The following is a 56,529-nucleotide window of genomic DNA, read 5'->3' as shown; positions in this document are numbered from 1 at the left end:
CATGCGTGTCCCGTTTTCGGTGTGTTCGATGGAGAGGATTTCGGCCTCGGCACCGTGGAGCTTGTTGACCACGTCGCCTCGATCGTAGGGAATCATCAGTTCCATTTGGACGCCGGGACGCGGAATTGCGGCACTGACCTTCTGCAGCAGCTCTTCGATGCCGTCGCCGGTGCGGGCCGAGACAATCACGTGGTTCGGCTCGCGTTGGCGCAGGCGCTCCACCACGAAGGGATCGGCCACATCCGCCTTGTTCAACACGATGATTTCCGGGATGTTCCGGGCATCGACGTCGTTGAGCACGGTGCGGACCGCCTGGATTTGGCCTTCCGGGTCCGGGTGCGCGGCGTCGACCACGTGCAGGATCAGGTCGGAGTCCGCGATCTCCTCGAGCGTGGAACGGAACGCCTCCACCAGCTGGGTGGGAAGCGACTTGACGAAGCCCACGGTGTCGGTGAGCGTGTAGTTCAGTCCGTCGCTGGTTTCGGCCTGGCGCACCGTGGGGTCAAGGGTCGCGAAGAGCGCGTTTTCCACCAGGACGCCGGCCTGGGTGAGCCTGTTGAGCAGTGAGGACTTGCCCGCATTGGTGTAGCCGACAATGGCGACCGAGGGCACTTCGTTGCGCTTCCGGTTTGCCCGCTTGGCTTCCCGGGCCGGGAGCATTCCCTTGATTTCCTTGCGAAGCTTGGCCATGCGGTCGCGGATGCGCCGGCGGTCCAGTTCGATCTTGGTTTCACCCGGTCCGCGGGAGCCGATGCCGCCGCCTGCGGCACCCACTCGGCCGCCGGCCTGGCGCGACATGGAGTCGCCCCAGCCGCGCAGTCGCGGTAGGAGGTATTCGAGCTGCGCCAGTTCGACCTGGGCACGCCCCTCGTGGCTCTTGGCATGCTGGGCGAAAATGTCCAGGATCAGCGCGGTCCGGTCGATGACCTTGACCTTGACGACGTCTTCGAGCGCACGGCGCTGTGACGGGGAAAGCTCGGAGTCGATGATGACGGTGTCCGCGCCCGTGGCGGCCACGATCTCACGCAGTTCCATTGCCTTGCCCGAACCCAGGAAGGTTCCGGGGTCCGGCTTGGCGCGACGTTGCACGATGCCGTCCAGCACCTCGGAGCCGGCCGTCTCGGCCAGGGCGGCGAGTTCGCGCAGGGAGTTTTCGGCGTCCTGGGCGGTGCCTTCGTTCCAGATCCCGGCCAGCACCACGCGCTCGAGGCGCAGCTGTCGGTATTCGACCTCTGTGACGTCCTCGAGTTCGGTGGACAGCCCCGCGACGCGGCGGAGCGCCCGGCGTTCGGCAAGATCCTCCTGTGCGCCGTCGAAAGACGAATGTTCCCGGGTCAGGTTGCTCAGCGCCTGGGCGCGGCCCGAGAAGATTCCCTCGTGCTCGGGCGCCCCGAAATGCTTGCTCTTATCGGCGACCGAATGGTCGCTGGCAAGAATCCGTTCAATGGCGGCCTTGATCTGCGCCTCGTCCATGTCGTTGTCGTGTGGACCGGAATGCTGTGAGTTGGTCATGTTCCCCTTTGCGTGCTGTATTCCAGAATAGTGCCCTGCGCCGACAGATGCGCCGTATTCGTGTGCTTGATCATCATGAGAGTTCATGTGTTGTCCTTCGATGGATTCTTTCGAGGGGGTCCACCGCATGCTGGGTCAATGAAGTCCGTGGGTGCCATGATGCCGGAAAGCTTGATTCGGGGCGCTTTGATATGGTGCGGCATGGCTTGGGGAGACTTGGAACTATGACTTTTCGGCGCGTGGCAGATACCCAGATTCGTCGGCCGCGGAGGCCGTCTGGTGTGTTGAAAATGCGCAACATGCGTCTTACAGGAAAGTCATAGGGAAAACTCTATCACTGCATGGGTGCGGCTCGCATTAACGTAAATCACACCCCGAATGGGCCAATACCGGCCCGCAGGGCCGTGCACGGTTTGGGATTGCGACCCCCGGGCGGTTAACCTGCCAACATGAGCTCGGATCATTATTTCAGCGCGCAACCGTCAAAACCGGAAAAGCGACGCACCATCAGCGTCGAACTGGGCGGTGCAACCCGCAAGGTCGAAACGTCCGGCGGCATCTTCAGCCCGGACAGGATCGACAAGGGTACAGCCGTGCTCTTGGACTCGGTTCCGGAACCTTCAACGACCGGAAACCTGCTTGATATCGGCTGCGGCTGGGGACCGATCGCACTGAGCCTGGCGCTGGCTTCCCCGGAGGCCACGGTCTACGCGGTCGACGTCAACGAGCGCAGCATAGGCTTGACGCGCGACAACGCACGCTCGTTGGGGCTTGGCAATGTCAAGGCCTCGCTGCCCGAGGAGGTCGACGCGGCCACCACCTTCGACACCATCTGGTCGAATCCGCCCATCCGCATCGGCAAGGAAGCGCTCCACGAGCTGCTCCTGCTGTGGCTGCCGCGTCTGGCACCGGGCGGAACCGCATGGCTTGTCGTCCAGAAGAACCTCGGCGCCGACTCGCTGCAGAAGTGGATTGGAACCGTGATGCCCGAGTCTTGGGCGGTTGAACGCACCTCGACGGACAAGGCCTTCCGCACGATCCGAATCCACCGTCCGCAGGAAGCCTAACTTCACACGCACGTACCTGTGCGCAAAACATAGAGGGCGTTGGACACCGCGGTGTCCAACGCCCTCATGCGTGTCTGGTACTAATCCGCGGAAATGCTGCCGCGGGCGACGAGCACGGCCGCCCCGCTGAGGAACACGTGTTCGGCACCCCCGGCACCCGGGGCAAACCTGATTCCCAGCACCCCGCCGGGAACCGCGACTTCCCAGTTGGCAACGTTCTGGGCATGGGCCCAGTGCCGCGTTGCCACGGCCGCAGCGCAGGCACCCGTGCCGCACGAGAGCGTCTCGCCGACGCCGCGTTCGTGCACCCGCATCCGCAGGCTGCCGCGCCCGCCCTCGACAAGGGGTTCGGCTGGCAGCACGTACTCGACGTTGGTCCCGTGGGGCGGCAACGGGTCGACAGCGGGGATGGTGAAGAGCTCGAGGTCATCGAGCTCCGCCTGGCTTGCCACGGCGACGATGGTGTGGGGGTTTCCCATGCTCACGGAGACCGCTGCACGGGGAACCGGCAATCCCTCGGTCTGCACCACGGAATCCAGCCCGGACTTGCCGGCCGCCTCCGGGTAAATGAACTCCCAGGGCCCCATGTCCACCGAGTATCCGTCGGCAAGCCGGGTCACGATCTTGAGCCCGGCCCGGGTGCCGATGAACAGTTCGGCTCCCACCGGCAAGTCGACAAGTTTCTCGCTCACGAGGAAGTGGACGAAAACACGGACGCCGTTTCCGCACATTTCGGACATCGAGCCGTCGCCGTTGCGGTAATCCATGAACCAACGGGCCTCCGGCTGGGCCTCGAGGATCTCCCGACCCTCCGCCAGGTATTTGGAGGGCACCGCACGAATGAGTCCATCGCCGCCGATGCCGCGGTGGCGGTCGCAGATTGCCGCGACCTGTTCCGGGCTCAGGTCGTGTTTGTCGTCGGGGTCGGAGATGAGCACGAAATCGTTTCCGGTGCCGTGCCCCTTCGCGTAGCTCAGCGGCCCCGCGACGGACAGAAGTGACTCGTCTTGGGCTGACAGGGGTTCCGTGGTGCTCATGTTTTTAAGGATACGGGCAGCGCAACTTGCTTGGGTATTTTGCGACGCCGCCCGGCGGTCCTCAGGTCGCGCGAATCCGTTCGAGGACGTCAGCGACCAATGCGGCGCTGAGCGGGTCGAACCATTGCACGCGTTCATCGGCGTTGAACCAGGTGACTTGCCTGCGTGCGAACTGACGGGTGGCAATCACGGTCTTCTCGGCGGCCTCGGCCTGGTCCATGGTCCCGTCGAGCACGGCCAGGAACTGTGCGTAACCGATGGCCCGCGAGGCCGTCTTGCCCTCGCGCAGGCCCGCGGCGTCCAGACGGCGAACCTCGTCCAGCAGTCCCAGTTCCTGCATCTTCGCCACGCGCAGCTCCAGCCGCTGGTGCAATAGTGCACGATCCAAGTTCAGCCCGATCTGCACGGCCGGGGCGTGGTACTCGCGTTCCGGCATGAAGGAGCTGAACGGCTTTCCGCTGATTTCGTGGACCTCGAGGGCACGGATCATCCGGCGCTCATCGAGGTTGCGTGCGGCGGAGGCAGGATCCACCGCGGCAAGGCGCCGCGCCAGCGGCCCGGGGCCGTGCTCGCGGGCCTCGAGCTCAAGGCGTTGGCGCACTTCCGGGTCGGTGGGCGGGAAGTCGATTTCATCCAGCGCCGCACGCACGTAGAGGCCCGAACCTCCGACCAGGATGGGTACCGTTCCCCGGGATCGGATTTCGTCGAATGTCCGGCGCGCGTCGGCCTGGAATCGGGCAACGCTGGCCTCCTCCCGGACATCCATGATGTCCAGCAGGTGGTGAGGGATCCCGCCGCGTTCGGCAACGGACAGCTTCGCCGTGCCGATGTCCATTCCTCGGTAGAACTGCAGGGCGTCGGCGTTGACGATTTCCCCGCCAAGTTCCCGGGCAATGGCAATCGAGAGGTCCGATTTACCCGTCCCGGTTGGTCCAATCACGGCGATAACCGGGAGAGTCATGTGCAACGACTACTTTCTGGTGGGCAGAAGCGGCATACCAAGGGAAACGCCCTTGGTGCCTGAGGAACCGGTGGCGGGTGCGCCACAGGAATCGGCTTGCGAGCGGTCCCAGGCGTCGCCGGCCCGCGAGCGGCGCACCGAGTACTCCGCCAGGCCCGCCGGGTCGGAGACCAGGTGGAAGGCCGCGGCCTCGGTGATCGGAAGGGTCACCAGATCGCCGGGGCGCGGGGTCTCCCCACCCTCGGGAATTGAGAAGTGCACGAGCCGCTGGTCGGTGGATCGTCCACTGAGCCGCTGGGTTTCCGAGGCCTTCTTGCCCGACTGGGCGGTGACCATGACCTCGACGGTCCGGCCAACCTGCTTGGCGTTTTCCTCCGCGCAGATTCGGTCCTGGAGCGCGGTCAGGCGTTCGTAGCGTTCCTGCACAACGGCCTTGGGCAGCTGGTCCTCCAGCTCGGCGGCGGGCGTGCCGGGGCGCTTGGAGTACTGGAAGGTGAAGGCGCTGGCGAAGCGTGAGGCTTCAACGACGTCAAGGGTCGCTTGGAAATCCTCCTCGGTTTCCCCGGGGAAACCGACGATGATGTCGGTGGTGATCGCGGCATGCGGGATGTTCTCCCGCACCTTCTCGAGGATGCCCAGGAACTTCTTGGACCGGTACGAGCGTCGCATGTCCTTGAGCACCTTGTCGGAGCCCGACTGCAGGGGCATATGAAGTTGCGGCATGACGTTGGGCGTCTCGGCCATCGCTTCGATGACATCGTCGGTGAACGCGGCGGGGTGCGGGCTGGTGAAACGGACGCGTTCCAGTCCCTCGATCCGGCCGCAGGCACGCAGCAGCTTGCCGAAGGCCAGCCGGTCCCCGAACTCCACGCCGTAGGAATTCACGTTCTGTCCCAGCAGGGTCACCTCGATGACCCCGTCGGCGACCAGGGCCTCGATCTCGGCGAGGATCTCCCCCGGGCGGCGGTCGCGTTCCTTGCCGCGCAGCGAGGGCACGATGCAGAACGTGCAGGTGTTGTTGCAGCCCACGGAAATCGAGACCCAGCCCGAGTGCACCGAGTCCCGCTTGGTCGGAAGCGTGGACGGGAAGACCTCAAGGGACTCAAGGATTTCCAGTTGGGCCTTGTTGTTGTGACGGGCCCGGTCCAGCAGTGCCGGCAGCGAGCCGACGTTGTGGGTGCCGAAGACGACGTCCACCCAGGGGGCCTTGCGAAGGATCGTTTCGCGGTCCTTTTGTGCCAGGCAGCCACCGACGGCGATTTGCATTTCCGGACGCTTTTCCTTGACCTGTGCCAGCAGTCCGAGGTTTCCGTACAGCTTGTTGTCTGCGTTCTCACGCACCGCGCAGGTATTGAAGACCACGACGTCCGCGGTGTCGCCATCGGGCTGCTTCAGGACTAGCCCCGTCGACTCCAGCAGGCCGGAGAGCCGCTCCGAATCGTGTACGTTCATCTGGCAGCCGTATGTTCGCACCTCGTACGTGCGCAGGGGATCAGCCGATTTTCTTTCAGTGGAAGTAGGAATGCTCACAGTCACCTACCAAGCGTACCCAATCTTCATCGGCCCGACCCGGAGGGGCCCGCCCTAGTAGGGTTCTTGGCCGAACTGCTCTTCCCAGGCCTCGTTGACGATGCGGTATGCCATCGACGGGGAATACCCCTTGCGGGCCAGCATGCCCACAAGCCTGCGGACGCTCTTGTCCTTGTCCAGTCCCATGGACGGGGCCCGCAGCTTCCGTTCCACCAGATCCCTGGCCGTCGCTTCCTCGGATTCCTCGTCGATTTGTTCCAGCGCGTTCTCCGCCAGGTCCCCCTCGATGCCCTTGTCGCGCAGTTCGCGCCTGATGGCGGAACGGGCGAGTCCGCGGCTGCGGGCGCGCGAACGCACCCAGCTTTCGGCAAACGAATTGTCGTCCACCAGCTGGATCTCTTCGAAACGGTCGAGCAGCTCTTCCGCGATGCGAGCCGGGATTTCCTTTTCCAACAGTTTTTTCATCAGCTGGGCCCGGCTCTTTGACGACGCGGTGAGCTGGCGCAGGAGAATCCCACGCCCCTTGGTTGCGTACTGTTCGTCGCTCAGCTCGACGGGTTCTGCCGCGGTCTTCTCCCTTTTTGTGCCGGCCGAACTCGAGGCTCCGTAGCGGGCACCGCGGGCGCCTCGTGAGGCAGAGTCGCCTCGCGCGCCGGTGCGCTTGCTGCGCCCGGCATAGGCCTGGCGTTCACCGAATTCTTTCTTCGGTTCAGGCGGGCCCGGGGCAAGGTCGGCCGGCGGGGCTTCGAAGGCAACGGGCGATTGCGCCCATTGCGGCATTTCGTCAGGCGTACCCCACTCGGAATTGCCGTCGGCTGGAAATGACCAAAGCGGTCGTTCGGAACCCTGTGGGGTACCGGACGAACCGCCCTGGTGCTGTTTGGAACTCACGAAACTAGGAATCCTTGACGATGCGCAACGCATCTTCCCCGTCGTCGCTGGCGGCCTGGCCGATGCCCAGCTTTTCGAGGATCTGGCGTTCAAGTTCGTTGGCCAGATCCGGATTGTCGCGCAGGAACTTCCGCGCGTTTTCCTTGCCCTGGCCGAGCTGGTCGCCGTCGTAGGTGAACCATGCGCCGGACTTCTTGACGAAGCCCTGCTCCACGCCGATATCGATGAGGCTTCCCTCTCGGGAAATACCCAGACCGTAGATGATGTCGAATTCGGCCTGCTTGAAGGGCGGAGCCATCTTGTTCTTGACGATCTTGGCACGCGTACGGTTGCCAACCGGGTTGGTGCCTTCCTTCAGGGTTTCGATGCGGCGAACATCGATTCGGACCGAGGCGTAGAACTTGAGTGCCTTACCACCGGTCGTGGTTTCCGGGCTACCGAACATCACACCGATCTTTTCACGCAACTGGTTGATGAAGATCGCAGTCGTGCGAGTTTGGCTCAACCGGCCCGTGATCTTTCGCAGTGCCTGGCTCATCAAGCGAGCCTGCAGGCCAACGTGGCTGTCGCCCATCTCGCCTTCGATTTCGGCTCGTGGAACCAACGCGGCCACGGAGTCGATCACGATGATGTCGATGGAGCCGGAACCCACGAGCATGTCCATGATTTCCAGGGCCTGCTCACCGGTGTCCGGCTGGGAAACCAACAGGGCGTCGGTGTCCACGCCGAGCTTCTTGGCGTATTCGGGGTCCAATGCGTGTTCAGCATCGATGAATGCGGCAATGCCGCCGAGCTTCTGGGCACTGGCAACGGCGTGCAGTGCAACGGTGGTCTTACCCGAGGATTCCGGGCCGTAGATCTCCACGACTCGGCCACGGGGAAGTCCGCCTATGCCCAGCGCAATATCCAGTGCGACCGATCCGGTGGGAATGGTGGCGATGGGCGCACGCGTGTCGTCGCCCAAGCGCATGACAGATCCCTTGCCGAATTGCTTATCAATCTGCGCAAGTGCCGCTTCGAGGGCCTTCTCGCGATTGTTGCCTGCTGCGGCCATCATTCACCTCGGTTGTTAGGGCCATATTGGCCAATACTCTTTGTCTGTCCACGAGCGTACGACTACTGGCCGACACTTTGGTATTCGGGTGTTCAAGCTGTGGAAAACCGATGTCGGAGACCCAACGAACTTTCACCATGAACAATACACTCTTCCGAACAGATATTCGAACACTTGGAGCGGGTGTCCCGGAAATTCCTAGCGGTCCTTGGGCGGAAGGTCCTTGCCCAGGCGTCGCTCCGGCGGCACGTCCTGCATGTTGCAGATGGCCAGCCACACCGCCCTGGGTGGGGTTCCGCGGTTCAGCGCGTCTTCGGCGGTTACCCCGCCAACCTCGGCCAGCACCAAGCTGGAAGCCAGCGTGCGGGAATAGCCCGCACCAAATTCGTCATCCATCAGACGCCAGAAATCACTCAATCGCACTGGGCAATTGTGCCATGTACCGCCGCGTGCCCGCTGTGCGCCGGTTGGTGGCGCGCATTAAAAGACTTGGCCTCCGGGTCCCGGCTCGAAAGCCGGGAACCCGAAGGCCAATCATTGTCCCCTGGGGCACACACCCACCCGGGGTCTGAAAACGTTAGTTAGTGGCTCGGTGCAAGACGCTTGCCGAGATCCCCGGCGAATTCGCTGGTGAGATCCACGGGAACGGTATCCGGGATGGTGATGCCTTCGGCGATGGCCACGCGGTCGCTGACTTCGCGAAGCATCAGCGAAAGCGGAACCTCCAAGGCGCTGCAGATCGAGGAGAGCAGTTCGGACGAAGCTTCCTTCTGTCCGCGTTCGACCTCGGAAAGGTATCCAAGGGAAACACGAGCGCTATGGGAAACTTCACGCAGGGTACGACCCTGGCGCTGACGAACGTCGCGGAGGACGTCACCGATTTCGTGTCGTAGGACTACCATCTTGCGCTCCTCTTTTTCGCGGCGGACCTCGCTCTGTAGGCCCACATCACGCCAACGGACCACACCGTTTACCGATACTGGTTGCTTGACCATGTGCATTGCCTTTGTTCTCCGGTCCTATTGCCTTTGTGGGGCGATCGGTGCGGACACTTGATGTGCCCGTCATGGGGTACAACTACGAATAATCGTAGTTTGTTCCCACGACCCCCACCCTATCCAGAGCCGGGGTCGATATTCCACAACATTATTGAATGGGTCAACAACTATGTCATAAACCGCATTGATAGCTACATTGCCCCATCAACCTGTGTGGTAACTGAGCGAATCGTGGAAATGAGCAGTGTTAAAGCTGCGGCGGTCGCCGCGGCCCGAATCCGTGCCCGATCGCCCTGAAAATGATACTCGGCAGAACCGCTGCCGCCCGGATGGGCAAAGCCGAGGAAAACCGTGCCAACTGCCTTGCCGTCGTGGGGATCCGGACCGGCAACCCCCGTGGCGGAAACCGCGACGTCGCTGAGGCAGCATTCCCTGGCGCCGACCGCCATCTGGCGGGCCACCTCGCCGTCGACCGACCCCTTGGATTCCAGGAGCTCCCGGTCGACGGACAACACGCGCGCCTTGACCTCGCTGCTGTAGCTCACGACCCCGCCCTGCAGCACCACCGAGGCGCCGGGCACCTCCGCCAGCGTCGCGGCAATCAGGCCGGCGGTCAGCGACTCGGCCGTGGCGAGGCTCAGCCCGGCCTCAACCGCGGCGGCGATCACCTCGCGGGCCAGCGTGTTGCCCTCCGCCTGTTCAGGCATTGAATCCATGGGGTCTGCTCCGGCTTCCGCTTAGGCCTTGCTGCCAGGGTTCTTCAGGTGCTGTGCGCGCAGCTGCCACGCCTTGACGAGGTAGTCGACGCCGGTGACCACTGTGACGATCAGTGCGAGCCACATCACGCCGACGGCGACGAACCACAGCCAGGTGACGGTGTGGGTCCACGGCAGCAGGTAGAGCAGGATCGCCACGGCCTGCAGCACCGTCTTGAGCTTGCCGCCCTTCGACGCTGCCATCACGCCGTAGCGGATGACGACAAAGCGCACGAGCGTGATGCCCCATTCGCGCACCAGGATCACCACGGTGATCCACCACGGCAGCTCCCCCAGCACGGAGAACAGCACCAGGGCCGATCCGGTGAGCAGCTTGTCCGCGATGGGGTCGGCGATCTTGCCGAAGTTGGTGATCAGCCCGCGGCTGCGCGCCAGGTCCCCGTCGAGCTTGTCGGTGTAGATGGCCAGCGCGAACAGACCGAAGGCCACCCAGCGCAACCAGCCGTACTGCTGGTGGTCGGCCAGCAACGCCCAGATGAAAAACGGGACCATGAAGATGCGCAGCGTGGTGAGCACGTTGGCGATGTTCAGGTTCGGAACGGGCTTCTGGGCTGGGCTTTCCGGGGAATCACTCACGTCTCTAGGTTACCTTCCGGTGAGGTTCCAGGCGTCTTCCGAGCCCTCGTCGTCTGCACCGTCGTGGTAGTCGACGGCCTGGGCGTAGGAGTCCAGGTCCTCCGCCACCAGGTCGGTCCCGTAGTGGTTGGCGTTGGCGTTCTCCGCCAGCGCGGCTTCCTGAGCCGTCGGGACCACGTCGCCGGCCGGGGTCTCGTCCCCGCGCATCGCGGCAAGCACCGCGGGCAGGTCGTCCGGCTTGACCAGCACGTCGCGGGCCTTGGAGCCCTCCGACGGGCCCACGACGCCGCGCGATTCGAGCAGGTCCATGAGGCGGCCTGCCTTGGCAAAGCCGACGCGCAGCTTGCGCTGCAACATCGAGGTGGAGCCGAACTGGGTGGTGACGACCAGCTCGGTGGCCTGCAGCAGCAGCTCCAGGTCGTCTCCGATGTCGTCGTCGATCTGCTTCTTGGGCGTCTCGGCGGCGACGTCGCTGCGGTACTCGGCCTTCAGCTGGCCCTTGACGTGCTCGACGACCGCGTGGATCTCCGACTCGGTGACCCAGGCGCCCTGCACGCGCATGGGCTTGGAGGTGCCCATGGGCAGGAAGAGCGCGTCGCCCTGGCCCAGCAGCTTTTCCGCGCCGGGCTGGTCGAGCACCACGCGGGAGTCGGTGACCGAGGAGGTCGCGAACGCCATGCGCGAGGGCACGTTGGCCTTGATCAGGCCGGTGACCACGTCCACCGACGGGCGCTGGGTGGCCAGCACCAGGTGGATGCCGGCGGCACGGGCCAGCTGGGTGATGCGGACGATCGAGTCCTCGACGTCGCGCGGGGCGACCATCATGAGGTCGGCGAGCTCGTCGACGATGACCAGCAGGTACGGGTAGGGCTTCATGACCCGCTTGGAGCCCTCGGGCGGGATGACCTTGCCGTTCTTCACGGCCTTGTTGAAGTCGTCGACGTGCTTGAAGCCGAAGTTGGCGAGGTCGTCGTAGCGGGTGTCCATCTCCTTGACCACCCACTGCAGCGCCTCGGCTGCCTTCTTGGGGTTGGTGATGATCGGGGTGATCAGGTGGGGAACGCCCTCGTAGGCGGTGAGTTCCACGCGCTTGGGGTCGACCATGACCATGCGGACCTCGTCCGGGGTGGCGCGCATCAGGATCGAGGTGATCATCGAGTTCACGAACGAGGACTTGCCCGCGCCGGTGGCGCCGGCGACCAGGAGGTGCGGCATCTTGGCGAGGTTGGCGACGACGAAGCCGCCCTCCACGTCCTTGCCCACGCCCATGACCATCGGGTGGTCGGTCTTGCGGGCGTTGTGGCTGCGCAGCACGTCGCCGAGCACCACGATTTCCTTGTCCGCGTTCGGGATCTCGATGCCGATCGCGGACTTGCCCGGGATCGGGGACAGGATGCGCACGTCGGAGGAGGCGACGGCGTAGGAGATGTTCTTGGACAGCGCGGTGACGCGCTCCACCTTGGTGCCGGGGGCCAGCTCGATCTCGTAGCGGGTGACCGTCGGGCCGCGGGAGAACCCGGTGACCTTCGCGTCGACCTTGAACTGGGTGAGCGTGTCGGTGAGCGCGGCGACCACCGCGTCGTTGGCCTCGGAGCGTTCCTTGGACGGCGGGCCTGCCGGCAGGTAGTCGGAGGAGGGCAGCGTGTAGGTGACGTCGCCGGAGAGCTGGAGCTGCTCGGTGCGCGCCGGGATGGGAGGCAGCGGGGTCGCGGAGGGGCGCGAGGGCACCTGCGGCACGGCCGTGGTCGCCACGTCGTCCGCGCCGAAGTTGGTCAGGTCGATCGCGCTCATGGCCTGGGTGTCGGCCTCGGGCTCTTGGCCCAGGCCGACCTGGTCCATGATCGCGGCCATCTCGAGCTCGGCCTTGGTCGGCCGGCGCACGCCGGGGCGGACGGACGGTTCCCGGTAGCCGGGCTCGACTGCTTCGTCGTAGAGGTCCACGGACGGGTCCTGGGCCATCGGCAGGCCGTGGTCGTCGGTGATGACGGCGGTGTCGTAGGCCCCCTCGCCGGAGTTGCCCAGCAGGTCCTCGGCGGCCGGGGCCTCGTCGCGGTCCTTGCCGAAGAGCCGGGTCTTCTTCCGCGGCTTCTTGGCCGCGGGCAGCTCGTCGTATAGGTAGGACTGGTCGTGTTCCTCGGCGTCGAGCTGGACGCCGCGGCGGGTCGGGGCCGGGGCGCCGTCCGGGTCCTGGCCCATGAGCTTGTCGTAGCCCTCGCGAATGCGCTCGGGGACCTGCTTGATGGGGGTGGCGGTGAGGATCAGCAGGCTCAGCAGCGCGAGCGCGACCATGACCGCCATGGCGCCGGGGGCCTTGATGATCCCCGCCAGCGGGACGGTGGCCAGGGCGCCGAGCACGCCGCCGGCGGCCCAGAGATCGTCGAAGGAGGCGTTCAGGGCAGGCATTCCGCCGACCACGTGGGCGATGCCGGAACCGGCCAGGGTCAGCAGGGCCAGGCCGATGCCCACCCGGTTGTTGGCGCGGTGCTCCTCCGGCCAACGGAAGAGCCTGATGGCGCCGATCAGCAGGATCGGCGGCATGAAGGCAGCCATGAACCCGAACGTGCCCCCGGCCACGGAGTGCACGAACGTGCCGTACCAGCCGACCCCGCGCAGCCCCCACCATTCGACCGAGGCGATGACCACGGCCAGGATGACCAGGAACAGGCCGGTGCCGTCGCGGCGCACCTCGTAGGGAGGGTGCACGTCGCGGCCGATCTTGCGGAAGGCGCCGGCCACCACGCGGGCGACGCCCATCCAGGCCGAACGGATCATGCGCACCGGCAGCGGGAAGTCGTGCACCGGCGAAGCGGGTGCGCTCTTTGCCGTCTTGGTGCTCTTGGATCGTGACCCGGCGCCGCTCGAGGAGCGCGCAGGGGCCTTCGAGTTGCCGGAGGGAGTGCGGGTGGCCATGAGTGCAAGGCTACCGTGAATCCATGGACCGCACCCGGATTTACACGCGCAAAAGCCCCCGGAATCCACGCGTGGAGCGCAGAATTCCGGGGGCTTTCACAAGCCGGTGTGAGGTATTGAACTACCCCGTGCGGGGCTGTTTAGGCCTCGAGCACGACCGGCACGATCATCGGCTTGCGGCGCAGCTTGCGCGAAACCCATGAACCGATGACGCGGCGGACGATCTGCTGCAGCTGCTGCGTGGTGTGCGTCGGGTTGTTGCGCACCGCGTCCTGCAGGGCCTCGGCGATCTTCGGCCGGATCTCGTCAAACACGCTGTCGTCCTCGGCCACGCCGCGGGCGTGGATCTCGGGGCCGGAAATCAGCTTGCCGGACTGGCGGTTGATCACGGAGATCACCGAGATGAAGCCCTCCTCGGCCAGCGTGACGCGGTCCTTGAGGTCCTCGTCGGTGATGGTGCCGACCTTGGAGCCGTCCACGTACACGAACCCGCAATCGACCTGGCCGACGAGCTTCGCCACGCCGTCCTTGAGGTCCACGACGGAGCCATCCTCGGTGAGCAGCACGTTCTGGGCCGGGACACCGGACTGCGCCGCGAGGCGCGCGTTGGCGATCAGGTGGCGGGTCTCGCCGTGCACCGGCATGACGTTCAGCGGCTGCAGGATGTTGTAGCAGTAGAGCAGCTCGCCGGCCGAGGCGTGGCCGGAGACGTGCACCTTGGCCATGCCCTTGTGGATGACGTCAGCGCCCAGGCGCATCAGGCCGTTGATCACGCGGAACACCGAGTTCTCGTTGCCCGGGATCAGTGAGGAAGCCAGGATGACGGTGTCGCCCGGGCCCACCTGGATGCGGTGGTCGCCGGTGGCCATGCGGGAGAGCGCGGCCATCGGTTCGCCCTGCGAACCGGTGGACATCAGCACGACCTTGTTGTCAGGCAGCTTGTCCACGTTCTTCATGTCCACCAGGATTCCCGGCGGGATGTGCAGGTAGCCGAGCTTCTCGGCGATGGTCATGTTGCGGACCATCGAGCGGCCGATGAAGGCCACCTTGCGCCCGTGGACCTGTGCGGCGTCGATGACCTGCTGCACGCGGTGCATGTGCGAGGAGAACGAAGCGACGATGATGCGCTTGCGCGCGCGGCCGAAGAGGCCCTCGAGCACCGGGCCGATTTCCTTTTCCGCGGTGGTGAAGCCGGGGACGTCCGCGTTGGTCGAGTCGGGCATGAACAGGTCAACGCCCTCGTCGGCCAGGCGCGCGAAGTGGCGCAGGTCGGTGATGCGGCCATCCAGCGGCAGCTGGTCCATCTTGAAGTCGCCGGTGTGCAGCACGTTGCCGGCATCGGTGCGGATGAACACGGCAAGCGCGTCCGGGATCGAGTGGTTGACGGCAACGAACTCGGTCTCGAACGGACCGAAGGTCTCCACGTCGCCCTCGACGACCTGGCGCAGCACCGGCTTGATGCGGTGCTCCTCCAGCTTGGCCGAGATCAGCGCAAGGGTCAGCCGCGAGCCGATCAGCGGGATGTCCCCGCGCAGGCGCAACAGGTACGGAACGGCGCCGATGTGGTCCTCGTGGCCGTGCGTGAGCACGAGCCCGACGACGTCGTCCAGGCGGTCCTTGATGTAGCTGAAATCGGGCAGGATGACGTCGACGCCCGGCTGGTGCTCCTCGGGGAAGAGCAGGCCGCAGTCGACGATCAGCAGCTTGCCGTCGATTTCGAAGACGGCCATGTTCCGCCCGATCTCACCCAGGCCACCGAGCGGCACGATGCGCAGGGTGCCCGGTTGAAGCTTGGGCGGCAGGGAGTGGAGCACCGGTTCGGTGACCCCAACGGAAGATTCGGTCATGAATTGCTTACCTTTCTAGAGCTCCCATCCGCCCTCGCGCAAATCGGTGCGGATGGAATCGAGTTCCGCTTCCGACGGTGCCACAAGCGGCAGCCGGACAACGGTGTTCGGCAGGACACCCTGCCAGTGAAGAATGTGCTTTGCCGAGACGGCGCCCTGGATGTGGCTCATCACGGCGCGCTGGATCGGGTCCAGGGCAAAGTGGGTGGCGCGGGCCGTGGCCAGGTCGCCTGCGAGCATGGCGTCGACCAGGATGCGGTACTGGGCCGCTGCGATGTGCGCGGTCACCGAGACGACGCCCACGGCGCCGGCCGCCATCAGCGGCAGGGTTAGCCCGTCGTCGCCCGAGTAGACGTCGAGGTCGGTGGCGCCCAGCACCGTGGTGGTCGACTGGTAGTCGGCCTTCGCGTCCTTCAGCGCCACGATGTTCTGGTGCTTGGACAGCTCGATGATGGTTTCGGGTTCGATCGGGATGCCCGCGCGGCCGGGGATGTCGTAGAGCATGACGGGCAGGTCGGTAGCGGAGGCGACGGCCTCGAAGTGGGCCTTGACGCCTGCCTGCGACGGCTTGTTGTAATACGGGGTGACGAGCAGCAGTCCGTCGATGCCGCCCAGCGCCGCGGCGCGCTGGGAGAGGCTGATGGAGTGGCGGGTGTCGTTGGTGCCGGTTCCGGCGATGATCTTGGCGCGGTCGCCCACTGCGTCGCGCACGGCCGCGAACATGGCGAGGTTTTCCTCGTCGGTCAGCGTCGAGGTTTCGCCGGTGGTGCCGGTGACCACAAGGCCGTCGCAGCCGTCGTCGACAAGCTTGTTCGCCAGCTTGGCGGTTGCTTCGTAGTCGACCTCCCCGTTGTCCTTGAAGGGGGTCACCATGGCGGTGAGCACCGTTCCCAGGGTGTAATTCGGACGTGGGGTATTCAACGCAGATTCAGCCATGACATCAACGTTACACTTTGCGCGCCCCAACGGTTCATTCGGCGCCAGGCAATAGGCTGTAACAATGACCGAAACTTCGTCCCGGGGAGCCAAGGCCGGAAGCCGCGGTGCGCGCCCGGCGGGCGGATCCCCTCGCATCCTCGGCGTGGACCTGGCAAGGGCCGTTGCGCTGGTCGGCATGATGGCGGTGCACATCCTGCCGCTGCGCGTGGCACTGGCCGGGGACGGGTTTGCCCCGTCCTGGGCCGCGACAATCTTCTCCGGGCGGGCCTCGGCCCTGTTCGTCTTGCTTGCGGGCGTCGGCCTCGCGCTGCTCACCGGCGGCGCGGCCGGCCCTGCCCCGGGCAAGATCGGCGCCCTGCGGCGCAGCGTGCTCATCCGGGCCTGGCTGATCGCCCTGCTCGGATTCGGCCTCGGGGCCCTGGACACGAATGTCGCCGTCATCCTGGTGCACTACGCGCTGCTTTTCCTCGCGGCGATCCCGTTCCTGAACATGCGCCGGCGGGCGCTGGCTTGGTGGGCCGCCGGCTGGCTGCTGCTCTCCCCCTTGCTCTACTACGTGCTGCGCCCGTGGGTCGAGGGACTCACGGATCCGTTCCGGCTGGGCAACTCCCCCGGCTTCAGCGACCTCGGGACCCCGCTGGTGTTCCTGGCGGACGTGTTGCTGACCGGCTACTACCCGTTGCTGGTGTGGTTCGGCTTCCTGCTCACCGGCCTGTTCGTCGGCCGGCTGGCCCTCTCCCGGCCGCCGGTGGCGCTGGGCCTGCTGGTTGCGGGTTCGGTGATGGCCGTGGGGGCACGGATTGGTTCCGAGTGGCTGCTGGAGAGCCCCGGGGCGCTCAAGGCGCTTCGCTCGGCGACCGAGCTCAACGCCAACGGTCTCGAGGTTGCCCTGGCGACAGGCCAGCGGCTGGACGGCGCCATGGGCACACCCTGGTTCCTGGCAATTTCCGCGCCGCACAGCGGCGCCCCGCTGGATGTCATGCACGTGACGGGCTGCGCGCTGGCTGTCCTCGGCGCGGCCCAGCTCCTGTGCATGGCGTTTTCCGCCCTGCTGGGCGGAGTCGGCCAGATGCTGCTGTGGCCGTTGACCGGGGCCGGTGCCGCAACCCTCACGATCTATGCCGGGCATTTGGTGGCGCTTGACCTGTTCAGCGATATCTCGGCTCCCCTGCCAAGGAACGCGCTGTTCATCATCTACGTCGTGGCAGCGCTGTTGCTGGGGCTGCTGCTGAAGTTCATCGGGCGCCGCGGTCCGCTCGAGGCGTTGGTGCACAGCGTTTCGACAACGCTTTCCGGAAGCAAGTAGCCCCCTGCCGAGGATCCGATTCCAGGGTGGCGGGCGGCAGCTAGTCCTGGCTCCAGGCGCCGTGCCAGTAGGCGGCTTGTTCCCCGTGTTGGCGGATGATCCGGTCTCCCGCTGTGTCGGCGACGGGCCACAGGTCGATCCGGTACCGGTCGATGGCTTCGGCGTCCTCGAAGATGCAGTCCGCGTCCTTTGCCGCATCCATGTTGATGCCCGCATAGCGCAGTCGGTAGCGGCCGTGCGGGATCGGCATCGGATCCCGGGACGGTTCTCCCCACTCAGTCAGGCATAGCTCTCCGGCCACCTCGAGCGGGACTTCCACGGCTTCCTCCCACTCCTCGGAAAGGGCGGGTTCGCTGTCATTCAGATGAATCGAGAGCCCGACGTGCCCGGTGAGCAGTCCCGTCGTGAAGAAGAGCAGCGGCGCAGCGGCGGCACCGCACAGGCCCTTGGCCTGTCCCCGGAACGCATCGCCCATGTCAATCTCAATGAGATCCTCGGGATGGATGTAGAACTGCGAGTAGGCCACGTTGATCGTCCCGTTGAACAATTCCAGGCGTTCCTCCAGATCGGCTTAAGCACTGGTCACCCAGCGTATCGGCAGACCGTCCGAGGTGTGGATGAACACGGAGAGGGACTCGCACAACCCGCTCTGGCCCACGCCACGCGGCTACTCCCGAAGTGTTGGTGCAACTGCCTCGGATACGGCACCGATGGTCTCAAAGCTGAAGATGACACACTCCATCCGCACTCCGCCTTGGGACTTGTAGAATTCCAGCGCGTGGGGGTCGGCTGCCTCGGCCGGCACGAACACCGTGGCAATCCCGGCGCTCGCCGCATCGTCGATGACTGCTTGCATGAGCTGCCGTCCCAGGCCTGTGCGCTGATGTTCGGAGTCGACGGCAAAATCGTAAATCATGAGTTCGTTGTCCATGGAGCGTGTCATGGGCAGGACGTGGGCGGTGAGGCCTCCAAGTACGGCGTCGTCAACGAGCACCGCGTAGGCCCAGAACGACGGATTGGCCAGCAGCGCGTCCACGTAGTCCCGATCCAAGGCCGCTGCCGGTTCCTCGAAAACCTCCGACATGAGCTCGAACATCTTGATTGTCCGATCCGTGTCCGTCTCGCCCAGCCTCACGATTCGTCTACTCATCAAATAGCCTTTCTGCCGCGCATCGCCCCCTCTCGTTGGAAGGCGAGGGGGCGGCCCCACGATTTCGATCCTAGGTCCCCCGTGACGTGGCGGGCTAGAGGCATCTCCAAATGCGATGCGGCAGACCCCGCAACGTGCTGCCGAAAACCGGCGAAGGTGCTTCCCGGCAGCGGAAACAAAAGGGGCGCTGAGGGGCTGCCGGCTAAGGACCAGAAACCAGGGTGACGACAAAGATGGTCGCTGGAATCAAGGCAATTCCCCAGATGCCCGAGGCGATCATCCACCCCGGGTGGTCTTTTCGCGCGGCAAGCCAAGCGCCGACCAGACCCAGGACCGCGGGTGCAGCAAGGAACCACGTGGACAGCGGGTTCCCGTCGCTTCCAACAAACAGTATGAGCAGCGTGATGACAAGTCCCAAAGCCATGCACCCCACGTGGCGATGGGCTGTTCGTGCTTGCCGGCCTGCGGGTTTATCGAAGTCATGGGTCGATTCTTCCACGGACGCGACCCTGGTTGTCTGGCCGCGCGCGGCTAAGCGTCGATGAGCATCGCGCGCAAGGATGCGCTCACCGGAGCCGGCACCTTGAGCATGTCCAGGATGTCCCTGGCATGCGCGGCCACGTCGCGGACGATGGCGATCTTGTCGCCGAGCCAAGCCTCGGCTTCCTCCTGCGACCAAGTGGCCTGGCGATCCGCGGTCGGCGAATGGTGGGCGGCACCCGCCATGGCACGGACCGAGGCCGCATAGTCCCCCGCAACAGCGTCCGGGTCGACCCCGGCGTTGCCCAACAGCAGCGCGCAGATCATTCCGGTGCGGTCGCGACCGGCGCTGCAGTGCACCAGCACGCCCTGCTCGGCGGACGCGATGGCCTCGAGCGTCGCCCGCACCAGATGTGGTTGCAGGCGCCAGTTGTGGCTCCAGCACTCGGGCGAATCGAGGATCGGGAAGCATGCCTCCCGGAAGGCGGGATCCAGCTGGTCCTCGGTCGGCGCGTTCACGATCGAAAGGTCCCCGAGCGCCCGCGCGGCAACCTCCGGGTCCCCGTCCTGCACGCCGACCTCGTAGGGGCAACGAAGGTCCACGACCGAGGAAAGACCCCACGCACGCGCGTCGGCCCAGCCCTCGACGGTCAGGCGCTCGCGACGCGGCCCGCGCGCAATCCTGCCCAACACCGTGGCCCCGGTCGGGGAGAGTTTGGTCGGCATCCCGCCCAGGTCCCGGGCGTTGAAGTAGCCGTCCCAGGCGAGCCCCGTCATCCAACCACCAGCACGCCGTTGACCATCCGTGCCGGATGGATTGCCTTCACCCACTCGACTCTTACGGCGCCGTAGACGTGCGGGTAGAGCTCGCCGTCGCCGCCGTCCTCGTGTTTGATGTCGGTTCCGGCGGCCTCGATGGCGGGGCCGTCGAGTTCAAGCACCACCAGTTCCCCGGGATGGTCCGCATAGATGAATCCTGCGACCACCGGAAGTTGCTCCGGCGAGGAACAGTGGATGAACCCGACATCGTCGAGGCCGGCGCCACGGGTCGATCGGCTGTACACGCCGGATTCCTTGGCTTGGAGCCAGTGCTCGGTTTCGGCCAGGTGCAGGATCCTTGTCATCTCCCCAGCATAGGAGGGAGCCAAAGCGGACCAGGTGCTTGCCACGCCACGGGTATTGCCCCTGCGGCACCAGTCAGAGATGCATCCCAGCGTCCTGACCGGGATCCCTTGGACGGCGCGCTAGGGATCCCGGAGACAACCGCCGCCGGGCGCGGCCGGTGTCAGCGCAGCGGAAAGCTGGAGGGGAAGAGTTCCTGCGTCGGGCGCTTCTTGAAGTCGCTGACGCTGAAGGAAGCCATGTACTTTTCCAGGAACCGCTGCGCGCGCTCGGCGTAGGAGCCGGTGTCCACCGTCACGATCCGCTTGTCCTCCACGACCGTCCGCCCGGCGACCACCACCCGGGTGATGTCCCGGCCGTCGCAGTTCATGACCAGCGTGCGGATCGGGTCGCCGTGGGGCCCGATGTGGGTTCCGTCCAGGTCGAGCACGAAGTAGTCGGCCTGGGCCCCCGCGGCCAGCCGGCCCAGGTCGTCGCGGCCCAGCGCGTTGGCGGGGTCCAGGGTCGCGGCCCGGTAGAGGTCCTCGGCCCGGGCGCTGGTCCGGTCCCCCGTGCTTGCCTTGGTCATCCCCATGGCCAGGTCCATGGCGCGGATCATGTTCGGCGGGGCCGAATCGGTGCCCAGCACCACGCGGACGCCCTTGGCCCGGTACGCGTCGAAGTCCTCCATGCAGACGCCGTAGTGGGCGGTGGGGATCGGGCAGAAAATGACGGTGGCGCCGTGCTCGGCCAGGATCCGGACGTCGTCGCCCTGCCCGTAGCGCTCGGGCATGTGGCGGTGCCCGGGCACGGTCCAGGCATGCGGGATGAAGGTCTTCTCCTTCAGGAACCCGATCGACTCGAGGTACGGGATCGGGCGCAGCCCGGTGCGGGCGACGATCTCCCCCACCTCGAACAGGCCCTGGGCCGCGTGCAGGCGCACCGGAACACCGAGCTCGTCGGCGGCTTCACGGGTCATTTTCAGGGTCAGCTCGGTCTGCGTCTCGATGCGCGCCGGCAGCAGCGCGGTGCGGACCAACCCGCCGGCGGTGTCCTCGTAGTCCCGGCAGAACCGGATGGCCTGGGCCAGGCCGTCCAGCCCCCTGTCCTCGTCCTCGTGAAGCAGCGACGCGGTGCCGTCGGTGTAGGGGACGTGAGTGCGGTAGCTGGGGCCGAGGTACGCGCGCAGCCCGAGGTCGGTGACGGCCGAGGCCAGCTGCGCCATGTCGGCGTAGTCCTCGCACCACGGCTTGTAGGTCTCCGCGGCGATGGGCATGATCGTGGTGATGCCGTTGCGGACCAGCTGGCTGACGGCAAACTGCCGCCGGAAGAGCTCCTCCTCTTCGGTGAACACCGGGCCGTGGTCGGCCAGGTATTCCTCCGACCAGGCCAAGCCCGTGCGGCGGTCGCCCGTCGGCCACGAGTCGAAGATCGCGTGGTCGACGTCCGCCAGCGCGTTCAGGTCGATGAACCCCGGCGACACGATCGCGTTGCCCGCGTCGATTTCCACATCGACGCGGCCGGCGTAGCCGCGGCCCACGAAGACGATGAGGCCGTCCTCATGCACCAACTCGCCCCGGGGCCAGATGCAGTGGTCCCCGTTCTCGTAGCCGATGACGAAGGCCGCCCTGACCCGGGTGGTCTGACCCAATTTCTGCTCCCTTGTGTTGGTACGCGCGTCTTGGTACGTGCGGCAGAGCCGCGATCGGCCACTTGCCATGGTTCTTGCCGTTGCTAGTGGTATTGCTGCTGGTATTGCTGTGTGGAACGCCCGACGACCGGCGGACCCGTCAGGGATCCCGCCGGCCGTCGGTTCGCGAGGCGGCCGAAGGTCAGCGGCTGCGTTCCACGGAAAGGACCTTCAGCCCGTCGGCGACGACGCGCCCGTCGTGGATGACGGTGCGGTCGGTGCCCCGGTCCATGACCGTGGAGGCGACGGTTTCGCCGTCGACCAGCACCAGGTCGGCGCGGTCGCCCACGGCGACGCCCGGGCGGTCGGCCACGGAGGCCAGGCGCGGAACGTCGTGGTCCATGATCGAGGCGCCGCCGATGGTCGCCACGGCCAGGGCGTGCTCGATCAGCTCGTCCTTGCGGAAGCCGTTGACGAAGGCCAGCTGCCAGGTCCTGTCCAGCAGGTCGCAGTTGCCGTACGGGCTCCAGTAGTCCCGCTGCCCGTCCTCGCCTAGGCCGAAGCGCACCCCGGCCTCGACCAGGTCAACCAGCGGCAGGTGGTTCGAGGTGCTCGGCGCCACCGACGTCAGCGAGATGTCCAGCTCGGCGAAGGTGTCGATCAGCCGGCGGCTGGTTGCGGCGTTGACGCTGCCCAGCTCGTAGGCGTGCGAGAGGTTGACCTTGCCCTGCATGCCCAGGGCCCGGGTGCGCTCGGCGATCAGGTCGGCGGAGAAGACCCCCTGCGTGCCGGCCTCGTGCAGGTGGATGTCGATCTCGACCTGGTACTTCTCGGCGAGCCCGAAGACCACGTCCAGGTGGCGGACCGGGTCCCGGTCCAGCTCGCAGGGGTCGATGCCGCCCATGACGTCGGCGCCGGCCCGCAGCGCGTCCTCCAGGTACTTCTCGGTGCCCGGCTCCAGCAGGATGCCGGCCTGCGGGAACACCATGACCTGCATGTCGGCCTGGTCGGCGAACTTCTCCTTCGCCGCCACGACGGCCTCGTACTTCTCGAGCTTGCAGTCGACGTCCACCTGGGCGAACGAGCGAACGCGGGTGGTGCCACGGGCGATCATGCGCTCCAGCGTTCCCGCCACGCGTTCCTCCAGCCCGATCTCGGCGTCGCGCCAGTGCTCGCGGTCGTTGCTCATCATGCCCCACACACCCGGGCGGCCCGTGTGCCTGCGGAACGGCAGGCCGATGCGGGTCGAGTCCAGGTGCACGTGCACGTCGGAGAAGGACGGGATCAGGATCCGGCCGCGGCCATCGACGTCATCCGCACCGAGCTCGCGGGTCGGGTCGTGCTCGGTGATCGCGGCGATCTTGCCGTCCTCGATCAGGACGTCGCTGGCTTTTCCGGCCCAGGGACGGGCGTTGCTGATCAGCATGTGGGTGTTCCTTCCAGGTGGTTCATCGGGGTCGTTTCATATCCGGGTCGTGTCATCTCGGGGTGGCGGCGGCCATGGCCATCGGGGCCTGCGGGAAGTGGCAGGCCAGTTCGCCGGCGGGCACCTCGCCGGCGCAGCGGGCCCGGCCCGCCTCGTCCAGCAGCTGGTAGGCCGGGCAGCGCGTGCGGAACACGCAGCCCGACGGCGGGTTGCTCGGCGAGGGCAGGTCCCCGCCCAGCCGGATGCGCTCGGTCAGCGCGGCGTCCAAGTCGACGCTGGGCACGGCCGAGAGCAGCGCGCGGGTGTAGGGGTGGCGCGGGTCGGCGAACATCTGCTGCTTGGGCGCCTTTTCCATCATCTTGCCCAGGTACATCACGGCCACCTCGTCGGCCATGTGCTTGACCACCGCCAGGTCGTGGGCGATGAAGATGTAGGCGACCCCGGTGTCCCGCTGGATGTCCTTGAGCAGGTTCACCACCTGGGCCTGCACCGAGACGTCCAGGGCGGAGACCGGCTCGTCGCAGATCACCACGTCTGGTTCCAGGGCCAGCGCCCGGGCGATGCCGATGCGTTGGCGCTGGCCGCCGGAGAACTCGTGCGGGAAACGGTTGACATGCTCGGGGCGCAGGCCCACCCGCTCCATCAGGTCCATCACCGTGGCCTTGATGCCGCCCGGGGGCTTGATGCGCTGCTCGACCAGCGGCGCCGCGATGGTCGCGCCGATCGACTGGCGCGGGTTCAGCGAGGAGGCGGGGTTCTGGAAGACCATCTGCACGCGCCGGCGGAAGCCGTCCAGCTGCCTGCCGCGCAGCCCCGTGACCTCCTCGCCGTCCAGCTTGATGCTGCCGCTGGTGGGATCCAGCAGCCGCATGAGCACCTTGCCCGTGGTGGACTTTCCGCAGCCGGACTCGCCGACCAGGCCCAGCGTGGTTCCGCGTTCGAGCGTGAAGCTCACGCCGTCCACGGCCTTGACCGCGCCGGTGGTCCGGCCCATGGCTCCCTTGGTCGGGAAGTGCTTGGTCAGCTCGCTGACCTCGAGTAGTGGCGTGTTCATGATCCCGCTCCGATCAGGCTGGCTTCTTCCAGCAGGTCCAGCTCGTGCGCGTGGCAGCGCACCGCGTGCCCGCCCTCGAGCAGCAAGCCCGGTCGCTTCGTGGTGCACAGGCTGTCGGGCACCAGGCTGGCGAATTGGCAGCGGTCGGCGAAGATGCAGCCCTGCGGCAGCGCCAGGAGCGCCGGCGGGGAGCCGGGGATCGGTGTCAGCCGGTCGCCCTCGCCGGAGAGGTGCGGCATCGAGGCCATCAGTCCCCGGGTGTAGGGGTGCGACGGGTTCTTGAAGATCTGGCGCACGGTGGCCTGCTCGACGCATTGGCCGCCGTACATGACGACCACGCGCTGGCACAGCTGGGCCACCACGCCCAGGTCGTGGGTCACGAAGATGACGGCGGAATTCGTCTCGGCCTGCAGCTCGGAGATGAGATCCAGGATCTGGGCCTGGACGGTCACGTCCAGCGCCGTGGTCGGCTCGTCGGCGATCAGCAGCTCCGGCTCGCAGACCAGGGCCATGGCGATCATGGCGCGTTGGCGCATGCCGCCGGAGAACTCGTGGGGGTAGCTGTCCACCCGCCGCTTGGGGTCGGGGATGCCAACCCTGCCGAGCATGTCGATGGCTACCGCGCGGGCGGCCTTTTTAGACACCTTGTGGTGCACCCGGTAGGCCTCGGCAATCTGCGACCCGACCGTGTAGAAGGGGTGCATGGCCGAGAGCGGGTCCTGGAAGATCATGCCGATCTTCTTTCCCCGGTAGGCACGCATGGCGTCCTCCCCCAGGGCCAGCAGGTCGGTGCCCTCGAACGTGATCTCCCCGTCGATCTGCGCCCGCGTCTCCTTGAACAGGCCCATGATGGCCTGGCTGGTCACGGATTTCCCGGACCCGGACTCGCCGACCAGGCCCACGGTCTCCCCGCGGTGCAGGGTCAGGTCCATGCCGTTCAGGGCCGCGACCATTCCGTCGTCGGTCGGGAATTTCACGCTCAGGTTCTTGACCGTCAGCATCGGTTCCATGGTCAGCCCACCTTGACTCTCGGGTCGATGAACGCGTAGGACACGTCCACGATCACGTTGAAAAGAATTATGAAGAAGGCGGCAAGCATGGTGATGGCCATGGTCACCGGCAGGTCGCCGCTGGTGGCGGCGCGCACCGCGGTGAAGCCCAGCCCCGGCACGGAGAAGATCTGCTCGGTGAGCACCGCGCCGCCCAGCAGTGCGCCGAGGTCCAGGCCCAGCATCGTGATGATCGGCGTGATGCCGGCCCGCACGCCGTGCCTGAACACGATGGTCCGGCGCGCCAGCCCCTTGGCCCGGGCCGTGCGCATGAAGTCCTCGGAGAAGGTCTCGATCATGTTGCTTCGGGTGATGCGCACGTACTGCGCCGAAAAGAGCACCGCGAGCGCGACCCAGGCCAGGAAGTAGTTGGCGATCCAGCCGCCGAAGCCAGCCTCGCCGAACGGCGACCGGATCTGGTTGGTGGTGAAGGGGAACCATCCCAGCGTTCCGACGAAGACCAGCAGCAGCACCAGTCCGGTGACGGGGATCGGCAGCGAAACGCCGATCGACGAGGCGCCGACAATCAGGCGGTCGGCTAGTTTCCCCTTCCGCAGTGCGGCGAACAATCCCAGGCCCACGCCAGAGATCGTCCACAGCAGCACGGCACCCACGGCCAGCGACAGCGTGTACGGCAGGGCGTTGGCAACCATGTCCGTGACGTTCTCGTTGGTCTGGAAGCTCTTCCCGAGGCAAGGCCAGGCGCAGAACTGCTCGGCGCCCGGAGCCCCGAGCATGCGTGGACCGATCAGCCCCGAGAGGAAGGCAAGGTACTGGACGATGAAGGGCTTGTCCAGACCCAGTGCCACCCTGGCCTGTTCGACGCGGTCCGGCGTGCATTCCTGGCCGCACGCGGCGGAAGCGGGGTCCGCGGGACCGAACTGGAACAGCGTGAAGGTAATGAAGCTGACGACGAGAAGCAGCAGGAGCATCGCGCCGATTCTGCGGAAGAGGAAACTAACCATGATCTGCTGCCTTACTTTGCGACGCCGACCGAATTCAGGTCAATGGCGCCAAAGAAGTAGCCGACCTGGGCATTTCGGATGTTGGAACCGACTACGGAGTTTGTGTAGCTGTGCATGGTCGGAACCAGCGGGTAGGTGGCCATGACCTCGTTGTAGAGATCGGACCACTTCGCGCCCAGTTCCTCCGCGGTGCCCGTGGCTGAACGCAGCTCATACATCTTCTTGGAGAGAGCCTCGTCGTAGTAGCGCGGGATGTTGCTGAACCCGTAGGTCTTGCCGTCCAGCGACGGGCCGAGGTTCGGGTCCACGGTCATGCGCACCGAGGAGGAGTCGGCGCCGCCGCACCAGCCGGAGCGGGCGATGTCCGGCATGCCTTCGCCGGCCAGCGTCGAGTAGTAGTTCGCGGCCGGGATCGGGCGCAACTCCAGGTCGATGCCGAGTTCCTTCAGGTTCTGCTGCAGCACGGTGCCGACGTTCTTGTAGCGCTCGGTGGCGTTGGAGTAGCCGTAAACCAGCTTCTTCGGGAAGTCCTTGCCTTCGAGCAGCTTCTTGGCTTCCTCGAGCTTGGGCTTTCCTGCAGGGTCCAGGTCGCTGATCTGCTCGGTGACACCGGCCATGTTCTTGGTCAGCTGGGTGTTCACCAGCTCGCCGAAGCGTGCTCCGCCGTATTGCACCTGGATGGACTCCCGGTCCATGGCCAGGGCGATGGCTTTGCGCACCGTCGGGTCCGTGATGGTCTCGGTGTTCAGGTCGAGCACGTCGATGCAGCCCAGGAAGCCGCCTGCGATCCGTTCCTTGATCTTGGGGTCGTTCAGGCTCGCCGCGTCGGAGACCTGCAGGGCGCCGTTGCTGTCCAGGGTGATGGCGTTCGCGTCGGCATCCGAGATCAGTTTCTGGGCGATGGTCGACTGCGAGGTGGAGAGGCTGAAGGTGTAGGTGTCCGGCAATGCCGGGCGGTTCGGGTCGGTGGCCGGGTCCCAGTTTTCGTTGCGTTCCAGGACCATTTCGCGCCCTCGGTCATAGCTCTTGACCTTGTACGGACCCGAGGACACCGGGTGGTTGGTGTAGTCCTGTTTCGTGTCTTTCGCCTTCGGCACCGGTGCGGTGTTCGAACGGGAGACAAGAGCCGGGAATTCGGCGAAGGCCTGCTTGAGATGGAAGACGATGGTCTTGTCGTCCGGGGTTTCGATGGCTTCGAGGTCGCCGTCGGAGTACGGGCCCTTGTAGGCGTCATCGGTCAGCGCCGAATTCAGTTCCTGGGGCGCCTGGGTGTAGACGTCGCGGGCGTAGGTACGCTCCACCCCGTATTTGATGTCCTTGGACGTGATCGGGGATCCGTCTTCGAACTTCAGCCCGTCACGCAGTGTGTAGGTCCAGGTCTTGCCGTCATCGGAGACCTTGCCCAAGTCGGTCGCCAAGTCCGGGACGATCTCCGGCGGCTGGCCCGCGGTTTCCTTGGCCATGGTCAAGGTCCGGTAGTAGAGCTGGCCGACGTTGGCCGTCTGCACGTAGTTGGAATTGCCCGGATCCAGGGTTGCGAAGTCGGCGGACATCAACACGTTGACGTTGCCGCCCTTTTCCGCGAAACCGGAGTGTACGACCACGGGTGCGTACCGGTCGGCCGACTGGTCGACCCCTCCCTGCGGACCCTTGGCACCGCCGGCGCCTCCGGCGCAGGCGGTCAGCCCGAGGGCCATCGCCGCCGTGAACGACAGCATCATGACTGCTTTCTTATTCATGGATCCTCCTATGGAAATGAAGCGAATTGAATCTGGAAAGGTGGAAATCTATCTAGCGTGAGGACTTGGGATCCAGCGCGTCGCGCAGCGCATCGCCCAGCAGGTTGAAGGCCAACACCGTGATGATCAGCGCGATGCTGGGAACCGCAAGGAACCACGGGTCGCTCAAGTACCAGTTGCCGGCCTGTGCGGCGTTGAGCATCTGGCCCCATGAAGGGGTCGGGTCCTTGACGCCCACGCCCAGGAAGGACAGCGCCGCCTCGGCCGTGATGTTGGTGGGGATCATCATCGTGGCGTAGACCAAGACGACGCCGGAAACATTGGGAATGACCTGCTTGAGAATCATGGAGCGATGCGAAGTGCCGAAGGACTTCGCCGCATCCATGAATTCCTGCTCGCGCACCATGAGCACCTGTCCGCGGACCACACGGGCGAGGTATGCCCAGCCAAAGAAGCCCAGGACGATGACCAGGGAAGCAATGGGAACAAAGGACCCGCTGGCAAGCGCCGAGCCGGCCAACCTGGATTGGAGGATGGGCGCGATCGAGAGCACCAGCAGGAGGTGCGGAAAGGCCAGGAACAGGTCCATGATGCGGCTGATGACCATGTCGATCTTGCCCCCGAAGTATCCTGCTGCGGCTCCCAGAACGGTGCCCAGCACCACCGAAACCAAGGTGGAGAGGAGGGCGATGCTCAGCGAGACCCTGGCCCCGTAGGCCAGGCGTGCAAACAGGTCGCGGCCGAGGCCAGGTTCAACCCCGAGCCAGTGCTCCGCGCTGGGGTACATGTAATACGGAAGCGGCAAACCCGGGGTGTAGAAGTTATCCAGCACCTCCGGAGAAGTGTTGGTTGTGTTCGGGTCTTGGCCCGAGATCGCCACCAGCACCGGCGCGAAGATCGCGAACAGTACCGTCAGGAGCACCACTATCAAGCTGGCCATGGCAACGCGGTTCTTCCGGATACGCAGCCACGCTGTGGTCAGCAGTGAGCGTCCCGTGGCCACCGGCTTGGTGGCCGCTGGCTTTTGAGCCTTCGAAGCTGTGTTGGTCATGACGTCGAGCCCTCCGCAAAAGTGATCCAAGCAACAAAAAAACTGTATACCAAACGCCCTACTTATGGAATACCAAATATGCCTACGTGCTTGATCTGTCGGAAAATCCGGGAAGGAACTGCGGAATTTTGGGGGAACTTCTCATGATTTTGGATACCAGATACGTAAAGCTGAGCGGGCACGGACACAGAAACGGTCAGGCAATCTCGCCGCTGGCGTTCGCCGAGTTCGAAACCATCAGGCCAACGTGGAACGCCATTCAGGGCCGCCGGCCGCAGCATGGGAGCGCCCGGCACCCCATGCACGTTGGTCAAAATGCACTGCACAGCGGGCGGCGGAAGCGGTGGAACCGCACCTAGCCATGGCTTCTCGCAAGGCAGATCGTGTGCAATAACCCATTTGCCGATGAGCAAAGAGCCGAACTTTTCGGATGAGTCATGGCAGGCCTGCGAGTTCAGAAACCCATGAAAGTGCAATTCCCGGGAACAGGCCATCCTCGAAGAACCGCCGCCAAACCGGTCCGGATCCACTCATCGGACCGCACGCCGGCGGCGGGCAGTTGGCGAACCAAGAGACCACGGAAACCAAGGTCCATTTCAATGGCACATGTCTTTCCGAGTCGGATTGGGTGCACATCTCCCCGGCCCACTCACTCATGGAACGCCATCCCATGGAGCGCCGCCGAGACCCTAAATCCAGGGTCCACTGAAAATTCGCCACCTGGAAGCAAGCGTCCACAAGTCTCCGGAGCCCCGCGCTTGTGCGCGGCCGGACTCCCGGCAATCCGGCGCCTTTAGGTCGGCATTCCGCCGGGTCACCGGCATGACTGTTGGCGAGCATCACGGCAAGACTGCCAAAACCCAAGCCGAATATCCACGCCCGACGGAGAGCTAAGTTCTTCAGCCAGGTTTGCGCACGCTCAGGACTCGGGTCGTATTCACGTCAGATCCCGAGCTGCTAGCATGGGGCACCCCAAAGCAAAGGAGCACCCCATGGGCAAGGTGGTCATGTACGGCTCGGTGTCGGTGGACGGCTTCATCGCGGGCGAGAACGACCAGCCCGGACCCCTGTTCGACTGGTTGACCAGCGGTGACGTGCCGTTGGACGAGAGCGGCGAGTTGAAGGTGTCGCAGACGTCCTACGACTACACCCGGCCATACTGGGACCAGGTCGGGGCGACGATCGTCGGCCGCCACGTTTTCGACATGACGGACGGCTGGGACGGGAAGCCTCCGGGCGGGGTCGACCACGTGGTCGTCGTGACGCACCGGCCGGAGCCCGAGGGCTGGGACCCCAAGGCGCCGTTTCACTTCGTCGACGGCGTCGAGGCAGCCATGGCCAAGGCGCAGGAGCTCGCGGGTGACCGCCTCGTCGAGGTCGCCGCTGGCGACGTCGGTGGCCAGGTGCTTGCCGCGGGCCTGGTCGACGAGGTGCGCATGGACGTCGCACCCGTCGTGTTCGGGTCCGGCAAACGCTACTTCGGGTCGGTCCACGGGCAGCACTTATTGGAGGATCCCGACGTGGCGATTCAGGGCAACCGGGTGCTTCACCTGCGCTATCGCGTGCGCCGTTGACCGACCTGAGCGGGCACGCGAGGAAATCCCCTGCGAACGGCGACACACGATCGAGCTTCCGGCTGCGTTTGCGCATCGCTGCCCCGGGACCGACGCATCCAGCCAGCGATTACACCCTCAACGGTGAGGAGCCCTCAAACTGTTGTGCCGCGAACGCGCGGATTGCCGAACTTCGTTAAATCACCAGGATCAGAGGCATAGGTCTCACCCGGTTCAGAAGGAACCATGAACCGGCTCAGGCCATCCAACAGACGTTGCCCGCAACAATCACGCCGAGAAAACCCGTGCCCGACGCGCGTCTCAATGGCGTACGGAATTCCTTGGCAACCAGGGCCCCGGTCCTCTAAGCAGATTCAGCGGCAGCTGCCCCGGTGCGGGTCATGACGCTTAAATGGCTTGTCTCAAGATGGGCACTGACCAGAGTCTCCAGCTTGGAAACATCGCGCGCGGCGATGGCTTGGTAGAGCTCCTCGTGTTCTTCGGCCATGGCGATCAGGTTGTCGTGCTGTGACAGCAACCACCGCATTCGCGAAGACAAGATCCCGTTCAATTCGATCAGCAGATCGTTTCCCGCAAGCTTGGTCACGATTTCATGGAATTGGGCACCGGTCCGACGCGAAGTGACGGCATCGCCGTTTCGAGCGCTCAGAAGTTCCTGGTCAAGGACTTCCCGCAGCTCGGCCAGACCCTGGCGAGTATGGCGCTGGGCCGCCAGCTTGAAGGACATGAGTTCGAGCCCACCACGAACCTCATTGAAATCCGCAATGTCAGACGGAGTGAACTCTCGGACCACGGCCCAGGTGCGCGGCCGGGGCGTCACGATACCTTCGGCAACCAACGTCTTGAGGGCCTCGCGAACCGGCAGGCGACTGACGCCCAGCTCATTGGCAAGGTCCCGTTCGACCAGCTTGCTCCCCGGGGCACGGACACCGTCAATGATCTCATTGCGGATATGGTCGGTCACACGGACAGACTCCGGTTCAAACCCTGGCGTTACAGGCAATGTTCCTGTCCTTCCGTTGCATTGTCCGATTCAGCTACTTCCCTCAAGTCTATGTGTCCCACGGGATTCGTGGCGTGACTTCACCGTTCGACTACAGTGCCAGGTTCACGCTTTGTCCAAGCCCGCGCTCAAGGGCACGGTCATAGGCCAACCGACCAATGGCAAGGTCCAGCAGCCCCACCCCCACGGAATTGAACAGCGTGATGTCGTCGGCGTTGCGCCGGCCCACGATTTGGCCCGAGACGACCTGCCCCAGCTCCCCCACGATATCCTCGGCTGCAATCGCCCCCTCGGACAATGCCACGAGGTACGCGCCCGACTTGGTTTTCGCCGTACCCCAATGGTCAACCACCACTCGTGCACGAGCCATTCCCGCCGCGTCGATCTCTCGCTCGCCCGGCCGCGGGCGAGCCCCCACTGCGTTGACATGCAACCCCGGGCGAAACCACTCCCCTTTGACAATGGGTTCGACTGCGGGCGTCAGCGTGCAAACGATGTCGCTGGCGGAGAAAACCGCCTCAACGCTGTCAACCGATTCGACGTGCAAATCGTGATGGGCAATTGCGGCACGGAACTCCTCCATTCGGTCTGCCGAGCGCGTCCAAACAACAACCCGCTTGATGGGCCGCACGCACAGCAATGCCTCGACGTGTGCCACCGCCAACGCCCCCGCGCCAACCAGGCCCAAGGTAGAGGCCTCGGGACGAGCCAAATGGCGGGTAGCCACCGCCGTAGCGGCTGCGGTACGAATGCGGGTGGGAACCCTCCCATCCAGGATCGCCAAGGATTCGCCGGTCACGTGGTCGGAGAGCATGATCATGGACCGCTGCGTCGGCAGCCCGCGACCCGCGTTGGAGGGAATGTCTGCCAGTAGCTTGACCGACGCCATTCCGGGGCCGGCGGCTACGCCAGGCATCACGATGAAGCTGGAATCGGCCGAGGATACGTTCATGGCAACCGGTGTCGGCTGCATGGCGGTCCCGTTGGCAATGTCGGCAAAGACTTGTTCCACGGCTTCAACGGTTGAAGGCATGTCGAGGACCGTCTGCAGCGAAGAGGCATTGAGTAAAAGTGTCATGAGCAGTCGTTTCTATCCGAGGTGAAGTATTCCGCTTCGAAGTGTAGCCAATTTGGTATTCCAAAGAAAGAGCTTGAAGCCATAATACGCGATTCCGCATGCACACCCCCCTTCGCGCTCGCCACCCTTCCGCGACAGGAGGACTTCCGAGGCATCACCTCAAACTCGCGTTGACTGCGGCCAAGCAACCTGCCGTCGGGCAGCGTTCGCCAAATCGAAAGCAGGGATCCGACACCGACGGGCCTTGAAGAATCTGGTATACCAACTATCGTCAGATCGAAAAGCCGGGTCGAAAAGACCACTGGGCGCGCTGCCACCTACGCTTCGCGACCCCGAAGCGTATTGCGCCCATCGCCCCGGGCCGGCCCTTGCGCCAAATCGGCGTTCGGCAATCCTTGATGAAGCAGGAGCATCCCGGCGGACCAACTCGCGCGCAGCCCCAGCATTGGCTCCCGCGCGGTTGCGCACGTCCGCACGGTCGGCATTGCGAGCCAATGGCCACCTATGCGCGGATGCAAGCCACATGCCTTCACCGCGGTCCGCGAACCGGTTGCCTCATGGCGCCCGACAGCCAGGGGTCGATTGGCGGTGCGCGTCGGCACGCGGACGCACCGGCAGCCACGGCCGCATGGCGGGTCCGCACCGGTCGGATCCAGGACTTCCCCGACCCGGGAGCAGGCCCCGATCCCTTCCTTGCCCTGCGCGAAATCCTCGCCCTCGGAAGTCTCGACGACGAGCCTGGACGGGGGCGTTGGTAGCTACCACCCTCCAACGGCCCCGCGGACTCACGAATCCCCTCCGCAACTCGAGCCCGCGAGGCAAGGAACACCTTGCAGATCGGGCTCCAAATTTGTTTGGTATACCATTACTGATGGTGGTCCGTGATGCACCACCAGCCAATTCCCATCAGATACGAGGTAGCCAATGACGTCCACCACCGACTCCGCCAACCGCCTGATCACCCCGGGATTTGTGGATGCCCATATCCACCCTGACAAGACGTCCTGGGGTAGCGCCTGGCTCTCGCGAAAGCCCGCCGCCAGCTTGTCGGATCTCATCTCCAATGACATGGCAACCCAACTGGCATACCGGGACAGCGTGGAGCACCGAATGGGCGCCTTGGTCGAGCAGGCAATCGCCAACGGCACGACGGCAATGCGCGCACACATCGACTTCGGGACACGGATCGGCCTGAAGAACATCCACGCCGCACGGTCGGTTGCCGAGAAGTACCGCGAGCTGTTGGACCTGCAGGTCGTGGCGTTCCCGCAGTTTGGGCTCTTGACCGACCCGGGCAGCGTCGAGCTGCTGGAGGCGGCCCTGACCGAGGGCGCGGACCTGGTCGGCGGCATCGACCCGGTCGGGCTGGAGCACGACCTGCACGGGCACCTTGATGTGGTCTTCGGGCTGTCTCAGAAGCACAGCCGGGACATCGATATCCACGTGCACGACATGGGTCCCGAGGGATTGGCCGAGCTGCGCGAGATCGCTTCACGCACCAAAGCGCTTGGCCTTCGCGACCGGGTCACGGTCGGGCACGCATTCGCCATCTGCGAGGCGGCCTCGGCCGACCTGGAACACACCCTGGAGGCCTTGGCCGAGGCCGGAGTCTGGATAGCGACCTGCGCGCTTGGCCCGGATCCCGTGCCGGACCTGGACCTGCTGGAGAAGCACGGGGTGAAGCTGGCCTTGGGCTCGGACGGCGTGCGCGACGCATGGTCGCCCTTCGGCACCGGTTCGATGGTGGACCGCATGCACCTGCTCAGTTACCGCACCGGGGCGATCACCGACGCCGAACTGCGGCGCTGCTTCGAGATCGCCACCTCGGGAGGCGCCCGGCTGCTGGGGATCGATCGGGTGCTGGACTTCGATCCGGCGACCGCCACCGACTACGTGCAGTTCGACCAGCCGGGCATCGCCCAGTTGGTCGTCGACCGCCCGGTGCCCGCCGCTGTTGTCCGTGGCGGGCACCGGGTCGCCGCTGCCGGAGCCCTGCTGGGTTAGTTCCGGTGCATGTCGTCCACGAGGTCGGCCCGGGATCCAACCGGGCTGGCCTCGGGGAAAACCGGGGGAAACAGCTCCCTACCCGTGCCCGCCGTGCGCTCCGCGTAGGAAGCCCTCAGCCGGTCGAAGATGCGCTGCCCGTCGTCGCGCAGTTTTTCCAGGTCCACCCCGGGCAGCGTCCCGTCCCGGACCACCGGCTGCCCGGCCACCATGCTGAACACCGCGTTCGCCCCGGTGCCAGATTGCAGCAGCGTACGCAGCGGGTCCTCCACCGGTCCGGTACGCACGGGATCCAGCGCAAAGGCCGCCAGGTCCGCGCTCGCCCCCGCAGCGATGCGTCCCAGATCATCCCGGTGCAACGCCCGTGCCCCGCCGAGCGTGGCCGCGTTCACGTACTCGGGCAGGAAATGCGCCTCGAGACTGCCGTACTGCATCTTGGCCAGGTGCGTTCCCAGATCCATGGCCCTAACCAGGTCCGGCGGGAAGGAATCCGAGCCCAGCGCCATGTTGACACCGGCCTCCAGGTAATCCCCCAGCCGATGCAGGTGGAAGGAGTAGCGTGCGTTTGTGACCGGGCAATGCACGATCGAGACCCCGGCGGCAGCCAGCTCGGCCAGCTGCCCCGTATCCTCGCCAATCACGTGCGGGTGCCTGTCCAGGTACACCCCGTGCGCAACCAGCAGCCGGTCGTTCAGCAACCCGGTCTCGCGCAGCAATCCCATCGCATCCGTGCCGTGGCTGGCGGCAAGCACCTCGTTCTCGAAGAGGTCCTGGAACACATGCACACGCACCAGGGCGTTGCGTTCGGCGGCCACCTGCGCGGTGCGTTCGAGCAGCTCGCGGCTGACCGATTCGACCCGGCACGGGGCGAGCACGCCGGTGACCAACGGGTCGCCCAGCTCCCGGACGGTGTCCAGGAAGCGCACCGCGTCGGAGAAGCCACGTTGGCCCGCGGCTTCATCGTGGAACATCCCCATGGAACCATCGGGTTCGGCCACGTGGACCGCCGAACGGTAGGAAGGGCCGATGAACCCGCGCAAACCCACGGCTTGTACCGCGGCCACGAGATCCATGGCGTCGTCGTGGGTCTCGGACCACGCCGTATGGACTTCCGAGGAGATCGGCATGAACGAGGTGATCCCGTGCAGCGCCAGCTGGGCCACCGCGTACAGCCGCATGCGGGACCGGTCCTCCGCGCACAGGGCGTTGACGGCCCGCTGCGCGTAGTCCCGGGACCACAGCAGATCGGTGTCCCCGTCGCTCCACGCGTCCAACACGATGTGGTCGATATCGGCCAGCCCCTCCAGGTCGATCAGCCCGGGCATCAACAGGCACTCGCCCAGTTCGACGCGCTGCCCGGCGGCGGGTGCGTCCTCGACCGGACCGACCCATTCGATGTGCGCGCCGCGCACGAGCACCGCCCCGTCGCGGAGCATCCGGTGACCGTCGCCCTGGTGGACCAGTACGTGCCGCGCGGTGACCAGCGTGCCTGTCACTTCGCCAACGCCAGGTCATCACGGCGGCGCGGGCGCCACCCCGGGCCGGGCACCGCAGCCCGCAAGGCGCGGGTGTAGGGGTGGCTCGGGGCATCGAGCAGCGTGTCGGTGTCCCCCTGGTCGACGATCTTCCCGTTTTCCATGACCAGGGTGCGCTCGGCGACCTGCCGCACCACCGCAAGGTCGTGGGTGATGAAGATGTAGCTGATCTCCCGCTGGGCCCGGATGTCGTTGAGCAGGTTGAGGATTTGGGCCTGGATCGACACGTCCAGGGCCGCCACCGCCTCGTCAAGCACCAGGACCAGGGGGTTCGCCGCCAGGGCCCTGGCGATCGCCACGCGCTGGCGCTGGCCGCCGGACATCTGGTGGGGGAAGGAATCGAAGAAGCGCTCGGGCAGCCCCACCGAGTCCAGCAGCGCCGTCGCGCGGGCGCGCAGCGTGGCCGCATCCGGCTTGTCGGTGGCGTGCAGCGCGATGGAGGCGGAGATGATGGCCCCGATGCGGGATCGCCCGTTCAACGAGGAGTACGGATCCTGGAACACGTACTGCACCTGGCTGGCCCAGCGCCGGCGCTGGGCGGCGGTGCGCGGCAGGTGGGTGCGGCTGGCTCCAAGGACATCCAGCGCGCCGCCGCTCAGGGATTCGAGCCCCACCAGCATCTTGGCCACGGTGGTCTTGCCGCTGCCCGATTCGCCCACGATGGCCAGCGATTCGTTGGCATGCAGCTCAAAGGACACCGAGTCCACCGCCAGCACCTTTCCGGAGCCCGAGCTGTATTCCTTGCGCAGGTTCAGTGCCCTGACGATCGGCTCGCGACTCATGCCGACACCTCCTGCGCGTCGAACCGGGCGCTCTTCCATGCTTCGTGGTCCTCTCGGGCATAGCTCAGGGTGGGCAATCGATCGGATTTCGACTCGATGCTCGGGCGGGCCTCCAGCAATTGCGTGGTGTACGGGTGGCGGGGATTCTCGTGGATCCCGGCACCCTGCTCGACGATCTGTCCGGCGTACATGACGGCCAGCTCGTCGCAGCAGGCCGCGGCCAGTTCCAGGTCGTGGGTGATCAACAGCAACGACATGCCGCGGCTCCGGCGTTGCTCCTCCAGGATCGCCATGACATCGGACTGCGCGGTGACATCCAGTGCGGTGGTCGGCTCGTCGGCCAGGATCAGTTCCGGCTCCGCCAGGAGCACGCTGGCGATCATCACGCGCTGCAGCAAACCGCCCGACAGCTCATGCGGGTACTGGCGCAGCCGAGATGACGCATTGCGCACCCCGACCTCTTCCAGCAGCGCGATCGCCCGGTCCTCGGCCTGCGCGCGGTCCATGCCGCGCCCGAGCACCAGGGCCTCGGTCAGGAAGTCACCCACCCGGTACACCGGGTTGATGTGGGCCCGGGGGTCCTGGAAGATCATCCCCACCCTGGTCGACCGGTAGGAACGCAGGGCGGCCGCGTTCATCGAGAGCACGTCGGTGCCCTGGAAGCTGATTTCCCCGCCCACCCGAAAGGCCGGGTCCAGCAGCCGGGTGATCGCGCGGGTCGTCAGCGACTTGCCGGACCCCGACTCCCCGACCAGGCCCAGGGCCCGCCCCGGCTCGATGCTGAAGGTGACGCCGTCGAGCAGCCGCAGCCGCTGTTTGCGGGTCACCAGTGTCGCGGTGAGGTCCTTGACCTCCAAGAGTGCCGTGTTCATCCCATGCTCCTTGCATTGCTCGTCAGTTTGTCGCCGATCACCGTCACCGACCACACGATGGCCACGATGGCCACGCCGGCGCTGATTCCTTCCAACGGGTAGCCGCGCATCATCGAGTCGAACCCCGACTTGACCATCAGGCCCAGGTCGGCGGTCGGCGGCTGGACACCCAGGCCCAGGAAGGACAGGGCCGCCAGGTCCATCACGGCGAAGCCCAGCGAGGAGACGGCCTGCGCCACCACGATCGGTTGCACGTTCGGCAGGATCTGCTTGACCACGATCCCGAGGGAGGACTGGCCCTGCAGGTGGGCCGCCTGCACGTAGGGCATGGTGCGCTCGCGCAGCGCGCTGGAACGCACCACGCGGGCCACGTAGGGAACGTAGGCCACGGCGAGGCCGGCAACCACGTTGAACAGGTTCGGACCGAAGATCGCCACGGCGACCATGCCGAAGACGATGCCCGGTACCGCGAACAGCACGTCAAGCACCCAGGAGATCACGGTGTCCATTTTTCCGCCACACCAGGCGGCGATGAGCGCCAGCGCCGTGCCCACGACCGTGGAAATCAGGATCACGAGCCCGGGGCCGGCCAGGGTGATCCGCGCACCGTGGATCAGCCGCGAAAGGAGGTCGCGCCCCAGGGCGTCGGTGCCCAGCAGGTGATCGGCGCTGGAGTAGTTCAGCGCCGCCAAGAGGTTCGGGAAGTTCGGGTCGTGCGGGGCAACCAGGGGGGCCAGGACCGCCAGGAGGACGAGCAGGGCCAGGATGGCCGCGGCCGCCACGCCGGTGACCCCCAGTCGCTCGGTCAGTGTCCGCAGTGGGGTCGTGCGCACCTGGCGCATTCCCGCGGCTGAAATCGTGGTGGATGTCATTGCTTGCTCCCGAGGCTGATGCGAGGGTCGATCACTGAGTACAGCAGATCGACAATTGTATTGATGATGACGAACGCGAAGACCAGCACGAGGATCACTGCCTGCACCACGGAGTAGTCGCGCTGCAGGATGGCGCGCACCAACAGCGAGCCCAGCCCGTCCAGGGCGAAGACGTTTTCCACGACCACTGCGCCCGCGATGAGCGTCGCGATGGTCAGGCCCATGACCGTGGTGATCGGCACCAGCGCGTTGCGCAGCACATGGCGGCGGATGACCACGTTCGGGGCCAGGCCGCGCACCGTCGCGGTCTGCACGTGCTCGCGGCTGCGTTCCTCGATCACCGCGGCCCTGGTGATGCGTGCCAGGTAGGCCGCGGAGGCCACCGCCAGGGTGATCGACGGAAGCAGCAGGTGGTAGAGCGTGTCCCATCCCCCGGTTCCGGTGCCGAAGGTCGGGAACCAACCCAGGCCCACCGAAAACACGCTGATGAGCCCTACGCCGACGACGAACACCGGGACGGACAGTCCAAAGGTGGCAATGGTGGAGATGATCCGGTCCGCAGCCCCGCCCTTGAGCGCGGCGAGCATGCCGAAGAGGATTCCGACCACCGCGATCAGCACCGTGGCCAGGGCGACAAGCGCGATGGTGGTGCCCACGCGCGGTCCGAACAGCTCGGTGATCGGTTGGCGGTAGACGATCGATTCGCCGAGGTTGCCGCTGAGCACGTCGCCCAGCCAGTTCACGTAGCGAAGCAGGAACGGGTCGTCCAGGTGGTACTGGGCCGTGACCTTGGCAATCTGCTCCGGGGTCCCGCCGCGCGGGCCGAGCACGAACGCCAGCGGCGAACCCGGAGCCAGGTAGAGCAGGCCGAAGACCAGAAACGAGGTCACGAGCAGCACGATGACCAGGCCGCCCAGGCGTTTCAGAAGGAAAGAAAGGGTATTCATGGCTACTTGCCCCCGATTGTGGCAGCCCACGGATAGTAGAGGTAGGCGAACGATGCCGTCGCCCCTGAGATCTTGGAGTTCTGCACCACGATGTTTGGCAGGTAGGAGATCGTGATCCACGGCTGTTGTTCCTGGACCAGCTGCTGGGCCTTGACCGTCAACTCGGCACGCTCTCGTGCATCGACGGTGCTCATGGCCTGGTTCAGGATGCCGTCTGCGGCATCCCAACCGCTGAAGTTCGAGGAGTTGGACTTCCTGAAGACCTGGTAGACATCCAGCGGGTCGGGCACGTTGCCGTAGTAGCTGGTGAAGAACGCGTCCAGCCCCTTGCGGGCGTTCTCATCGAAGTACAGGTTGCCAAACTGTTCCACCGGGATCACCTGGGTTTCGACCGGGATGCCGATGGTCTTTGCGGCCGCCTGGATCACGTTGGCCAACTGTTCGTGCACCGCGGAGGAACCCTGCAGGGCAATGACGACTGGTTTGTCGAACTTCCCGTAGTCCGCGACCAGTGCCTTGGCCTGCTCCACGTCCATGTCCCCGGCATGCGGGTCGGCCGCTTGTTCGAAGATCTCGGCCTGGTCGCCCCAGTAGTCGGGTCCCGCCATGGTCCCGGCACCGATGGCCGAGCCCTGCAGGATGACCCGGCTCATCGCGTCGCGGTCCATCACCAGCGACAGCGCCTTGCGGATGCGCGGGTCGGCGAAGGGTCCCTCGGCACTGGTGCCGCGCAGCGTGAAGAACACCAGGGACTTGCCGTAGGCCACGTCGACCGCTTCGCTCCCGGTCATCTGGGACATGCCGGCCGGTGGCAGGTAGAAGAACTGGCCGTCGACCGATCCCGAACGCAGCGCGTTAACCGCAGTGGACTCGTCGGCAATGAATGACAGGCTCAACTTCTCCACGTGCAGGGGCAGGGAATCGTCCCAGTAGCCGTCGACCCGGGACAGCTCCATGGACTTGCCGCTGTTCCACTCGTCCAGTTGGTAGGGTCCCGTGCACTGCAGGTTCCCCTGCGGGGTGCCGAACTCGCTGCCCGAAGCTTCGGTGGCCTTCTTCTGCACGATCGCTCCGGCGGCGCTGGCCATGCCCTGCGCAAACAATGCATCGGGACGGGCTAGCTTTACCGTGACCTCGCGTTCGCCGGTGACGGTGGCCGAATCGACGTTCAGGAAGTAGTCCGAGAAGTAGCTCGGGCTCTCCGGCCCGGCCTGGCGGCCGATGGAGTAGGCGACGTCCTCGGCAGTCAGGTCTTTCCCATCCCAGAACTTCACGCCGTCCCGCACGGTGTAGACAATTGTGGTGTCGTCCGGGAACTCGACCTTTTCCGCCAGACCCGGTGACATCGACAGGTCGGGGTTCAGGCGCATCAGGCTTTCGCACATGTTGGCCAGGGCGGTGTTCTCCGCGTAGTTGAACGACTTCATGGGGTCCAGGCTCATGGGCTCATAGGGCAGGTTCCAGCGGACCAGGTCCACGTCCTTGCTGCCGGCCGGGGTTGTGGAGAGCAAGGATGCCGGATCAAGCGGTGTCGGTGGCACCGGGTTCTGCCCGACGCAAGACGTCAGTAACAGTGCCAAGACACTGAGCGGCACGAGTGGCCGCAGGGTGCGAAATTGCACTTCTCCTCCAGAAGATTGCATTGGCCATTGCCGCGCCGGGCGGATGCACCAGTGAACAAAATGAACGTGATTCATTTCACAAGACGCTGTTATCCTACAGTCATCAGTTGTCTGATGACCAGACCTTTGTGCAAGAAGTTTACGAGATAGAGTTCATACAATGAAGACAGTTTCGCGGCGCTCACTGGTCGACCTGACGATCGATCAATTGATGGCCGAAATCAGCGGTGGAAACTGGCCTATAGGCTCAAAGATTCCGCCTGAGGCCACCCTTGTTGAAACCATGGGAGTCTCGCGTTCTTCGGTACGCGAGGCCGTCAAGGCACTGGTGCAGCAAGGGCTGCTCTCCACACGCCAGGGCGTGGGCACTTACGTATTGGCCCGCGACGCCACCCAGGTCGCCATCCGCCGCGCCCTGAACCACGCCGACGCAGGGGAAGTGCTTACGGTCCGCAGTTCGATGGACACCCTCGCAGCCACCGAGGCCGCCGCGCACCGCACCGCAGAGGACATTCACATCCTGGAGGAGATCCTGCGGTTGCGAAGCAGGGCCATCCGCGAGAACGACTTTGACGAGTTCGTCGCACAAGACCTCGCCTTCCACCTGGCGGTAGCTGCTGCCACACACAACACGTTGCTCACCGCGCTCTACCAGAGCTTTGACGAATCCTTGCGCCAGTCGATCGCCGGCAATGACTGCTTCTTCTCCTCCGACCAGCTCACCGAAACCGAACCACACTCCAAGTTGCTGCGCGCCATCGCCGACGCCGACCGTGAGGCGGCACGGCAGGCCACGCAGCAGATTCTGGAAATCGCCCACAGCGCGGTCGCTTCCGGAGTGTAATCCTCGCCCCGTCCGCGACCGACCATCCGAGGTCGGCCTCGCGGCGGTTCGTATCCGGCTTCAAGGGCGTATGCCATCTCAGATTCGAACCCCGCCGCACTTTCGGCGAAAGGGCAGGTCCGGACCCATGCGCTCGGCATACAAGTGTGGCCCCGAACCCGCCTTTCGGCGGGTTCGGGGCCACAACTCGTGAAACGGCCGGTGCGCAGCTACTTCTTGGTGCTTGCCCGGTAGAACCCGATGGCCGTGCGCATGGATTCGCGGGCGCGCCTGCGGTCCCCCGACGCGTCATAGGCCAGCGCCAAGCGGTGCCAGGACTTCCACGACTCGGGGTTCGCCTCGACCTCTTCCTTGTACTGCACGAAGTCCTCGTCAGCGGCTGCCTTCACGATGCGCCCGGACGGGGTGCGTGGCAGGTTGTCTTCCGGAAGCAGCCCCTCGGATTCCAGGATGCCCGCCATGGTTTGGGTGCGGGAGCCGAAGAGCACCTCGCGGATCAGGATCCACACGCCCACCAGCGGGATCACCAGCGCCGCAACGCCGATGGCCTTGGCAATCGGTTCGGCGGCGGTGATGAACCGTATGGCCGAGCCGAAGGCCGCAACCAGGTAGAACACGAAGAGCAGCAGGATGGCGCCTACCCAGATCTTGGTTTTCATGCGCGTCTAGCGTCCCAACTCGAGGTAGCCGTCAAGGCCGTAGGTCAGTCCCGGGCGGGAGGCAACGGTGCGCAAGCCCAGCAGGACGCCGGGCATGAAGGATGCGCGGTCGTAGGAATCGTGGCGCAGCGTGAGCTGTTCACCCTCGCCACCGAGCACCACCTCCTGGTGGGCGACGAGCCCACGCAGGCGCACCGAGTGCACGTGGATGCCGTCGACGACTGCGCCGCGGGCACCGTCAAGCTGGGTTTCGGTGGCGTCCGGGCTCGGTGCCACGCCGGCGGCGGCGCGTTCGGCGGCGATCAGTTCGGCGGTGCGCACCGCGGTGCCCGAGGGAGCATCGACCTTGTTTGGGTGATGCAGCTCGATGATTTCCACCGACTCGAAATAGCGTGCGGCGGTGGCGGCGAAGGCGCTGGCCAGCACGGAGCCCAGGGCGAAGTTCGGGGCGATGAGCACGCCGGTTCCCGGGTTCTTGGCCAGCAGTTCCTGCAGGGAGGCGCGCTTGGCGTCGTCCCAGCCGGTGGTGCCGACCACTGCGTGCAGGCCGTGCTCGACCGCGAAGCGGACGTTTTCCTCGGTGCTCGCCGGTACGCTCAGGTCCACCACGTGGGTGGCACCGGCATCCAGAATGGCCTGGAGCTTGTCGCCGCGGCCCAGCGCCGCTACGAGTTCCATGTCGGTGGCGGAGCTTACGGCCTTGACGGCCTCGGCTCCCATTCGTCCTGATGCGCCGATGACGGCGACTTTTAGCGGTGCACTCATGGGTTCTAGCGTATCGGGAATTGCGCCCCGGCACGGAGTCGATGACCTCGGTCGGGTCCGTCAATGCCAGTGATGCGCATTACCCCTGCGCGACGGCGCCGCGACGGTGCGGGCTTAGGCGCTGCCGACCCATTCGACGTGCCCGTCGGCGAAGAACTGTTCCTTCCACACCGGCACGTTCGCCTTGACCGTCTCGACGAGGTCGCGGCAGGCATCGAAGGCCTCGCCGCGGTGCGCCGAGGCAGCGGCAGCAACCAGCGCGGCGTCGCCGATCTGCAGCTCCCCCACCCGGTGGGCGGCCCAGAGCCGGGTTCCGGGGTGTCGGGAGGCCACCTCGGCAACCAACTCGCCCATGCGGGCGTTGGCGCTCGGGTGTGCGCTGTAGGTCAGCTTCACGACTTCCTTGCCGCCGTCGTGGTTGCGCACGATGCCGCCGAAGGTGACGACGGCCCCGGTGCGCTCCGACTCGACCTCGTCCCAGGCGGTGTTCACGTCAAGGGGCGTGTCGCTGACCGCAGCGTAGACGACCTCGCCCGGTGCAGCGGGATCCTTAGTGGCCATGCCGGCCCTCGATCTGGTCGCAGATGTGCTCGATCAGCGGAGACAGCACCGTCAGCCCGTCCATCACGCCGGAGGGCGAACCCGGCAGGTTCACGATGAAGGTCTCGCCCGCAACGCCTGCATGCCCGCGGCTGAGGGCGGCCAGCGGCGTGTTGGCCCGGCCGGTGGCGCGCAGCGCCTCCATGATGCCGGGGATCGTGCGGTTCAGCAGAGTCTCGGTTTCCTCCGGGGTGGTGTCGTCCGGGTTCAGCCCGGTGCCGCCGCTGGTGATGATGACCCGCGTGCCGGCCAGTAGCAGTCCCTGCAGGGCCGCGCCGACGCTCGGGCCGTCCGGCACGATGACCGCCGGCATGACGTCGAAGTTGTGTTCCTGGAGCCAGTCGCTGATCACCGGGGCGCTGGCATCCTCGTAGATGCCGAGTGCCGCGCGGGTGGATGAGATCAGGATGGCGGCCTTACGCGGGCCGGGCAGTGGTTCGCAGGCGCTCATGCGCGGAGTTCTCCTTGGGGGGTTTTCGTGTAGTTGCGGCGCGATGTTCCAGGATCCGGACTTGCCGCCGGACTTGGCCAGCACGCGCATGCCGTCGATGCTTGCATGCTTGTCGACGGCCTTGATCATGTCATACAGGGCCAAGGCCGCAGTGCTCACGGCGGTCAGCGCCTCCATTTCCACGCCCGTGACGCCGCGGGTCTTCACCGTGGCCAGGATGCGCACGGACCCGGCCGGGTCGAGCTCGAAGTCGATGACGACCTTGGAAATCGGCAACGGGTGGCACAGCGGAATGAGTTCGGAGGTCTTCTTGGCGCCCATGATGCCGGCGATGCGGGCCACGGCCAGGGCATCGCCCTTCGGCATCCCGGCGGCGGAGACCAGGGCGAGCACCTCTGCTGTGGTGTGCAGCGTCGCCTCGGCCGTTGCCTCGCGGCTGGTCTCGGCCTTGGCGCTGACATCGACCATGTGGGCGCTGCCGTCGGCGCGCACGTGCGACAGCGCGGAAGGTGGTTGCTCCTGGCTCATGAGCCGTCTCCAATGACTAGAGTTTGCACTATCTGGCCCGCGGCGAGTTCGGTGGTGTCCTCGTCGATGAGGATGAACGCGTTGCTGGCCGCAAGCGCCGCCAGCAGGTGCGAGGAAGCCCCGCCCAACGGGGTGAAGGAACCGTCCCGGTAGGTGCCGCGGCGAACCTGTAGTTTACCGGGCATCGACCCCATGTCTTCGACGAGCGTTGCCTCGAGCCGCGGCCTGGCGGGCAGTGCCAGGTGTTCGGCGAGCGCCGGGCGCAGGAAGATCTCGAAGCTGACAAAGGCGCTGACCGGGTTGCCGGGGAAGGCGATGAAGGCGACGGGGTCGCAGCCGGGCAGGGCCAGGGTTCCGGAACCCTGGGGTCCGCCGGGCTGCATGGCGACGGATCCGAATTCCATGCCGTGGGTTGCCAGCACCTCCTTGACCACGTCGAAGGCCCCCTTGGAGATGCCGCCGCTGCTGATGGCCAAGTGGTAGCCGCGCTCGCCGGACGTCAGGGCCGCGCGCAGGGAGTCGGTGAAGAGCGCGGGCGAGTCATCGAGCACGCCGACCGTGGTGACGTTGCAGCCCGCCGCCTCGAGGGCCGAGGCCAGCAGGGTGGTGTTGGCGTCGTGGATCTGTCCGGGGCCGAGCTCTCCCCCGGGTGCCACGAGCTCATCGCCGGTGGACAGCAGCAGCACCGACGGGCGCCGGGTGACCTCCACTTCGCCGATGCCCAGCCCCGCGAGGATGCCCAGGCTGGTGGGACCCAGCCTCGTGCCCGCCTCCATGACGGTGTCCCCCGCGGCGATGTCGCTGCCCGTCGCGCGGACGTAGGCACCGGACTCGGCGGTGTTCGGCAGTTGCACCGTGAAACCCGCGGCAAGCTGCGCCTCGTCGGGGAAGCGGTCGGGCACCGCCGCCTCGATGGGAACGACGGCGTTGGCCCCGGCGGGGATCGGCGCCCCCGTCATGATGGGAGCCGTGCTCCCCCGTTCGAGTGCCGGCGCCGCCTCGCCGGCGGCGATCGGGGCCACCACGCGCAACGCTCCGTCGCCCAGGTCCCCGGTGTGCACGGCGTACCCGTCCATCTGGGAGTTGTCCCACGGCGGCAACGAGCGCGGGGCGCCAAGTGTCGCCGCGAGTCGTCGTCCCCGCGCATCGAGCAGCCGAACCGTTTCGCTTCCAAGGTCCACGAGTGCCGCATCGACAAGTTCCCTGATGCTGTCTTGGTGCCCTGCGACGCTACGGCGGAATGGTGAGGTCATGGCACCATCCTAGGGTCTTGCCCTCCACCGCAGGGCCTTCGGGGCCCGGAAGAAGCGATTCCGGACCGCTGCCGAACCTGCCGGCCTCCGGCTACGGACCGGTGCACCCTGCAGGCGATAATTACTGCTGGTTAAACCGTCCGGCGATTCCTCAAAACCTCCATCCATCGCCGACAAAGGCCCGCAGATGCGAAAAGTTGGTTCACGCTTCTCCGCGAATCGGAGAACATGCGCATCCGTCATCCGGGGTTGGCCGATCGACCCCGCGGAACAAAGCCACTGTCGGTGGTCTACCCTCGATATATGGCGACGCACACAGATACACCCCGCTCCACGACCGTCAGCCTCCCCATGCCCACGATCCTGCCACCCGCCCCCGCCGATGCCCCCGGGTTGAGCGACAAATTCGGCAGGCAGGCCACAGACCTGCGCATTTCGCTGATCGACAAGTGCAACCTGCGCTGCACCTACTGCATGCCCGCCGACGGCCTGGCCTGGCTCCCCAAATCCAAGCTGCTCACCCTCGAGGAAATCACCCGCATCGTGCGCATCGGCGTGCGCGACCTCGGCATCCGCGAACTGCGCCTCACCGGCGGCGAACCGCTGGTCCGCGTGGACCTGACCCAGATCATTGCAGCAGTCCGTGAAGAGTTCCCGGAGCTGCCCATCTCGCTGACCACCAACGGCGTGGGTCTCGCCAAGAAGGCCGCGGCGCTCGCCGAGGCCGGGCTGAGCCGCATCAACGTCTCGCTCGACACCCTGCATGCCGAAACCTTTGCCACGCTGACCCGGCGCGACCACATCGATTCGGTGTTCGAGGGCATCGACGCGGCGCGAGCCGTCGGCTTGGCACCGGTGAAAATCAATGCGGTGCTGATGCGCGGCATCAACGACGAGCAGGCGCCCGAGCTGCTGGCCTGGGCGCTGGAGCGCGGGCTTGAGCTGCGCTTCATCGAGCAGATGCCGTTGGATGCCGACCACACGTGGCGCAAGGACAACATGGTCACCGCCGCCCAGCTGCGCGCCTACCTGGAGCCCCGCTTCATCCTGAACCCGGACACGCGGCCGCGCGACGGTGCGCCGGCCGAGCGCTTCCTGGTGTCCACCCATGCGGATCCGCAAACGATCCTGGGCGCCGTTGGAATCATCGCTTCTGTGTCCGAGCCGTTCTGCGCCGACTGCCGCCGCACCCGCATCACCGCCGAGGGCAAGGTCATGAGCTGCCTGTTCTCGCGCGAGGAAACTGACTTGAGCGCGCTCCTGCGCGACGGTTCCAGCGACACCGACGTCGCCGAACGCTGGCGAGCCGCGATGTGGGGAAAGCCCCGGGCGCACGGCATGGACCACGTGGGGCTGGGCTCCAAGGACTTTGTACAATCGGACCGCTCCATGAGCGCCATCGGAGGATAATGCGCATTCGCTATTTCGCGGCAGCCGCCCAGGCTGCCGGCACCCACGAGGAACACCTCGACCTTGACGAGCTGCTGGCCGGCACCCCGGACCACGACGGGGAGGCAACGCTGGGGCACGTGCTGGAACTGCTCTCGGCACGCGAACCGATCGCCGCACCGGCGAGCGGCGACCTGCTGGTGCGCCGGGCCACCTCGCTGGGCACGGTGTTGCTCCGCTGCAGTTTCCTCGTCAACGGGGTCAGCGCACAAGACCATTCCCGGGCACTGAAGCCAACCGACGAACTCGACATCCTGCCGCCCTTTGCCGGGGGCTAGCCCGAAGCGACGCTTGGCCATGCGCCGGGACTGACTGCGTACGGGCCCCGCCCTCAGGGATGGTCCATCCGGAGGTAGGGTGCCATGCGCACGGCTAGTTCCGGGGACGGCTCAACCCCCAGCTCGTCCATGACCAAGCGCCGGTACTCCTCGAACCGGCGTTTTGCCACCTGCCGGTTCCCTTCACCCAAATACGCCTCAAACAGCGTTGCCTGGGCAGACTCCCGCAGCGGGTCGGCGTGGCACACGACAAGTGCCGCATCCAGGGCCTCGGCATGTCGGCCGGCCAGCCGGAGCTCTCGACTCATGCATTCCATGGCATGGAGCATTTGCTGCTGAAGCCTGCCGCGTTCCAGTTCGATCCAATCGTCGAAGACACCCGGCAGGATTTCCGCGGTGCAAATGTTCCTGGGCACCCACGCCAGGTCGGTGGCCCGCAGCTTTCCCGAGATGAGGCGGGCGGCCCAGTCCTCCAGCAACTGAATGTCCACGGTGACGCCGTCGGCCAGCGCCAGGCGGTGCTCATCCGAGCTGACCAGTCCGATGTCGTCGCGACGGAGCCGCCAGAGCTCGACCCTCAGATTGCCTGCCGCCCGCGCCGCACACACGTCCGGCCAGAGGGTACTCGCCACGTACCGGCGATCGTGTTCGCCCCGGTTGAACGCCAGATAGGCAAGCAGCCGGGTATGCCCGTCCGTGAGGTGTCGCTGCCTCCCGCCCAACGCGGCGTAAGGGGGCCCGATGAGGTGGATCGAGCGAACCGGCTCACTCCGGCATTCGGCTTCCAGCGCACGCACAAGTCCCAAAGTCATGATGTCCCCCAGCCGTAGAAAACCATCGACAAGGCCACCGTATGTACCCCGGGAACTCTTGGCTATTGAACTAAAGACGATAGACAAGCATCGCCTTTCATGCTGTGGCACTTGCACTCGGAGCCGCGGGACTTCCCGACCCACCCTTTCCAACGTTGAATTCCAGGAGTTGAAGTCCAGCCACGCGCTACCAGAGCATGATCCCGGTGTGCCCCGAGGCGCCCGCCCAGTAGAGCCGGACGCGCGCGACGTATTTCCTGTCCTTGAACAGCTTCACCTGAATCTTCGCGTTCCGGTCCGTACCGCTGTCATCGTTGGCCGCCAGCTGGCGGAGCTGTCCATCGACCTCCTCGAAGAGCACGAGCACGGTATCGGCCGTCCCAAAGGTTCCCAACTCGTACTTCCGCGTTTCACCCGGCACGATGTTGAAGTTCGCTTGTCCCCCGGGTACCAGCGACAGCGGCACCGACACGAATGGCTTCAGCGACGGAATCGCCGCCTTCAGCGCCGGATAGAAGCGCAGGACCCATTCCTTGTCCGCGGCGGAGAGTCCCCCTGCGGGTTCCAGCCCGTCGTGGTACTGGGCCGGCTGGACGATCAGCCCTGCGGGGAACCAGTACTCCATCACGGAGTTCGGATCCCAGTTGGAGCCCTCGACCTCGCTGGGGTCGATCTTGCTCAGGACGTTGGAGAAGGTCTGTTCGCGGGACCAGTTGTTGGGTTCGCCGGTGAAGTAGTCGTAGACCTTCTGTTCGTCCCAGACGATGCCCGCGAACGGGCTCTGGTGCTCATGGGGCATGCCCAAGGTGTGCCCGATTTCGTGCAGCGCCGTTGTATGGCCGTATGCGTCGGTCAGGTCCCACCCGAAGTTCATGGTCGGCTGCGTGGCCGCAATGCCCAGGATGTCCCGCCCGATGTAGGACCACGATCCATCGGCCTGGTCGAAGCCGATGCGCACCTCGGCCTCGCTGCTGTTCTGCACCTCGACGAACTCCAGACCGATCTTCAGTGCCTTCCATTCCGTGAAGGCGTCCCGGACTGCCTGAAGCTGGGGGGCTGGTCCGTTGAAGAACCAGTAGTGCAACACGGTCCCATTGACCCACTTGGTGGCCAGGAGCCGTAGGAGGCGCATCCGTTCGTCGGTCATCCCGGGCGGAATGATCCGCGGGGTGCGCGGCTTGACTGTGCAGGCCGGGCGTGCGGTTTTTTTGCTCATCGTCTTTCTCCTTGGTTGCTGGAACCGCTGGCACTTCCAGAACGCAGCATCGTGGCTCCGCTCCGGGCAGTACAACACGGGCCGCGTCACCAAACAGTTACCGATGGCCGGGCCGCCGGCGCAAGGCACGCTGCCGCCGGTTCACGGTGACGGGCTGGTAACGGCCCGGACTGATAATGGGCAGCCAGAAGCTACCTTCCCATCCCGGAAATCGAAGGAGCGCGAACCATGCCCAAGACGCTTCCGCCGGGTGTTGCCGAGACCGCGAGCGGGAGCTTTGTGCTTGCCGTCAAACCTGACGTCTTTGACGGGCGCGACCTGGAATACCGGCCACAGCTGCATCCCCTGCCCCCTGTCATGGACACCAGGGGAACCGACCGCGTGGTGCTCACCCAGGAGGGCAATTCCTGCACCGGACACGCCGTGGCGGCCATGATCAACACGGTCCTGGCTGCGGGCCCCAATCCGATCCTGGTCAGCCCGTACATGCTCTACTGCATGGCGCGCCGCTACGACGAGTTCGAAGGGAGCGATGACGCCGGCTCCTCCCTGCGCGGGGCACTCAAGGGCTGGCTCTACCACGGGGTGGTTTCAGATACCGACTGGCCGGACCTCGAACACGACCTGGACATCGACCGCGACCCCGTGTTGAGTGCAAAGGCGATGCAAAACCCGCTGGGCGCCTTCTACCGTGTCAATGCGTTCCGGTTGGACGACCTTCAATCTGCAGTGAACGAGCTGCGCGCCATTGCGGTGTCGGCCCAGGTGCACACCGGCTGGCTCAATCCCACGCCAATCCTGCGTCCGGACGGCACCACCTTGTACCTGATCGAGAAAACCGCGGAATCCGCCCATCTGGGTGGCCACGCCTTCGCCATCGTTGGCTACAACGACGTTGGATTCCTTGTCCAGAACAGCTGGGGATCCGGCTGGGGCCGCAACGGGTTTGCGACGTTGGCCTATGAAGACTGGTTGACGTCCGCCTACGACGCGTGGGTGGCCCGCCCGGGCGTCCCCTCGAGCGTGAACCTGCGCAACATCACGCAGGTCGTCACCACCACCTCCGGTGTCGTCTCCCAAGGACCGGGACCGGATTTGGACAGGCTGCAGGGGCATGTGGTGAACCTGGGAAACGATGGAAGGCTCTCCACCTCGGGCCGCTTCATCAGCACCCCGGCACAGATCGACCACATCTTCGGGCAAATGCAGTCCGTCCACGAACGCTGGAACGCGGAGGATGCGGCATCCGGAAACGCGCCGGTGCGCCGTGTCGTCTTCTATGCGCACGGCGGGCTGGTCAGCGAGGGTGCGGGGCTGAATCTGGCCCAGGCACAGCTGAACTGGTGGATGAACAACCATGTCTATCCGGTGTTCTTTGCCTGGCAGAGCGGACCGGTCGAAACGCTGGTCGACCAGGTCGTGGACATGTTGCGGGACAAGTTGCCCTTCGGGACCATGGGCTTCGACATGGTCGAACAGGTCGATCGCTTCGTGGAACGCTTTGCCCGTTCGCACATGACATGGCTCTGGAAGCAAATGAAGCAGAACGCCGCCGCCGCTTCCCTGCCGCTGCCCCACCCCGTCATCTGGCCGCCGGACGACGGGGCTGCGATCGACATGGCCTCCATGCCGGGGGCGGCACTCGTGGCCGACAGATTGCGCAGGTACATGGACCTGCCCGGGGCGGAAGGGGTTGAGGTGCACCTGGCCGGGCACAGCGCCGGTTCGATTTTCGGCGCCAACTTCCTGTCCCGGCTGTTGGCGGAGAAGATTCCGGTTGCCTCGCTGTCGTGGTTGGCACCGGCCATCAGGGTCGATGAGTTCGTCCGACTGGTGCTCCCCTCGCTGGAACAGCACCAGGTGGGCCGGTTCGTCTCCTTCGGCATGAGCGACAAGTTCGAGCTCGATGACAGCGTGGGCACCGGTTTCCTGAAGATCTACCAAAAGTCCCTGCTGTACCTGGTGTCCCGGGGGCTCGAAGATCCTCTGGTCGCGGGTGCCACGGACGTTCCGATTCTCGGCATGCAGCGCTTTGCCAACGAACCCTTGGGCGCCTCAACCCTGGGTGGCACGTTGGCCGGACTTGGGGCCGACCTAGTCTGGTCGCCGACCGAAACCCCGGCCCGGAACCGGACGAGTTCCAGCAGCCACATGGCCTTCGACGAGGACATCTCCAGCATGACCTCGGTGATGCTGCGGATCCTGGATCTCGCGGTGCCGACCCCGCGGATCACCTTCAAGACCTACGCGGCCGAACTCGCCCTGGCCGGCCGTCCGAATGACGGGAAGACCGGTGCCGCGGCCGAAGCCGGCGGAGAAATCCAAACGGTCACCGTCGGATCTGGCGGAGAAGTTCCGGTTTCCACCACGGGGCATGCGCAGACCCCACGGGAAGCGGCACCCTCCGCGCGGCGCGCTGCTGGGACCAAGCGCCCCGTCGCCAAGCGTGCCAAGGGCACCCCGGACACCGGCGGAGCCAAGCCAAAGTCGTGACTGCTTCCGCATGCAACCCGGCGACAGCCCAGCTGTAGCCGCCACGGACCCTGTGCTGGGGACAAGTGGGGCGATTTCCTGCGTCATCTCGGGAGCTGGAGACCGACAAGTGTTTCGAAGCGACCTCAGGGTTTGGCTGTAGGGCCGGCCAGCAGTCCAGAGCGGTCGGCGACCGGTCTTTTCGCTGCGGCTGTGGTGCAGCCCAGAGGGGCAAAACACGAGCCCCGCGCAGCCCCGCCCGGCCAAACATTCGGGTGTCCGGCGCCAACCTGCGAGTTCGTCGGGCAGCCCCGTACGGAAGCACACGATTCCGGCGCTCCAGCGCGAAAATGGGAGGCATGTTTCCCCTGAACAAAGCCCGATTTCGGGCGTATGGTTTTGAAGGACAGGTAGTTCCCATCACCTTTCATTCGTCTTAGACCAAGGATCTGAATCATGAGTGAAAAATCCACCGAAACCGAGTGGGAGGAAATCGTTCCTCAGGCCAGTCCCCCACTCCAGCGGGCTCTGTCAAACCGCCATATCCAACTCATGGCCATTGGCGGCGCCATCGGCACGGGCTTGTTCATGGGATCCGGAAAGACCATCTCGGTCGCCGGCCCTTCCGTCATTTTTGTGTACATGATCATCGGCTTCATGCTCTTCTTCGTCATGCGCGCCATGGGCGAATTGCTGCTCAGCAACCTCCAGTACAAGAACTTCGGAGACTTCGCCGGCGACATCCTTGGGCCCTGGGCCTCGTTCTTCACGGGGTGGACCTACTGGTTCTGCTGGATCGTCACGGGCATTGCGGACGTGGTCGCGATCGCGCACTACGTGGCTTTCTGGTGGCCAGATCTGGCCCTTTGGATCCCGGCGTTGACCTGCATCTTGGTCCTGCTCGCCCTGAACCTGCCAACGGTTAGGGCCTTCGGTGAGACCGAGTTCTGGTTCGCGCTGATCAAGATCATTGCCATCATGGCCCTGATCGTCACCGGCCTGGTCATGATCATCACCGGCTTCGAGACCGAGGGCGCCCACGCGTCCTTCGCCAACCTGTGGGAGCACGGCGGGATGTTCCCGACCGGGTTCATGGGCTTCGTCGCTGGATTCCAGATCGCGGTGTTTGCGTTCGTCGGAATCGAGCTGGTCGGTACCGCCGCTGCCGAGACCAAGGATCCGGAGAGGAACCTGCCGCGCGCTGTGAACTCCATCCCCATCCGCGTCCTGCTGTTCTACGTGGGTTCGCTGATCATCTTGATGGCGGTGCGCCCTTGGACCAGCTACACCGCCGACGAATCGCCGTTCGTGGGCATGTTCGCCCTGGCCGGCCTGGTCGGCGCCGCGGGCGTCGTCAACTTCGTGGTCCTCACCTCGGCTACTTCGAGCGCAAACTCGGGCATCTACTCCACATCCCGCATGGTCTACGGCCTGGCCCGCGAGGGTGACGCGCCCAAGGCTTTCGGCAGGTTGTCCAGCCGCAAGGTCCCGAAGAATGCGTTGATCTTCTCATGCATGTTCCTGCTGGCCGGCGTGGTGCTGCTGTATGCAGAGGGGTCGGTTGCCGAGGCATTCACCCTGGTCACCACGATTTCCGCCCTCTGCTTCATGTTCGTGTGGACGATGATCATGGTCAGCTACATCGTCTACCGCCGTCGCCGCCCGCACCTGCATGAAGCCAGCAAGTTCAAGATGCCCGGCGGAGTATTCATGTCATACGTCGTGCTCGCGTTCTTCGGTTTCATCATCTGGGCGCTGACCCAGCAGCCAGACACCCTGATGGCGTTGATCTTCACGCCTATCTGGTTTGTGCTGCTGTCCTTCGGCTACGTAATGCTGCGCCGGAACCCGGAGCACGCGAAGATCCGTGCCGCACACGATGTGAAGGTCGCCCGGGAACACGAGGAGCGCAAGGCACGTCTCCAGTAACGCCCCCAGATGGACACTGCCACACAAATACGATCCCCGTCCCCCCGAATTCGAGGGACGGGGATCGTTGTTTTGCGCTTCTTGGGGCGCCCCCGCCCAAACCGTTTCCTTGGAGATTCCGCGCTGATCACCGTCGATTCTGATCCGTCCAGCATCTGTCTCGCATTTAAGTTTCTTGCCTCTCCCGTCGTATGGTTCTAAGCATTGTGTATTTTCCCTCACATTGAACGACTAACATCCGAGGATCAGTAAATGACTGAAAAAGCCACCACGACGAGGCAGGAGTCGGCCGCTTCAGGCGCCAACCCTCCGCTCGAACGGGCACTTTCAAACCGTCACATTCAACTCATGGCCATCGGTGGAGCCATCGGCACCGGCTTGTTCATGGGATCCGGAAAAACCATCTCCGTGGCTGGTCCATCGGTAATCTTCGTCTACATGATCATCGGCTTCATGCTGTTCTTCGTCATGCGGGCCATGGGTGAATTGCTGCTGAGCAACCTCGCCTACAAGAACTTCTCTGACTTCGCCGGAGACATCCTGGGTCCCTGGGCCGCATTCTTCACCGGCTGGACCTACTGGTTCTGCTGGGTTGTCACAGGCATTGCCGACGTCGTCGCCATCGCCCACTACGTGGCCTTCTGGTGGCCGAACCTTCCGCTCTGGATCCCGGCGCTCGCCTGCATCCTGCTGTTGCTGGGCTTGAACCTCCCCACGGTAAAGGCCTTCGGCGAAACCGAGTTCTGGTTTGCCCTGATCAAGATCGTGGCCATCCTTGCCCTGATCGTCACCGGCCTGGTCATGATCATCACCGGTTTCGAGACCGAGGGAGCACGTGCCTCCTTCACCAACCTGTGGGCGCACGGCGGAATGTTCCCGACCGGTTTCATGGGCTTCGTGGCCGGCTTCCAGATTGCCGTCTTCGCCTTCGTGGGCATCGAACTCGTGGGTACCGCGGCAGCCGAAACCAAGGACCCGGAAAAGAACCTGCCCCGCGCCGTGAACTCCATCCCGATCCGCGTGCTGCTCTTCTACGTGGGCGCGCTGGTCATCCTCATGGCGGTTCGCCCGTGGACCGGCTACACCGCCGACGAATCGCCGTTCGTTGGCATGTTTGCCCTCGCAGGCCTCGTGGGCGCCGCAGGCGTAGTGAACTTCGTGGTCCTGACCTCGGCTACGTCGAGCGCCAACTCCGGCATCTACTCGACCTCGCGCATGGTCTACGGACTCGCCCAGGAAGGGGATGCCCCGAAGGCCTTCGGCAAGCTCTCCAGCCGCAAGGTGCCGAAGAACGCACTGATCTTCTCCTGCATGTTCCTGCTCGCCGGCGTGGTCCTGCTGTACGCGGAGGGCTCCGTGGCCGAGGCCTTCACCTTGGTCACCACGATCTCGGCACTGTGCTTCATGTTCGTCTGGTCGATCATCCTGATCAGCTACATCGTCTACCGCCGTCGCCGTCCGCACCTGCACGAGGCCAGCAAGTTCAAGATGCCGGGCGGTACGTTCATGCCGTACGTGGTGCTCGCATTCTTCGTCTTCATCCTGTGGGCGCTGACCACCAAGGCAGATACCCTCGCGGCACTGATCTTCACGCCGATCTGGTTCGTGCTGCTGGGCATCGGCTACATGATGTTGCGCCGCAACCCTCGGCATGCCGCGATCCGCGCGGCACATGATGCCAAGGTTGCCCAGGAACATGAAGAACGCAAGGAGCGCGTCGGGGCATAACACCCGGAAGCGCGACTCTTCCTTGCAAGAGGCCGGCGTGCAGAGATCCCCACGGGTGACTCTGCACGCCGGCCTCTTTGGTTTTGCCCATCGGCGGGCTCCGCCAAGGACAGCTTCCAGGCCGTGCCGCGAGCCGAGAAACGAATGAGGGGTTGTTCGCGCCGGAAATTTCCGGCGCGAACACCCAGACCAGCTAAAAACACAGAG

General features: G+C 65.4%; 50 protein-coding genes (1 of these 50 cut by a window edge). 10 read left to right on the top strand and 40 right to left on the bottom strand.

All coding sequences use genetic code 11. The features are described 5' to 3' along the window. Positions 1-1,512 carry the 5' portion of a GTPase HflX gene (gene hflX, locus ACFY5D_RS18995; protein ID WP_387533540.1) on the bottom strand. Its footprint begins 60 nt before the window's first position, so the window shows 1,512 of its 1,572 coding nt (coding positions 1-1,512); the start codon lies at positions 1,510-1,512; its stop codon lies beyond the left edge, outside the window. A gap of 449 nt (positions 1,513-1,961) precedes the next feature. On the opposite strand from hflX, the gene ACFY5D_RS18990 reads away from it, so the two are divergent. Beyond that, a complete protein-coding gene (locus tag ACFY5D_RS18990; RefSeq protein WP_387533538.1) occupies positions 1,962-2,579 on the top strand; it encodes a class I SAM-dependent methyltransferase in 618 nt (205 codons plus the stop codon). An 80-nt stretch (positions 2,580-2,659) separates the two neighbouring features. Here the strand turns inward: ACFY5D_RS18990 and dapF are convergent, their stop codons facing one another. From dapF to dapA, 12 genes are all read right to left on the bottom strand, one after another. After that, complete coding sequence (dapF, locus tag ACFY5D_RS18985; protein WP_387533535.1) at positions 2,660-3,616, bottom strand: diaminopimelate epimerase; 957 nt, start codon at positions 3,614-3,616, stop codon at positions 2,660-2,662. A 61-nt stretch (positions 3,617-3,677) separates the two neighbouring features. Then, positions 3,678-4,577 carry a tRNA (adenosine(37)-N6)-dimethylallyltransferase MiaA gene (gene miaA, locus ACFY5D_RS18980; protein ID WP_387533532.1) on the bottom strand — a complete coding sequence of 300 codons (900 nt, stop codon included), beginning with the start codon at positions 4,575-4,577 and terminating at the stop codon, positions 3,678-3,680. A gap of 9 nt (positions 4,578-4,586) precedes the next feature. Next, a complete protein-coding gene (miaB, locus tag ACFY5D_RS18975; RefSeq protein WP_387533529.1) occupies positions 4,587-6,113 on the bottom strand; it encodes a tRNA (N6-isopentenyl adenosine(37)-C2)-methylthiotransferase MiaB in 1,527 nt (508 codons plus the stop codon). Positions 6,114-6,161: 48 nt separating this feature from the next. After that, positions 6,162-6,998, bottom strand: a complete 837-nt coding sequence (locus ACFY5D_RS18970; protein WP_387533526.1) for a regulatory protein RecX — start codon at positions 6,996-6,998, stop codon at positions 6,162-6,164. 4 nt (positions 6,999-7,002) lie between these two features. Next, on the bottom strand, positions 7,003-8,055 hold the full coding sequence (recA, locus tag ACFY5D_RS18965; protein WP_387533523.1) for a recombinase RecA: 1,053 nt from the start codon (positions 8,053-8,055) through the stop codon (positions 7,003-7,005). Positions 8,056-8,250: 195 nt separating this feature from the next. Then, the gene (locus ACFY5D_RS18960) at positions 8,251-8,475 is read right to left on the bottom strand and encodes a DUF3046 domain-containing protein (protein WP_387533520.1); all 225 of its coding nucleotides are present in this window, start codon (positions 8,473-8,475) and stop codon (positions 8,251-8,253) included. 158 nt (positions 8,476-8,633) lie between these two features. Further along, the gene (locus ACFY5D_RS18955) at positions 8,634-9,047 is read right to left on the bottom strand and encodes a helix-turn-helix domain-containing protein (RefSeq protein WP_209996009.1); all 414 of its coding nucleotides are present in this window, start codon (positions 9,045-9,047) and stop codon (positions 8,634-8,636) included. 194 nt (positions 9,048-9,241) lie between these two features. Continuing rightward, entirely contained in the window at positions 9,242-9,757 is a 516-nt protein-coding gene (locus tag ACFY5D_RS18950) for a CinA family protein (RefSeq protein ID WP_387533517.1), read from the bottom strand. Positions 9,758-9,787: 30 nt separating this feature from the next. After that, positions 9,788-10,402: a CDP-diacylglycerol--glycerol-3-phosphate 3-phosphatidyltransferase gene (gene pgsA, locus ACFY5D_RS18945; RefSeq protein WP_387533514.1), complete on the bottom strand. Its 615-nt coding sequence runs from the start codon at positions 10,400-10,402 to the stop codon at positions 9,788-9,790. A 9-nt stretch (positions 10,403-10,411) separates the two neighbouring features. Further along, positions 10,412-13,312: a DNA translocase FtsK 4TM domain-containing protein gene (locus ACFY5D_RS18940; protein ID WP_387533511.1), complete on the bottom strand. Its 2,901-nt coding sequence runs from the start codon at positions 13,310-13,312 to the stop codon at positions 10,412-10,414. 140 nt (positions 13,313-13,452) lie between these two features. After that, entirely contained in the window at positions 13,453-15,159 is a 1,707-nt protein-coding gene (locus tag ACFY5D_RS18935; protein ID WP_387533508.1) for a ribonuclease J, read from the bottom strand. A 15-nt stretch (positions 15,160-15,174) separates the two neighbouring features. Then, positions 15,175-16,095 (bottom strand): 4-hydroxy-tetrahydrodipicolinate synthase, encoded by a 921-nt coding sequence (gene dapA, locus ACFY5D_RS18930; RefSeq protein ID WP_209996001.1) that lies wholly within the window; start codon positions 16,093-16,095, stop codon positions 15,175-15,177. A gap of 64 nt (positions 16,096-16,159) precedes the next feature. Between dapA and ACFY5D_RS18925 the strand changes: the two genes are divergently transcribed. Beyond that, the gene (locus tag ACFY5D_RS18925) at positions 16,160-17,404 is read left to right on the top strand and encodes a heparan-alpha-glucosaminide N-acetyltransferase domain-containing protein (protein ID WP_387533505.1); all 1,245 of its coding nucleotides are present in this window, start codon (positions 16,160-16,162) and stop codon (positions 17,402-17,404) included. Positions 17,405-17,444: 40 nt separating this feature from the next. Here ACFY5D_RS18925 and ACFY5D_RS18920 read toward each other — a convergent pair whose 3' ends face one another. From ACFY5D_RS18920 to ACFY5D_RS18865, 12 genes are all read right to left on the bottom strand, one after another. Next, positions 17,445-17,951, bottom strand: a complete 507-nt coding sequence (locus ACFY5D_RS18920; RefSeq protein ID WP_387533502.1) for a hypothetical protein — start codon at positions 17,949-17,951, stop codon at positions 17,445-17,447. A 120-nt stretch (positions 17,952-18,071) separates the two neighbouring features. Further along, positions 18,072-18,554 (bottom strand): GNAT family N-acetyltransferase, encoded by a 483-nt coding sequence (locus ACFY5D_RS18915; RefSeq protein ID WP_387533499.1) that lies wholly within the window; start codon positions 18,552-18,554, stop codon positions 18,072-18,074. 202 nt (positions 18,555-18,756) lie between these two features. Then, on the bottom strand, positions 18,757-18,978 hold the full coding sequence (locus tag ACFY5D_RS18910) for a hypothetical protein (RefSeq protein WP_387533497.1): 222 nt from the start codon (positions 18,976-18,978) through the stop codon (positions 18,757-18,759). Between the two features lie 107 nt (positions 18,979-19,085). Further along, complete coding sequence (locus tag ACFY5D_RS18905; RefSeq protein WP_387533494.1) at positions 19,086-19,811, bottom strand: tyrosine-protein phosphatase; 726 nt, start codon at positions 19,809-19,811, stop codon at positions 19,086-19,088. Beyond that, positions 19,808-20,158 carry a DUF952 domain-containing protein gene (locus ACFY5D_RS18900; protein WP_387533491.1) on the bottom strand — a complete coding sequence of 117 codons (351 nt, stop codon included), beginning with the start codon at positions 20,156-20,158 and terminating at the stop codon, positions 19,808-19,810. Before ACFY5D_RS18900 ends, ACFY5D_RS18905 begins: the two co-directional genes overlap by 4 nt. Before the next feature lie 161 nt (positions 20,159-20,319). Then, complete coding sequence (locus ACFY5D_RS18895; protein ID WP_387533488.1) at positions 20,320-21,786, bottom strand: chlorohydrolase family protein; 1,467 nt, start codon at positions 21,784-21,786, stop codon at positions 20,320-20,322. 181 nt (positions 21,787-21,967) lie between these two features. Then, on the bottom strand, positions 21,968-23,191 hold the full coding sequence (locus ACFY5D_RS18890) for an amidohydrolase family protein (RefSeq protein WP_387533485.1): 1,224 nt from the start codon (positions 23,189-23,191) through the stop codon (positions 21,968-21,970). Positions 23,192-23,243: 52 nt separating this feature from the next. After that, positions 23,244-24,245, bottom strand: coding sequence for an ABC transporter ATP-binding protein (locus ACFY5D_RS18885; protein WP_387533482.1), 1,002 nt, complete (start codon positions 24,243-24,245; stop codon positions 23,244-23,246). Continuing rightward, entirely contained in the window at positions 24,242-25,255 is a 1,014-nt protein-coding gene (locus ACFY5D_RS18880; RefSeq protein ID WP_387533480.1) for an ABC transporter ATP-binding protein, read from the bottom strand. Before ACFY5D_RS18880 ends, ACFY5D_RS18885 begins: the two co-directional genes overlap by 4 nt. 2 nt (positions 25,256-25,257) lie before the next feature. Continuing rightward, a complete protein-coding gene (locus tag ACFY5D_RS18875) occupies positions 25,258-26,259 on the bottom strand; it encodes an ABC transporter permease (protein ID WP_387533477.1) in 1,002 nt (333 codons plus the stop codon). 11 nt (positions 26,260-26,270) lie between these two features. Then, positions 26,271-27,998: an ABC transporter substrate-binding protein gene (locus ACFY5D_RS18870; RefSeq protein WP_387533474.1), complete on the bottom strand. Its 1,728-nt coding sequence runs from the start codon at positions 27,996-27,998 to the stop codon at positions 26,271-26,273. Positions 27,999-28,050: 52 nt separating this feature from the next. Further along, entirely contained in the window at positions 28,051-29,049 is a 999-nt protein-coding gene (locus ACFY5D_RS18865) for an ABC transporter permease (RefSeq protein WP_387533471.1), read from the bottom strand. A 992-nt stretch (positions 29,050-30,041) separates the two neighbouring features. Here ACFY5D_RS18865 and ACFY5D_RS18860 point away from each other — a divergent pair. Continuing rightward, positions 30,042-30,623: a dihydrofolate reductase family protein gene (locus tag ACFY5D_RS18860; RefSeq protein ID WP_387533670.1), complete on the top strand. Its 582-nt coding sequence runs from the start codon at positions 30,042-30,044 to the stop codon at positions 30,621-30,623. 343 nt (positions 30,624-30,966) lie between these two features. Here the strand turns inward: ACFY5D_RS18860 and ACFY5D_RS18855 are convergent, their stop codons facing one another. Beyond that, positions 30,967-31,587 carry a GntR family transcriptional regulator gene (locus tag ACFY5D_RS18855; RefSeq protein ID WP_387533468.1) on the bottom strand — a complete coding sequence of 207 codons (621 nt, stop codon included), beginning with the start codon at positions 31,585-31,587 and terminating at the stop codon, positions 30,967-30,969. A gap of 130 nt (positions 31,588-31,717) precedes the next feature. After that, on the bottom strand, positions 31,718-32,704 hold the full coding sequence (locus tag ACFY5D_RS18850) for an ornithine cyclodeaminase family protein (RefSeq protein WP_387533465.1): 987 nt from the start codon (positions 32,702-32,704) through the stop codon (positions 31,718-31,720). 924 nt (positions 32,705-33,628) lie between these two features. Here ACFY5D_RS18850 and ACFY5D_RS18845 point away from each other — a divergent pair. After that, positions 33,629-34,708, top strand: a complete 1,080-nt coding sequence (locus ACFY5D_RS18845) for an amidohydrolase family protein (protein WP_387533463.1) — start codon at positions 33,629-33,631, stop codon at positions 34,706-34,708. On the opposite strand, the gene ACFY5D_RS18840 is transcribed toward ACFY5D_RS18845, so the two are convergent. From ACFY5D_RS18840 to ACFY5D_RS18815, 6 genes are read right to left on the bottom strand one after another with little or no spacing between them, the layout of a single operon-like run. Then, positions 34,705-36,204: a chlorohydrolase family protein gene (locus tag ACFY5D_RS18840; protein WP_387533460.1), complete on the bottom strand. Its 1,500-nt coding sequence runs from the start codon at positions 36,202-36,204 to the stop codon at positions 34,705-34,707. The genes ACFY5D_RS18845 and ACFY5D_RS18840 overlap by 4 nt on opposite strands. Further along, positions 36,201-37,025: an ATP-binding cassette domain-containing protein gene (locus ACFY5D_RS18835; protein WP_387533457.1), complete on the bottom strand. Its 825-nt coding sequence runs from the start codon at positions 37,023-37,025 to the stop codon at positions 36,201-36,203. The genes ACFY5D_RS18840 and ACFY5D_RS18835 overlap by 4 nt, the downstream gene beginning before the upstream one ends. Further along, complete coding sequence (locus ACFY5D_RS18830; RefSeq protein WP_387533454.1) at positions 37,022-37,897, bottom strand: ABC transporter ATP-binding protein; 876 nt, start codon at positions 37,895-37,897, stop codon at positions 37,022-37,024. The genes ACFY5D_RS18835 and ACFY5D_RS18830 overlap by 4 nt, the downstream gene beginning before the upstream one ends. Continuing rightward, the gene (locus ACFY5D_RS18825; protein WP_387533451.1) at positions 37,894-38,769 is read right to left on the bottom strand and encodes an ABC transporter permease; all 876 of its coding nucleotides are present in this window, start codon (positions 38,767-38,769) and stop codon (positions 37,894-37,896) included. The genes ACFY5D_RS18830 and ACFY5D_RS18825 overlap by 4 nt, the downstream gene beginning before the upstream one ends. Next, positions 38,766-39,716 carry an ABC transporter permease gene (locus ACFY5D_RS18820; RefSeq protein WP_387533448.1) on the bottom strand — a complete coding sequence of 317 codons (951 nt, stop codon included), beginning with the start codon at positions 39,714-39,716 and terminating at the stop codon, positions 38,766-38,768. Before ACFY5D_RS18820 ends, ACFY5D_RS18825 begins: the two co-directional genes overlap by 4 nt. Before the next feature lie 2 nt (positions 39,717-39,718). Continuing rightward, complete coding sequence (locus ACFY5D_RS18815; protein WP_387533445.1) at positions 39,719-41,257, bottom strand: ABC transporter substrate-binding protein; 1,539 nt, start codon at positions 41,255-41,257, stop codon at positions 39,719-39,721. A 241-nt stretch (positions 41,258-41,498) separates the two neighbouring features. On the opposite strand from ACFY5D_RS18815, the gene ACFY5D_RS18810 reads away from it, so the two are divergent. Next, a complete protein-coding gene (locus tag ACFY5D_RS18810; RefSeq protein WP_387533442.1) occupies positions 41,499-42,182 on the top strand; it encodes a FadR/GntR family transcriptional regulator in 684 nt (227 codons plus the stop codon). A 209-nt stretch (positions 42,183-42,391) separates the two neighbouring features. Here the strand turns inward: ACFY5D_RS18810 and ACFY5D_RS18805 are convergent, their stop codons facing one another. The 5 genes from ACFY5D_RS18805 to glp form a co-directional block, all read right to left on the bottom strand. After that, positions 42,392-42,841, bottom strand: coding sequence for a tetratricopeptide repeat protein (locus ACFY5D_RS18805; protein WP_387533439.1), 450 nt, complete (start codon positions 42,839-42,841; stop codon positions 42,392-42,394). A gap of 6 nt (positions 42,842-42,847) precedes the next feature. After that, positions 42,848-43,606 (bottom strand): 4-hydroxy-tetrahydrodipicolinate reductase, encoded by a 759-nt coding sequence (gene dapB / locus ACFY5D_RS18800; RefSeq protein ID WP_387533436.1) that lies wholly within the window; start codon positions 43,604-43,606, stop codon positions 42,848-42,850. A 114-nt stretch (positions 43,607-43,720) separates the two neighbouring features. After that, positions 43,721-44,167 carry a molybdenum cofactor biosynthesis protein MoaE gene (locus ACFY5D_RS18795; RefSeq protein ID WP_387533434.1) on the bottom strand — a complete coding sequence of 149 codons (447 nt, stop codon included), beginning with the start codon at positions 44,165-44,167 and terminating at the stop codon, positions 43,721-43,723. Then, a complete protein-coding gene (gene moaCB, locus ACFY5D_RS18790; protein WP_387533431.1) occupies positions 44,157-45,185 on the bottom strand; it encodes a bifunctional molybdenum cofactor biosynthesis protein MoaC/MoaB in 1,029 nt (342 codons plus the stop codon). The genes ACFY5D_RS18795 and moaCB overlap by 11 nt, the downstream gene beginning before the upstream one ends. Next, positions 45,182-46,438 carry a gephyrin-like molybdotransferase Glp gene (gene glp, locus ACFY5D_RS18785; protein ID WP_387533428.1) on the bottom strand — a complete coding sequence of 419 codons (1,257 nt, stop codon included), beginning with the start codon at positions 46,436-46,438 and terminating at the stop codon, positions 45,182-45,184. The genes moaCB and glp overlap by 4 nt, the downstream gene beginning before the upstream one ends. Positions 46,439-46,789: 351 nt before the next feature. Here glp and moaA point away from each other — a divergent pair, with 351 nt between their 5' ends. Further along, complete coding sequence (gene moaA, locus ACFY5D_RS18780; RefSeq protein WP_387533668.1) at positions 46,790-47,848, top strand: GTP 3',8-cyclase MoaA; 1,059 nt, start codon at positions 46,790-46,792, stop codon at positions 47,846-47,848. Beyond that, positions 47,848-48,165, top strand: a complete 318-nt coding sequence (locus ACFY5D_RS18775) for a MoaD/ThiS family protein (RefSeq protein WP_387533425.1) — start codon at positions 47,848-47,850, stop codon at positions 48,163-48,165. Before moaA ends, ACFY5D_RS18775 begins: the two co-directional genes overlap by 1 nt. Positions 48,166-48,218: 53 nt before the next feature. Here the strand turns inward: ACFY5D_RS18775 and ACFY5D_RS18770 are convergent, their stop codons facing one another. After that, the gene (locus tag ACFY5D_RS18770; protein ID WP_387533422.1) at positions 48,219-48,977 is read right to left on the bottom strand and encodes a BTAD domain-containing putative transcriptional regulator; all 759 of its coding nucleotides are present in this window, start codon (positions 48,975-48,977) and stop codon (positions 48,219-48,221) included. A 187-nt stretch (positions 48,978-49,164) separates the two neighbouring features. Next, positions 49,165-50,193: a M12 family metallopeptidase gene (locus ACFY5D_RS18765; protein WP_387533420.1), complete on the bottom strand. Its 1,029-nt coding sequence runs from the start codon at positions 50,191-50,193 to the stop codon at positions 49,165-49,167. Between the two features lie 228 nt (positions 50,194-50,421). On the opposite strand from ACFY5D_RS18765, the gene ACFY5D_RS18760 reads away from it, so the two are divergent. From ACFY5D_RS18760 to cycA (ACFY5D_RS18750), 3 genes are all read left to right on the top strand, one after another. Continuing rightward, positions 50,422-52,686 (top strand): C1 family peptidase, encoded by a 2,265-nt coding sequence (locus ACFY5D_RS18760; RefSeq protein WP_387533417.1) that lies wholly within the window; start codon positions 50,422-50,424, stop codon positions 52,684-52,686. Positions 52,687-53,121: 435 nt separating this feature from the next. Continuing rightward, positions 53,122-54,594 (top strand): D-serine/D-alanine/glycine transporter, encoded by a 1,473-nt coding sequence (cycA, locus tag ACFY5D_RS18755; protein WP_387533414.1) that lies wholly within the window; start codon positions 53,122-53,124, stop codon positions 54,592-54,594. 252 nt (positions 54,595-54,846) lie between these two features. Then, positions 54,847-56,322, top strand: a complete 1,476-nt coding sequence (gene cycA / locus ACFY5D_RS18750; protein ID WP_387533411.1) for a D-serine/D-alanine/glycine transporter — start codon at positions 54,847-54,849, stop codon at positions 56,320-56,322. Positions 56,323-56,529: the final 207 nt, after the last annotated feature.

This window comes from Paeniglutamicibacter sp. NPDC012692 (assembly GCF_042901625.1).
Taxonomy (GTDB): Bacteria; Actinomycetota; Actinomycetes; order Actinomycetales; family Micrococcaceae; genus Paeniglutamicibacter.
This window is presented reverse-complemented; position numbering and strand designations above follow the sequence as displayed.

Coding starts and splice junctions, on each gene's coding strand:
- ACFY5D_RS18880 (WP_387533480.1), bottom strand. CDS start 25,255: ATGGAACCGATGCTGACGGTCAAGAACCTGAGCGTGAAATTCCCGACC.
- ACFY5D_RS18865 (WP_387533471.1), bottom strand. CDS start 29,049: ATGACCAACACAGCTTCGAAGGCTCAAAAGCCAGCGGCCACCAAGCCG.
- moaA (WP_387533668.1), top strand. CDS start 46,790: ATGCCCACGATCCTGCCACCCGCCCCCGCCGATGCCCCCGGGTTGAGC.
- ACFY5D_RS18940 (WP_387533511.1), bottom strand. CDS start 13,312: ATGGCCACCCGCACTCCCTCCGGCAACTCGAAGGCCCCTGCGCGCTCC.
- ACFY5D_RS18950 (WP_387533517.1), bottom strand. CDS start 9,757: ATGCCTGAACAGGCGGAGGGCAACACGCTGGCCCGCGAGGTGATCGCC.
- ACFY5D_RS18925 (WP_387533505.1), top strand. CDS start 16,160: ATGACCGAAACTTCGTCCCGGGGAGCCAAGGCCGGAAGCCGCGGTGCG.
- moaCB (WP_387533431.1), bottom strand. CDS start 45,185: ATGAGCCAGGAGCAACCACCTTCCGCGCTGTCGCACGTGCGCGCCGAC.
- ACFY5D_RS18760 (WP_387533417.1), top strand. CDS start 50,422: ATGCCCAAGACGCTTCCGCCGGGTGTTGCCGAGACCGCGAGCGGGAGC.
- dapA (WP_209996001.1), bottom strand. CDS start 16,095: ATGGCTGAATCTGCGTTGAATACCCCACGTCCGAATTACACCCTGGGA.
- ACFY5D_RS18850 (WP_387533465.1), bottom strand. CDS start 32,704: ATGACACTTTTACTCAATGCCTCTTCGCTGCAGACGGTCCTCGACATG.
- ACFY5D_RS18875 (WP_387533477.1), bottom strand. CDS start 26,259: ATGGTTAGTTTCCTCTTCCGCAGAATCGGCGCGATGCTCCTGCTGCTT.
- ACFY5D_RS18810 (WP_387533442.1), top strand. CDS start 41,499: ATGAAGACAGTTTCGCGGCGCTCACTGGTCGACCTGACGATCGATCAA.
- ACFY5D_RS18775 (WP_387533425.1), top strand. CDS start 47,848: ATGCGCATTCGCTATTTCGCGGCAGCCGCCCAGGCTGCCGGCACCCAC.
- ACFY5D_RS18835 (WP_387533457.1), bottom strand. CDS start 37,025: ATGAGTCGCGAGCCGATCGTCAGGGCACTGAACCTGCGCAAGGAATAC.
- ACFY5D_RS18825 (WP_387533451.1), bottom strand. CDS start 38,769: ATGACATCCACCACGATTTCAGCCGCGGGAATGCGCCAGGTGCGCACG.
- ACFY5D_RS18885 (WP_387533482.1), bottom strand. CDS start 24,245: ATGAACACGCCACTACTCGAGGTCAGCGAGCTGACCAAGCACTTCCCG.
- ACFY5D_RS18890 (WP_387533485.1), bottom strand. CDS start 23,191: ATGCTGATCAGCAACGCCCGTCCCTGGGCCGGAAAAGCCAGCGACGTC.
- ACFY5D_RS18915 (WP_387533499.1), bottom strand. CDS start 18,554: ATGAGTAGACGAATCGTGAGGCTGGGCGAGACGGACACGGATCGGACA.
- ACFY5D_RS18860 (WP_387533670.1), top strand. CDS start 30,042: ATGGGCAAGGTGGTCATGTACGGCTCGGTGTCGGTGGACGGCTTCATC.
- ACFY5D_RS18905 (WP_387533494.1), bottom strand. CDS start 19,811: ATGACGGGGCTCGCCTGGGACGGCTACTTCAACGCCCGGGACCTGGGC.
- cycA (WP_387533414.1), top strand. CDS start 53,122: ATGAGTGAAAAATCCACCGAAACCGAGTGGGAGGAAATCGTTCCTCAG.
- recA (WP_387533523.1), bottom strand. CDS start 8,055: ATGATGGCCGCAGCAGGCAACAATCGCGAGAAGGCCCTCGAAGCGGCA.
- dapB (WP_387533436.1), bottom strand. CDS start 43,606: ATGAGTGCACCGCTAAAAGTCGCCGTCATCGGCGCATCAGGACGAATG.
- ACFY5D_RS18870 (WP_387533474.1), bottom strand. CDS start 27,998: ATGAATAAGAAAGCAGTCATGATGCTGTCGTTCACGGCGGCGATGGCC.
- miaA (WP_387533532.1), bottom strand. CDS start 4,577: ATGACTCTCCCGGTTATCGCCGTGATTGGACCAACCGGGACGGGTAAA.
- glp (WP_387533428.1), bottom strand. CDS start 46,438: ATGACCTCACCATTCCGCCGTAGCGTCGCAGGGCACCAAGACAGCATC.
- ACFY5D_RS18765 (WP_387533420.1), bottom strand. CDS start 50,193: ATGAGCAAAAAAACCGCACGCCCGGCCTGCACAGTCAAGCCGCGCACC.
- ACFY5D_RS18845 (WP_387533463.1), top strand. CDS start 33,629: ATGACGTCCACCACCGACTCCGCCAACCGCCTGATCACCCCGGGATTT.
- ACFY5D_RS18770 (WP_387533422.1), bottom strand. CDS start 48,977: ATGACTTTGGGACTTGTGCGTGCGCTGGAAGCCGAATGCCGGAGTGAG.
- ACFY5D_RS18910 (WP_387533497.1), bottom strand. CDS start 18,978: ATGGCTTTGGGACTTGTCATCACGCTGCTCATACTGTTTGTTGGAAGC.
- ACFY5D_RS18820 (WP_387533448.1), bottom strand. CDS start 39,716: ATGAATACCCTTTCTTTCCTTCTGAAACGCCTGGGCGGCCTGGTCATC.
- ACFY5D_RS18805 (WP_387533439.1), bottom strand. CDS start 42,841: ATGAAAACCAAGATCTGGGTAGGCGCCATCCTGCTGCTCTTCGTGTTC.
- ACFY5D_RS18935 (WP_387533508.1), bottom strand. CDS start 15,159: ATGACCGAATCTTCCGTTGGGGTCACCGAACCGGTGCTCCACTCCCTG.
- cycA (WP_387533411.1), top strand. CDS start 54,847: ATGACTGAAAAAGCCACCACGACGAGGCAGGAGTCGGCCGCTTCAGGC.
- ACFY5D_RS18990 (WP_387533538.1), top strand. CDS start 1,962: ATGAGCTCGGATCATTATTTCAGCGCGCAACCGTCAAAACCGGAAAAG.
- ACFY5D_RS18830 (WP_387533454.1), bottom strand. CDS start 37,897: ATGAACACGGCACTCTTGGAGGTCAAGGACCTCACCGCGACACTGGTG.
- ACFY5D_RS18955 (WP_209996009.1), bottom strand. CDS start 9,047: ATGGTCAAGCAACCAGTATCGGTAAACGGTGTGGTCCGTTGGCGTGAT.
- ACFY5D_RS18900 (WP_387533491.1), bottom strand. CDS start 20,158: ATGACAAGGATCCTGCACCTGGCCGAAACCGAGCACTGGCTCCAAGCC.
- dapF (WP_387533535.1), bottom strand. CDS start 3,616: ATGAGCACCACGGAACCCCTGTCAGCCCAAGACGAGTCACTTCTGTCC.
- ACFY5D_RS18795 (WP_387533434.1), bottom strand. CDS start 44,167: ATGGCCACTAAGGATCCCGCTGCACCGGGCGAGGTCGTCTACGCTGCG.